At 65.3% G+C, this 56,099-nt stretch carries 52 protein-coding genes and 1 pseudogene (1 of these 53 running past the window's edge); 24 read left to right on the forward strand and 29 right to left on the reverse strand.

The genetic code is table 11. The features are described from left to right. Positions 1 to 415: 415 nt before the first annotated feature. Positions 416 to 982 (forward strand): DUF4142 domain-containing protein, encoded by a 567-nt coding sequence (locus PKKP23_RS23655; RefSeq protein WP_126878648.1) that lies wholly within the window; start codon positions 416 to 418, stop codon positions 980 to 982. A gap of 227 nt (positions 983 to 1,209) precedes the next feature. On the opposite strand, the gene PKKP23_RS23660 is transcribed toward PKKP23_RS23655, so the two are convergent. Continuing rightward, positions 1,210 to 3,327, reverse strand: a complete 2,118-nt coding sequence (locus PKKP23_RS23660; RefSeq protein ID WP_126878649.1) for a phosphocholine-specific phospholipase C — start codon at positions 3,325 to 3,327, stop codon at positions 1,210 to 1,212. Between the two features lie 94 nt (positions 3,328 to 3,421). Next, entirely contained in the window at positions 3,422 to 3,709 is a 288-nt protein-coding gene (locus tag PKKP23_RS23665) for a hypothetical protein (protein WP_126878650.1), read from the reverse strand. Positions 3,710 to 4,241: 532 nt separating this feature from the next. Between PKKP23_RS23665 and PKKP23_RS23670 the strand changes: the two are divergent. Further along, positions 4,242 to 4,982 (forward strand): annotated as a pseudogene (locus tag PKKP23_RS23670) (GNAT family N-acetyltransferase); the annotation flags it as partial. Positions 4,983 to 5,112: 130 nt separating this feature from the next. Further along, positions 5,113 to 5,700 (forward strand): LysE family translocator, encoded by a 588-nt coding sequence (locus PKKP23_RS23675; protein WP_126878651.1) that lies wholly within the window; start codon positions 5,113 to 5,115, stop codon positions 5,698 to 5,700. 147 nt (positions 5,701 to 5,847) lie between these two features. Here PKKP23_RS23675 and PKKP23_RS23680 read toward each other — a convergent pair whose 3' ends face one another. The 5 genes from PKKP23_RS23680 to phnF all read right to left on the reverse strand — a co-directional run bounded on the left by PKKP23_RS23680 (position 5,848) and on the right by phnF (position 9,900). After that, the gene (locus PKKP23_RS23680) at positions 5,848 to 6,732 is read right to left on the reverse strand and encodes an AraC family transcriptional regulator (protein WP_126878652.1); all 885 of its coding nucleotides are present in this window, start codon (positions 6,730 to 6,732) and stop codon (positions 5,848 to 5,850) included. 155 nt (positions 6,733 to 6,887) lie between these two features. Continuing rightward, positions 6,888 to 7,703 (reverse strand): alpha/beta fold hydrolase, encoded by an 816-nt coding sequence (locus PKKP23_RS23685; RefSeq protein WP_126878653.1) that lies wholly within the window; start codon positions 7,701 to 7,703, stop codon positions 6,888 to 6,890. Positions 7,704 to 7,793: 90 nt separating this feature from the next. Then, positions 7,794 to 8,354, reverse strand: a complete 561-nt coding sequence (gene phnN / locus PKKP23_RS23690) for a phosphonate metabolism protein/1,5-bisphosphokinase (PRPP-forming) PhnN (RefSeq protein ID WP_126878654.1) — start codon at positions 8,352 to 8,354, stop codon at positions 7,794 to 7,796. Next, positions 8,351 to 9,145, reverse strand: coding sequence for a DUF1045 domain-containing protein (locus tag PKKP23_RS23695; protein WP_126878656.1), 795 nt, complete (start codon positions 9,143 to 9,145; stop codon positions 8,351 to 8,353). Before PKKP23_RS23695 ends, phnN begins: the two co-directional genes overlap by 4 nt. Further along, positions 9,142 to 9,900, reverse strand: coding sequence for a phosphonate metabolism transcriptional regulator PhnF (phnF, locus tag PKKP23_RS23700; RefSeq protein ID WP_017775363.1), 759 nt, complete (start codon positions 9,898 to 9,900; stop codon positions 9,142 to 9,144). Before phnF ends, PKKP23_RS23695 begins: the two co-directional genes overlap by 4 nt. Positions 9,901 to 10,106: 206 nt before the next feature. Between phnF and phnG the strand changes: the two genes are divergently transcribed. From phnG to PKKP23_RS23755, 11 genes are all read left to right on the forward strand, one after another. Then, entirely contained in the window at positions 10,107 to 10,622 is a 516-nt protein-coding gene (phnG, locus tag PKKP23_RS23705) for a phosphonate C-P lyase system protein PhnG (protein ID WP_126878657.1), read from the forward strand. Next, the gene (gene phnH, locus PKKP23_RS23710) at positions 10,622 to 11,287 is read left to right on the forward strand and encodes a phosphonate C-P lyase system protein PhnH (RefSeq protein ID WP_176048960.1); all 666 of its coding nucleotides are present in this window, start codon (positions 10,622 to 10,624) and stop codon (positions 11,285 to 11,287) included. The genes phnG and phnH overlap by 1 nt, the downstream gene beginning before the upstream one ends. Further along, a complete protein-coding gene (locus tag PKKP23_RS23715; protein WP_126878658.1) occupies positions 11,287 to 12,525 on the forward strand; it encodes a carbon-phosphorus lyase complex subunit in 1,239 nt (412 codons plus the stop codon). The genes phnH and PKKP23_RS23715 overlap by 1 nt, the downstream gene beginning before the upstream one ends. Then, positions 12,512 to 13,420: an alpha-D-ribose 1-methylphosphonate 5-phosphate C-P-lyase PhnJ gene (locus PKKP23_RS23720; protein ID WP_126878659.1), complete on the forward strand. Its 909-nt coding sequence runs from the start codon at positions 12,512 to 12,514 to the stop codon at positions 13,418 to 13,420. Before PKKP23_RS23715 ends, PKKP23_RS23720 begins: the two co-directional genes overlap by 14 nt. After that, positions 13,417 to 14,187 carry a phosphonate C-P lyase system protein PhnK gene (gene phnK, locus PKKP23_RS23725; protein ID WP_126878660.1) on the forward strand — a complete coding sequence of 257 codons (771 nt, stop codon included), beginning with the start codon at positions 13,417 to 13,419 and terminating at the stop codon, positions 14,185 to 14,187. The genes PKKP23_RS23720 and phnK overlap by 4 nt, the downstream gene beginning before the upstream one ends. A gap of 49 nt (positions 14,188 to 14,236) precedes the next feature. Beyond that, positions 14,237 to 15,094: a phosphonate C-P lyase system protein PhnL gene (locus PKKP23_RS23730; RefSeq protein ID WP_176048958.1), complete on the forward strand. Its 858-nt coding sequence runs from the start codon at positions 14,237 to 14,239 to the stop codon at positions 15,092 to 15,094. A 65-nt stretch (positions 15,095 to 15,159) separates the two neighbouring features. After that, positions 15,160 to 16,293: an alpha-D-ribose 1-methylphosphonate 5-triphosphate diphosphatase gene (locus tag PKKP23_RS23735; RefSeq protein ID WP_017775356.1), complete on the forward strand. Its 1,134-nt coding sequence runs from the start codon at positions 15,160 to 15,162 to the stop codon at positions 16,291 to 16,293. 377 nt (positions 16,294 to 16,670) lie between these two features. Beyond that, positions 16,671 to 17,450 (forward strand): ABC transporter substrate-binding protein, encoded by a 780-nt coding sequence (locus PKKP23_RS23740; protein WP_017775355.1) that lies wholly within the window; start codon positions 16,671 to 16,673, stop codon positions 17,448 to 17,450. Positions 17,451 to 17,739: 289 nt separating this feature from the next. Beyond that, positions 17,740 to 18,855 carry a succinylglutamate desuccinylase/aspartoacylase family protein gene (locus PKKP23_RS23745; RefSeq protein WP_126878661.1) on the forward strand — a complete coding sequence of 372 codons (1,116 nt, stop codon included), beginning with the start codon at positions 17,740 to 17,742 and terminating at the stop codon, positions 18,853 to 18,855. 435 nt (positions 18,856 to 19,290) lie between these two features. Continuing rightward, positions 19,291 to 20,454: a porin gene (locus tag PKKP23_RS23750; RefSeq protein ID WP_126878662.1), complete on the forward strand. Its 1,164-nt coding sequence runs from the start codon at positions 19,291 to 19,293 to the stop codon at positions 20,452 to 20,454. Between the two features lie 219 nt (positions 20,455 to 20,673). Then, positions 20,674 to 21,078, forward strand: a complete 405-nt coding sequence (locus PKKP23_RS23755) for a DUF6232 family protein (protein WP_126878663.1) — start codon at positions 20,674 to 20,676, stop codon at positions 21,076 to 21,078. 71 nt (positions 21,079 to 21,149) lie between these two features. Here PKKP23_RS23755 and PKKP23_RS23760 read toward each other — a convergent pair whose 3' ends face one another. Continuing rightward, a complete protein-coding gene (locus PKKP23_RS23760; RefSeq protein WP_126878664.1) occupies positions 21,150 to 23,603 on the reverse strand; it encodes a glycogen/starch/alpha-glucan phosphorylase in 2,454 nt (817 codons plus the stop codon). A 404-nt stretch (positions 23,604 to 24,007) separates the two neighbouring features. Between PKKP23_RS23760 and PKKP23_RS23765 the strand changes: the two genes are divergently transcribed. The 3 genes from PKKP23_RS23765 to PKKP23_RS23775 all read left to right on the forward strand — a co-directional run bounded on the left by PKKP23_RS23765 (position 24,008) and on the right by PKKP23_RS23775 (position 27,089). Further along, entirely contained in the window at positions 24,008 to 24,235 is a 228-nt protein-coding gene (locus PKKP23_RS23765) for a hypothetical protein (protein ID WP_026121566.1), read from the forward strand. Between the two features lie 391 nt (positions 24,236 to 24,626). Then, positions 24,627 to 25,994: an MFS transporter gene (locus PKKP23_RS23770; protein WP_126878750.1), complete on the forward strand. Its 1,368-nt coding sequence runs from the start codon at positions 24,627 to 24,629 to the stop codon at positions 25,992 to 25,994. Positions 25,995 to 26,237: 243 nt separating this feature from the next. Continuing rightward, positions 26,238 to 27,089, forward strand: coding sequence for a 3-hydroxybutyryl-CoA dehydrogenase (locus tag PKKP23_RS23775; protein WP_126878666.1), 852 nt, complete (start codon positions 26,238 to 26,240; stop codon positions 27,087 to 27,089). Between the two features lie 116 nt (positions 27,090 to 27,205). Here PKKP23_RS23775 and ltaE read toward each other — a convergent pair whose 3' ends face one another. The 3 genes from ltaE to PKKP23_RS23790 form a co-directional block, all read right to left on the reverse strand. Beyond that, positions 27,206 to 28,210 carry a low-specificity L-threonine aldolase gene (ltaE, locus tag PKKP23_RS23780; RefSeq protein WP_126878667.1) on the reverse strand — a complete coding sequence of 335 codons (1,005 nt, stop codon included), beginning with the start codon at positions 28,208 to 28,210 and terminating at the stop codon, positions 27,206 to 27,208. 200 nt (positions 28,211 to 28,410) lie between these two features. Then, positions 28,411 to 29,187 (reverse strand): peptidoglycan DD-metalloendopeptidase family protein, encoded by a 777-nt coding sequence (locus PKKP23_RS23785; RefSeq protein ID WP_017775346.1) that lies wholly within the window; start codon positions 29,185 to 29,187, stop codon positions 28,411 to 28,413. 108 nt (positions 29,188 to 29,295) lie between these two features. After that, positions 29,296 to 29,607: a cupin domain-containing protein gene (locus PKKP23_RS23790; protein ID WP_126878668.1), complete on the reverse strand. Its 312-nt coding sequence runs from the start codon at positions 29,605 to 29,607 to the stop codon at positions 29,296 to 29,298. Between the two features lie 268 nt (positions 29,608 to 29,875). Here PKKP23_RS23790 and PKKP23_RS23795 point away from each other — a divergent pair, with 268 nt between their 5' ends. Continuing rightward, on the forward strand, positions 29,876 to 30,193 hold the full coding sequence (locus PKKP23_RS23795) for a hypothetical protein (protein WP_017775344.1): 318 nt from the start codon (positions 29,876 to 29,878) through the stop codon (positions 30,191 to 30,193). 155 nt (positions 30,194 to 30,348) lie between these two features. Here the strand turns inward: PKKP23_RS23795 and PKKP23_RS23800 are convergent, their stop codons facing one another. From PKKP23_RS23800 to PKKP23_RS23835, 8 genes are all read right to left on the reverse strand, one after another. Continuing rightward, positions 30,349 to 30,675 (reverse strand): DUF4148 domain-containing protein, encoded by a 327-nt coding sequence (locus PKKP23_RS23800; protein WP_126878669.1) that lies wholly within the window; start codon positions 30,673 to 30,675, stop codon positions 30,349 to 30,351. Positions 30,676 to 30,873: 198 nt separating this feature from the next. Continuing rightward, positions 30,874 to 32,283 (reverse strand): NADP-dependent phosphogluconate dehydrogenase, encoded by a 1,410-nt coding sequence (gene gndA / locus PKKP23_RS23805; RefSeq protein WP_126878670.1) that lies wholly within the window; start codon positions 32,281 to 32,283, stop codon positions 30,874 to 30,876. Between the two features lie 182 nt (positions 32,284 to 32,465). Then, positions 32,466 to 33,068: a pyridoxamine 5'-phosphate oxidase family protein gene (locus PKKP23_RS23810; protein ID WP_126878672.1), complete on the reverse strand. Its 603-nt coding sequence runs from the start codon at positions 33,066 to 33,068 to the stop codon at positions 32,466 to 32,468. A 118-nt stretch (positions 33,069 to 33,186) separates the two neighbouring features. Next, a complete protein-coding gene (locus PKKP23_RS23815) occupies positions 33,187 to 34,050 on the reverse strand; it encodes an NAD-dependent protein deacetylase (protein ID WP_126878673.1) in 864 nt (287 codons plus the stop codon). Next, complete coding sequence (locus PKKP23_RS23820; RefSeq protein WP_126878674.1) at positions 34,047 to 34,295, reverse strand: oxidoreductase-like domain-containing protein; 249 nt, start codon at positions 34,293 to 34,295, stop codon at positions 34,047 to 34,049. Before PKKP23_RS23820 ends, PKKP23_RS23815 begins: the two co-directional genes overlap by 4 nt. A gap of 91 nt (positions 34,296 to 34,386) precedes the next feature. Continuing rightward, positions 34,387 to 34,986: a class I SAM-dependent methyltransferase gene (locus PKKP23_RS23825; RefSeq protein WP_161978137.1), complete on the reverse strand. Its 600-nt coding sequence runs from the start codon at positions 34,984 to 34,986 to the stop codon at positions 34,387 to 34,389. Positions 34,987 to 35,028: 42 nt separating this feature from the next. Continuing rightward, positions 35,029 to 35,826 carry an SDR family oxidoreductase gene (locus tag PKKP23_RS23830; protein WP_126878677.1) on the reverse strand — a complete coding sequence of 266 codons (798 nt, stop codon included), beginning with the start codon at positions 35,824 to 35,826 and terminating at the stop codon, positions 35,029 to 35,031. Between the two features lie 60 nt (positions 35,827 to 35,886). Further along, positions 35,887 to 37,323 carry a DUF2252 domain-containing protein gene (locus tag PKKP23_RS23835; RefSeq protein WP_126878678.1) on the reverse strand — a complete coding sequence of 479 codons (1,437 nt, stop codon included), beginning with the start codon at positions 37,321 to 37,323 and terminating at the stop codon, positions 35,887 to 35,889. Positions 37,324 to 37,447: 124 nt separating this feature from the next. Between PKKP23_RS23835 and PKKP23_RS23840 the strand changes: the two genes are divergently transcribed. After that, positions 37,448 to 38,068 (forward strand): LysE family translocator, encoded by a 621-nt coding sequence (locus tag PKKP23_RS23840; protein WP_017775336.1) that lies wholly within the window; start codon positions 37,448 to 37,450, stop codon positions 38,066 to 38,068. Positions 38,069 to 38,256: 188 nt separating this feature from the next. Continuing rightward, positions 38,257 to 39,234: a 2-dehydropantoate 2-reductase gene (locus tag PKKP23_RS23845; RefSeq protein ID WP_126878679.1), complete on the forward strand. Its 978-nt coding sequence runs from the start codon at positions 38,257 to 38,259 to the stop codon at positions 39,232 to 39,234. Between the two features lie 112 nt (positions 39,235 to 39,346). Here the strand turns inward: PKKP23_RS23845 and PKKP23_RS23850 are convergent, their stop codons facing one another. From PKKP23_RS23850 to oxlT, 3 genes are all read right to left on the reverse strand, one after another. Further along, the gene (locus PKKP23_RS23850; RefSeq protein WP_126878681.1) at positions 39,347 to 40,804 is read right to left on the reverse strand and encodes an aldehyde dehydrogenase family protein; all 1,458 of its coding nucleotides are present in this window, start codon (positions 40,802 to 40,804) and stop codon (positions 39,347 to 39,349) included. 121 nt (positions 40,805 to 40,925) lie between these two features. After that, positions 40,926 to 42,026, reverse strand: a complete 1,101-nt coding sequence (locus PKKP23_RS23855) for a LysR family transcriptional regulator (RefSeq protein WP_126878682.1) — start codon at positions 42,024 to 42,026, stop codon at positions 40,926 to 40,928. Positions 42,027 to 42,096: 70 nt separating this feature from the next. Further along, positions 42,097 to 43,434, reverse strand: a complete 1,338-nt coding sequence (gene oxlT, locus PKKP23_RS23860) for an oxalate/formate MFS antiporter (RefSeq protein WP_017775332.1) — start codon at positions 43,432 to 43,434, stop codon at positions 42,097 to 42,099. Positions 43,435 to 43,816: 382 nt separating this feature from the next. Between oxlT and PKKP23_RS23865 the strand changes: the two genes are divergently transcribed. Both PKKP23_RS23865 and PKKP23_RS23870 read left to right on the forward strand, forming a co-directional pair. Then, complete coding sequence (locus PKKP23_RS23865; RefSeq protein WP_126878684.1) at positions 43,817 to 44,764, forward strand: LysR family transcriptional regulator; 948 nt, start codon at positions 43,817 to 43,819, stop codon at positions 44,762 to 44,764. A gap of 96 nt (positions 44,765 to 44,860) precedes the next feature. Then, entirely contained in the window at positions 44,861 to 45,172 is a 312-nt protein-coding gene (locus PKKP23_RS23870) for a hypothetical protein (protein WP_126878686.1), read from the forward strand. Between the two features lie 128 nt (positions 45,173 to 45,300). Here PKKP23_RS23870 and PKKP23_RS23875 read toward each other — a convergent pair whose 3' ends face one another. The 4 genes from PKKP23_RS23875 to PKKP23_RS23890 form a co-directional block, all read right to left on the reverse strand. Beyond that, complete coding sequence (locus PKKP23_RS23875) at positions 45,301 to 46,116, reverse strand: fumarylacetoacetate hydrolase family protein (RefSeq protein ID WP_017775329.1); 816 nt, start codon at positions 46,114 to 46,116, stop codon at positions 45,301 to 45,303. A 140-nt stretch (positions 46,117 to 46,256) separates the two neighbouring features. Then, entirely contained in the window at positions 46,257 to 48,458 is a 2,202-nt protein-coding gene (locus PKKP23_RS23880; protein WP_126878687.1) for an acetate--CoA ligase family protein, read from the reverse strand. Between the two features lie 178 nt (positions 48,459 to 48,636). Further along, positions 48,637 to 49,884, reverse strand: a complete 1,248-nt coding sequence (frc, locus tag PKKP23_RS23885; RefSeq protein WP_126878688.1) for a formyl-CoA transferase — start codon at positions 49,882 to 49,884, stop codon at positions 48,637 to 48,639. A gap of 37 nt (positions 49,885 to 49,921) precedes the next feature. Beyond that, positions 49,922 to 51,682, reverse strand: coding sequence for a thiamine pyrophosphate-binding protein (locus PKKP23_RS23890; RefSeq protein WP_126878690.1), 1,761 nt, complete (start codon positions 51,680 to 51,682; stop codon positions 49,922 to 49,924). A 357-nt stretch (positions 51,683 to 52,039) separates the two neighbouring features. Here PKKP23_RS23890 and sucC point away from each other — a divergent pair, with 357 nt between their 5' ends. Further along, the gene (sucC, locus tag PKKP23_RS23895) at positions 52,040 to 53,236 is read left to right on the forward strand and encodes an ADP-forming succinate--CoA ligase subunit beta (protein WP_126878692.1); all 1,197 of its coding nucleotides are present in this window, start codon (positions 52,040 to 52,042) and stop codon (positions 53,234 to 53,236) included. A gap of 1 nt (position 53,237) precedes the next feature. Beyond that, positions 53,238 to 54,116, forward strand: a complete 879-nt coding sequence (gene sucD, locus PKKP23_RS23900; protein ID WP_017775324.1) for a succinate--CoA ligase subunit alpha — start codon at positions 53,238 to 53,240, stop codon at positions 54,114 to 54,116. A gap of 62 nt (positions 54,117 to 54,178) precedes the next feature. Here the strand turns inward: sucD and PKKP23_RS23905 are convergent, their stop codons facing one another. The 3 genes from PKKP23_RS23905 to PKKP23_RS23915 form a co-directional block, all read right to left on the reverse strand. Continuing rightward, positions 54,179 to 54,910: a GntR family transcriptional regulator gene (locus PKKP23_RS23905; protein ID WP_026121562.1), complete on the reverse strand. Its 732-nt coding sequence runs from the start codon at positions 54,908 to 54,910 to the stop codon at positions 54,179 to 54,181. Next, on the reverse strand, positions 54,888 to 55,109 hold the full coding sequence (locus tag PKKP23_RS23910) for a hypothetical protein (protein ID WP_017775322.1): 222 nt from the start codon (positions 55,107 to 55,109) through the stop codon (positions 54,888 to 54,890). Before PKKP23_RS23910 ends, PKKP23_RS23905 begins: the two co-directional genes overlap by 23 nt. Positions 55,110 to 55,285: 176 nt before the next feature. Then, a protein-coding gene (locus tag PKKP23_RS23915; protein ID WP_240659117.1) for an efflux transporter outer membrane subunit crosses the window boundary here: on the reverse strand, positions 55,286 to 56,099 show its 3' portion. It continues 785 nt past the right edge of the window; only the last 814 of its 1,599 coding nucleotides appear in the window; the start codon falls outside the window, past its right edge — the gene reads right to left on this strand; its stop codon occupies positions 55,286 to 55,288.

Here is a 56,099-nt window from a genome sequence, read left to right on the forward strand (position 1 = left end):
TGAATGCCGGGCTATGCGACCGGCGGCTTCTTTTTGTCATCTTTGGGGTCCTCTTGCTGGTCCTATGACCAGCTCAGGTCCCGGCCGTTCCACTTGCCGACCTGTCCGAATTTCTGGCCCCACCTCTGGTTATGTGATTCAAGCGGCCGCCTACGGTACGACGTGTGCCTGAACGCGAAGGCGTGAACATCGATGCGTAGCCGCGCATGCATTCGTTCGACCGCATCGCTCGCAGCGTTACCGCAGCGTTACTCGTGGTTACACAAGCCACATGAGCGTTTCACCTCGGCCCTGCGGGCGCTTCTAGAATCCCTCCGGCAATTCGCGTGGCGCGAAGCGGTGCTGCATCGGCAAGTTTTGAACGGCCGTCAGCACTGCCCTCGCGCCCTGCCCTTCATCCTCACACGGAGAATTCATGACCCGCTTGCCTCTCGCCCTCGCCGCTCGTTCTGCCGTCTGTGTCACCACGCTTCTCGCCGCCTTCGCCGGCACAGCCCACGCACAGCAGCCGCAATCACCGGCCGACGCCCCGAAACTCCACGCATCAGACGAAGCGTTCGTTGCCGATGCCACCAAGGGCGTGTCCACGCAGATCGACGCCGCGCGCATCGCCACCGCGCGCTCCACCGACCGCGACGTCAAGGCCTTTGCCGAACGCGTGGCGAGCGACGACGCGAAGGTGTCCGCCGCGTTGCGCGCCGCCAGCCCGCGTGGCGTGGACGTGCCGAAGAACGACCCCGACGTGGCGGCACTCGACAGCGTGAAGAACCTGCGCGGCGCAGACTTCGACAAGGCCTACATCGAACAGGTCGCGCTGGGCGGCGGACAAAAAACGCTCTCGGCGTTCCAGGCGGAAATCGCTTCGGGGCGCAACGAGCCGTTGAAGGACGCCGCACGCAAGGCGCTGCCCACGATCCAGCAGCACTACGCGATGGCGCAGGAACTGGCGAAGCGCAAGCATCTGGGCGAAGGCGCGCAGTGAGGTGAATGGCACACGGCGTGTCTGACGCAGGCTTGAATGAACCTGCACCGCCGTGTGCATGAATCGAACAACTGCTGCAACAAAGTGCATGGCAACCGATGCCACCATGAACTGAAGCCGTTACGGCACATGCACCGGCAGTGCACCGTAACGGCTTCACAACCTGCACTCAAACGCCGGGCCAGGCCTGGCGGGCACTAACCGGCCATCACATCAAACCCGCGCCCTCAAACCGTGGCGATCCCCGGATCGCTGACGCTCGGGCGCCCCGTCTCCGCGTGACCGGCAAAGCGCTGCAGGAACGCGCTGTCGCCGTTGTCCACCACGGAGAGGTCATACCATCCGTGGCTGCCGCGCAGGTCCCAATAGTCTTCCACGTGATCGCCGGGCTTCACCGTGAACACACGCGGATAACCCGTGCCGTACGCGTTCGTCACCGTGATGTGGCGCGCGGTGCTGCCGCGATTCACGAGGCGCAGCGAGACGTTGCCGTTCGCCACGTCGTAGCCCGTTTGCACTTCGAGGCGTGCATGACGGCCCTTGCCCGCTGCGGTCGACACCGAATAGTTGCCCTTGAACTCGCGCAGGAAACCGTTCGGACCATGCACGGCGAAGTCGTAGACGTCGTCCGTGGAAGAAAGCGGCGTCCATGCGGTCGAAAGTTTCTTGCCGGCTTCAACGGTGTAGGTCCACGGTCCGTCGGTGCGGCTTTGCGAGGTCACGTAGAACGCCGCGCCCACCTCGCCACGGTTGAAGAACTCGAGGCGGAAGCGTCCGCTCTCGCCTTCCGCGTGACCGTGCACGAACAGCTCGTAAGGCAGCGCGCGCGCCGGACGCAGGCCGCGCTCCTGACGCGGCAGCGACTGCACGAGCGGCGGCAAAGGAATGTAGTCGGGATGGCGCAGACGGTCGGGCGGCGCATAGCCCGTGGTGTCGGGCAACTGCGGCCACGAGCCGTTCGGATTCGCGAAGTTGAACGCGGTGGTGAGGTCGCCGCACACCGCGCGACGCCACGGCGTGATGTTCGATTCGGGAATGTTGTACTGGCGGCCGAAGCGGCGTTCGATAAAGCGGATCAGCGACGTGTGATCGAACACCTGCGAGCAGAGCCAGCCGCCGCGGCTCCACGGCGAGACCACCGTCATCGGCACGCGCACGCCGAGGCCGTAGGGGCCGGCCTGGTTGTTCGAATCGCCGGCATAGATCTCGTTGGCCGTGCTCACCGTGGAGGCACCGTTCCCGTTCGACGACGGCGCATACGGCGGCACCATGTGATCGAAGAAGCCATCGTTCTCGTCGTAGGTGATGAAGAGCGCCGTGCGGCTCCAGACTTCCGGGTTCGACGTCAGCACCTTGAGCACCTGTTCCACGTACCACGCGCCGTAGTTCGCGGGCCAGTTGGGGTGCTCGGTGTAGGCCTCGGGCGCCACGATCCAGGTGACCTGAGGCAGCGTGCCGTTCGACACGTCCTGTTGCAGCACGTCGAACAGCGTGCCGCCCGCGCTCACGTTCGTGCCCGTGCGCGCCTTCTCGTAGAGCGGCGAGCCGGGCTGCGCGTTCTGGTACTGGTGGAAGTACAGGAGCGAGTTGTCGCCGTAGTTGCCGATGTAGGGGTTCTGCGTCCAACCCCACGAGCCTGCCGCCGTGAGCCCCGTGCCGATGTCCTGATAGATCTTCCACGACACGCCGGCCTGCTCCAGCACCTCGGGATAGGTGCTCCAGCCGTAGCCGGCTTCGGCATTCGAGATCACGGGGCCGCCGCCCGAGCCGTCGTTGCCCACCCAGCCCGTCCACATGTAGTAGCGGTTCGGGTCGGTCGGGCCCATCAGCGAGCAATGGTACGCGTCGCAGATCGTGAAGGCGTCGGCGAGCTGGTAGTGGAACGGAATGTCGTTGCGCGTGAGGTACGCCATCGTCGTGGTGCCCTTGTGGGGAACCCAGCCGTCGTAGCGGCCGTTGTTGAACGCGCCGTGCGTGTCGGTCCAGCCGTGCGGCAGATCCTGCACGAACTGCATGCCGAGATTGGGCGCATCCGGATGAAACGGCAGCAGATAGCCGCCCACGCCGTTCGGCTGGTACCAGACCGGCTTGCCGCTTTGCAGGGTGACGGGCCGCGGATCGCCGAAGCCGCGCACGCCGCGCATCGTGCCGAAGTAATGATCGAACGAGCGGTTCTCCTGCATCAGGATCACGATGTGGCCGACGTCTTCGATCGTTCCCGTCGCGTTGTGAGCGGGAATGGCGAGCGCATCGCGAATGGTTTGCGGCAGCGCACCGAGCATCGCGGCAGCACCGGCCGAGCCGGCGGCAAGACGTAGAAAGTCACGACGATTCTTCGAGGTCATCTTGTTTCGTCCAGAGGTAGGGGCAAGCTTCAACGGGAAAAACAGAGGTCCGCTCGCGTCGGTACGGCACGCGCCGAGCGGCTCTGCGCAACGGTTACTGCGCGTAGTGCATGACGGGTGACGCGAGACCGTCGGCCGAAGGCGCCGCGGCCTGAAGCTGGGCATTGGCTGCGGACTGCACGGCCTGGGCGGCCGGACTGCCCGCGTTGCCGTTCGCGGCCGTGCCGTTGCTCGCGCTTTCGTTGTTCGCGTCGCTTGGGCCGCAGGCGGCAAGCGAAACAGAAAGCAGCGTGGCCGCGAACCATGCAAGCGGGGAACGGCGCACGGCGATCGCGCGGCGCGAACTCACGCGCGGCAGGGGCCACGGGAGTGGTACATGCAACGCACGCGATGCATACGACTCGTTCGACACCTTCGGCATTCGCGTAAGCGGTCTTGAGCTTCCGTTCATCTTGTTGCCCTGGCTTCTGGTGGGTGTTCGTCGGTCCGGGTGGGTCCAGGTGGGCCCGGGCGGGTTCGGCCTGGTGTGCTTTCTTGCGGCGGGTCCGGTCGATTGGATGGGCGTGACGCTCGCCCAGAGCGTCACGTCGTGATTGCTGCTCCAGCCACTGCCGAATGGCGGGCAGCATACCGGCGCGACCGTGTCACCTTCGTGAATCCGGTAAGGGGTGAATCGGCGCGCGAACCGCGTGGCAAGGGTCTCAGCGGGGTTCGGCTTGCAAGGCGTTACCTTTTGTTACTCTTTCGCTGCCGCCAGGTCAGCGCTTCGAGGCATGGCCAGGGTACGCGCCGAACGGATGAAAGCCGCGTTCGTGGCACCATCGAATGCGCGGCCCGTGGGTCTTCAACGCGGCCCGCGACGACGCTAGAGTTTTCCGTTTTCTACTTGCCGCATCGAACCGAACGGGGCTGCCATGTCTGCACCTACCAACGCGCCTTTGAACGCGCTTATGAACGAATACGGACAACCCATCGGCGAGCCGGTGCCAGGCTGGTCGGCCCGCCCCGTGCCCGAAGCGGTCACGCTCGAAGGCACGTACTGCCGCCTTGAACCGCTCGACGCCGGCCGTCACGCCGCAGACCTCTACGCGGCCTATCACGCCGCAGCCGACGTGCGCGACTGGACTTACCTGGCGGTGGGTCCGTTCGAGCGCCCGGAAGACTATCGGCGTCACGCCGAAGCCGCGGCGCAGAGCACCGACCCACGCCACTACGCCGTGATCGACCGCAAGACGGGCAAGGCCGTGGGCTCGCTGGCACTCATGCGGATCGAACCCGCGCATGGCGTCATCGAGGTGGGCCACGTCACGTTCTCGCCGCTTCTCAAACAGACGCCGCTCTCGACAGAAGCGCAGTTCCTCCTCATGCGCTATGTCTTCGATACGCTCGGCTACCGTCGCTACGAATGGAAATGCGACAGCCTCAATGCGCCCTCGCGCAAGACGGCGGTGCGGCTCGGCTTCCAGTTCGAGGGCATCTTCCGGCAGGCCATCGTCTACAAGGGACGCAACCGCGACACGGCCTGGCACTCGATCATCGACAAGGAATGGCCGCTGCTGAAACAGGCCTTCGACGCGTGGCTCGCACCCGCGAATTTCGACGACGCGGGACGACAGCGCCAATCGCTAACCGACGTGCGCGCGCAGCATTCGCAGGGCGCGTGACCTGTCCGTCCACGCGCGACGCCTGCCTCTGAGTACTCAGGGCAATTTTCTTCAATACGCGCGGCCTGCCCGCCGGTACCTTGCGATCTCGTTCTTCCAGCACGCAAGGTATCGGCGCCTCATGAGCATCTATCTTTCCATGGCGGCCTTCGCGCTCGCCACGTCCGTCACGCCCGGTCCCGTCAACATCGTGGCGCTCACGAGCGGCGCACGCTACGGCTTGTCCGCGAGCCTCAGGCACGTCACGGGCGCCACGGTGGGCTTCACCGCGCTGCTCGTACTCACGGGTCTCGGGCTGCATGAACTGCTGGTGCGATGGCCAGGCGCCACGCATGCGATCCAGTGGGCAGGCGTCGCGTTCCTGCTCTACATGGCCTTCAAGCTCGCCACGGACGACGGCCGGCTCGACACGGCGGACGCCACCCAGGCGCCCTCGCTGCTCTCCGGCGCCACGATGCAGTGGCTCAATCCGAAGGCATGGCTTGCGTGCCTCTCGGGCATGGGCGCCTACGCGGCCTATGGTGGAAACAGCCGGGTGTGGGAATTCGCGGCGATCTACTTTCTGATCTGCTACGGGTCGATCGCGAGCTGGGCGTATGTCGGGTCGTTTTTGAGCCGCTATCTGCGCGACGTGCGGCGTGTGAGGCTGTTTAATCGTTTGATGGCGGTTTTGCTGGCCGCGAGTGCGGTTTATCTGTTGGCGGCCTAGTTCTTCGGCCCCTGATGCAGCGTCCGCTCGCTCAAGCCATCGCGTGACGGAAGCGCTGTTCACGCGACTTGCCATCGCGCTTCACTATTCGCGATCCGCTATCCGCTATTCGCTATTCGCTCACGATAGCGTCGAATAGCTCGACGCTCAGGCTTCCTGGCCCACGCGCATCGCCGCCCGATATTGCCCCGGCGTAGCCGCAACATACTGCCGGAACGCGCGTTGCAGATGCGCCTGGTCCGCGAAGCCGGCGTCGATGGCGACGTCCGCAATGGCGCGGCCGCGCTTGAGCTGCGCGCGGCTGTAATCCACGCGCCGGTTGACGAGCCACGCGTGCGGCGTCATGCCGTAATGCTGCTTGAACGCGCGGACCAGATAAGACGGCGACAGGTTGGCCGCCGCGCAGATTTCGTCGAGCCGCAGGGCACGCGTGCAGTGCTCGCGGATGTAGTCGGCCGCGCGCGCCAGCTTGAGGTTTCCCTCGTCGGCACGCGAAGGGGCCGGGTTGAGCGCGCGATGCAGGTTCGTGAAGAAGTCGATCACCGCGCCGTGCTTGTGCAACAGATCGCCGTGCGGATCGGTAAGCGTCGCATACAGGCCGTTGAGTCCGGCATACAGATGCGGCGCGGTGGTCCACGTGGTGGCAAAGCCGCGATAACCGAGGTTGTGGCTGAAGCCGAGTTCGCGCTGCAGATTCGTGAGCCACTGCACGTCCACATAGATCATGCAATAGGACCATGCCTCGTCGGCCACAGGGTTGCACGCGTGAAGCTCTTCCGGGTTCACGACCACCACCGCGCCCGCGCCAATCGGTTGGAGCGACGTGCCCTTCGAGCCGTTCAGGTACGTGCTGTGCCCGCCTGTGACGGCGCCAATGGAAAACGTGTCGTGCGTGTGGCGCGTGTAGCAGACCTTGCGGCCATCCCGCACCGAGCGCGCCTCGACGAAAGGCAACGCGGCATCACGCCAGAACCTGGGCGTGGTGGCATCGTCCTGTGGCACGGCGTGAATGCTGTTCGTATGCGTCGTCATGAATGGCGGATCGAGTGCGGATAGACAAAACGCTGCTACACGGATGCAGGCAAGCCTGGAAGTCAGGTGGAAATCAGCTGGAAGCAGCCGGGAGCGGGCCGACCCATTTTATCCGCGACCCGCGGCACGCGCGAATGGCTCGCATGCGCTCAGGGTTAGTCGCCCAGTTGAGCGAGCCGTTCAAGAAACCTCTGCAGTACGCGATTAAACGCGCGAGGTCGCTGCAATGGCGCGAAATGGCTGACGTCGGGCAGCACGATCCATTGCGCCTCCGGAATGCTGCGTGCGAGATATTCGGCGTGCTCGCGCTTGATGAACTCGTCGTGCTCGCTGTGGACGATCGCCACCGGTACGCGGATTTTGGCGAGGTCCGCGGCCGTGTAGTTCGGCTCGGTGCGCATCATCTGGGTCACGGCGGCAACGAACGCGTCGAAGTCGTCAGGCGTGGCGGACAGCGCGGCATAGTCGAGCGCGTGCCGCCGAAAGCAGCGGTCGATCACGTCGGTCGGCACGAAGGGCTTCGTGCCGCTCGGGTCCATATTGCAGCCGAAGAAGAACACGCCTGCAATGCGCTCAGGCGCCTTCATCGCGAGGATCAGGGCGATGCAGGCACCGTCGCTCCAGCCCACCACGGGCGCGCGTTGGATATGCAACGCGCTCATGACGGCGAGCACGTCCGACGCCATGCGTTCGTAGGTGAACGGACGCGCGTCGCGCGTGCTGCGTCCGTGGCCGCGGCTGTCGATCAGCAGCACTGAACGCCCGGCCGCGAGGAGATCCGGCACCTGGTATCCCCAGTTACCGCCATGGCCGAGGCCACCGTGCAGCAGCACGACCGGCGCGCCGCTGCCGTGCAGCGCGTAGCGGATGCGGGCGCCGTCGTGATCCACGTAGTCCTCGTCCGCGGCGGCGGGCAACGATGGCACACCGTGCGCTTCGAAGCGGAGCAGGTCGTCGTCGAAGGTTTCCATGTCGAGGTTCCTCCTTGCGTGATGGGCTGTACCTCTACGACGACGAACGAGCCCCTTCCGCTTCGACCGCGACGGGAAGATTTTTTGCGTTCAGCCGGCGATGCGGCGCACGACCTCGACAAACGCGCGCCCTGCTTCATGCAGCGAGCCGGAGTTGTCGATGCGGGTTAGCGCGACGCCCGCCGGCGTACAGAAGGGCGCCTCGCGCGCGAGGCGTGCCGCGACCTCGGCGGCGGTCTCGCGCCCTCGCGAGGCGAGCCGCGTAGCCAGCACGTCGGGCGCGGCTTCTACATGAACCACGTGCAGTTGCGCGTACCGCTCCAGCGCGCGGTCCAGATATGCACGGGAACCGTTCACGACCACCGTGCAGCCGCGCGCGAGCCACGCGTCGAGTTCGATACCGATCCCGTAGCGCAAACCGTGACTGGCCCATTCGAGCGCAAAGAGCCCGAGCGATGAACGTGCCTCGAATTCCGCGGACGTGAGCGGCACATGGTTCTCGCCGTTGCCGCTGGGCCGCGTGATGTAGCGGTGCGCAAACAGCACGCGCGGCTCGTGCAGATGTTCGCGCGCGAAGCCGAGCAGCGCGTCTTTGCCCGCCCCGGAGGGGCCCATCACGTAGATCAGGTTGCCGTAGTTGCCCTTCGTCATCGGCTTCGCGCTCCGTTGCCCGTGGCGTCGATGTGCGCCGTGATGCCGGCGCCCGCGAACGGCAGGCGCTGCCACAACACGAACGGTGCGCCGGGCGCGGGTTCGACGAAAAGCGCGGCGCCGTGCACGGGCAACGCGCCGAGCTGCGGCACGCGCTGCGCCCACCAGGCGCACAGCGTGTCGCGTTCGTGGGCGTCGTCGAGCGAACTGGACAGTGTCATGTGAAAGCGAAACTCCTCGAACACGTACGGATAGCCCCATGCATCGAGCAGCTCGCGCTGACGCGGCGTAAGCGGCGCTTCGTGACGGCGGGCAAGATCGGCCGCGGCGAGCGGTGCACGCAGCGACGCAAGCGTTCGCAGGGCATCGGCAGCGAGCGAGCGCATCTGCGCGTCACCTTCTGACGTGGCCGGACGAAGCGCGACGAAATTGCCGAGCGTGGCGGCCTCGGCCTGCAAGTCGAAGCCGGTCTGATGCTGTGCCCATCTGCACGCGGCCTCGAATGCCTGATGAGACGCAACACCTGGCGCGAGACGGAAAGGCGGCACCAGCGTGCCGTGCCAGCCGTAGCGGCGCGGTGCCTTGGTGAGCGCTCGCAGCGGGTGCTGCAAAGCCGGCGGCTGGGGCGCGGCGAGCGATATATCGGCTTCAGCATCGCGGCCTAGCCACGCGCACCCTTCGGTCCACCAAGGCGACTCGCGCGGCGGCGCGTAATACAGCGCGAAGCGCGCTTCAGAAGACCATTGCGCGTGCGCGTTGCCTGCAAACCCTGCTGCGGCTGCCGCGCTCATAGCTCGTTTTCCACGAGCAGTTGCACGCGATCCGCCGCGAAGTGCGTAACACCGTACTTGATCGGCGTGCCATCCGGATCCACGTCCACGTTCTCGACCCACAGCACCGGCTGCTGCCGGTTGATGTTGAGCCGCCGCGCCACCTCGGCATCGGGCAGCACGCTGCCGATGCGGCTCCACTTGCGCAGGTAGTCCGTGAGGCCGTATTCGGCAAAGGCCTTCGTGCTGCCGCCCGCGCGATCCATGACGGCGGGCAGGTCGGGAAAACGCGCGGCCGGATACCAGCTGCGTGCGTAGGTGAGCGGCACACCGTCCGACTCGTGCAGCGTTTCCATGCGATAGACCAGCGCGCCCGCACGCAGCCCCAGCGCCTTCGCCACCGCAGGGTCGGCTTTCACGCGCGACGACGACAGCACCTTGCCCGCCGCCGCGTGATGCTGCTGGCGCAGGTTCTCGGTGAAGCGCGTGCGGCGGCCGATCGTGTAGTCGATGGCGCCAGGCTGCACGAATGTGCCACGCCCCTGCTCCACGCTGACGAGCCCTTGTGCCGCGAGTCCGAGCATGGCGCGCCGCACGGTATGGCGGTTGACGTCGAAGCGCCGCGCGAGTTCGCCTTCGCTGGGCAGGCGCCCGTCTTCACCGAAGCCGCGCGCCGCGATTTCAGCGGCCAGAATCTGCTCGATCTGCCGCCATACCGCCACGCCCGCGCCGCGTTCGAGCTGCGTGCCCCGCGTTGCTTCGTCGGTGGATGTCATGGTGCTGTCATTCCCCCAGGTTCAAATAATCGACCTCGCATTGTAGTGCGCAGCGCGTGATGGAAGTATGAAAAGCCACGCCTCGCAGAACAGGCGCAATTCTACATCTAAACGTCTAGACGTTTAGATGAATAGATGGTCAAATGGCGGCACTGCATCCCCCCCGCCCGTTTCGACACACGGCATTGCGCCAGAGAGGATCGTCGATGAACGCAACGTCTGCTGAACCTACCCAACCCGCGCCTTCAGCGCGGCGCCAATGGATGGCCGTGCTTGCCCGCACGTCTCGCTCGGAACTCGAAGCGGCCCTTGTCCGTGCGCTCGAAGGGCAGCCGCGTCCCGCCTACGACTGGCTGCGCCGGCCCGAGACCGGGCTCGCGATGGTGCGCGGTCGCGTCGGCGGCAGTGGCGACGCATTCAACCTGGGCGAAGCCACGGTCACACGCGCCACGCTACGACTGCGCAGCACGAATAGCGACACACCGAGCGACACGCCAGCCGACACCGCGATCGGCGTGGCATGCCATCTGGGCCGCGACAAGCGGCGTGCGGAACTCGCGGCGCTTGCCGACGCGCTGCTTCAATTGCCCGATCGGCACGCGCAACTTCACGCGCAGTTGATCGAGCCGCTTGCGGCACGCATTGCCGCAGCGCGCGCGGCGCGTGAACAGGCGGTGGCCTCCACGCGTGTCGAATTCTTCACCATGGTGCGGGGCGACTGATGAACGAACCGACTGCAACGAATATGGCCCACCCCACAGCGAACGCGGCGCAGATTGCGCTTTCCGCCTTGACGCCCGGCTTCGCCGATCCCGTTCACGACACGCAAGCGGTCTTCCGCACGCTGCTCGACGCTCTCTCGCGCCCCGGCAGAATCGGCACGATCGAAACGCCGCTGCCCTCCGCGGATACCTCGGGCAGCCTGCGTTCGCGCGCCGATCTTGCCGCGTTCGCCGCACTGCTTGCCCTCTGCGATTACTCCACGCCGGTCTGGCTCGCGCAGCCCGACGCGGTGCTGGGTTCGGCGCTGCGCTTTCACACTGGCGCGCCGCTCACTGAAGAGGCGCACGACGCCGCATTCGCCTACGTGCACGACGCGGACACGTTGCCGTCGCTCGAACGCTTTTCGCTGGGGGAACCGGAATCGCCCGAACACGCGGCGACGCTGCTGATCCGCGTCACCGCGCTCACGGGCGGCACGCCGGTCATGCTGCGCGGCCCCGGCATCGAGCATACGCACACCATCGCACCCATTGGCCTGCCCGCGCGCTTCTGGCACGAACGCGCTGCGCTGGGCCCGCTCTTTCCGTGCGGAATCGACTGCTACCTCGTCTGCGGCGCAACGCTCATCGGCTTGCCGCGCACCACGCTCGCGGAGGTGAACTGATGTACGTCGCCGTCAAAGGAGGCGAGCGCGCCATCGAGGCTTCATGGCGTCTGCTCGACGAGGCACGTCGCGGCGACACGCGCGTCGCCGAACTCAGCGTGCGGCAGATTCGCGAGCAGTTGCGTCTTGCCGTGGCGCGTGTGATGACCGAAGGCTCGGTCTACGACGAAGAACTGGCTGCGCTCGCCATCAAACAGGCCGCGGGCGACCTCGTGGAAGCGATCTTTCTGCTGCGCGCGTGGCGCACCACGGTGCCGCGTTTCGGCTACACGTTGCCCATCGAAACCGAAGCGATGCAGATAGAGCGCCGCATTTCGGCTACGTTCAAGGACGTGCCCGGCGGTCAGTTGCTGGGCGCGACCTACGATTACACGCAGCGTTTGCTCGATTTCGCGTTGCTGGCTGAAGGTTCGGATGAAGAAGGCCATACGGTTCACGCAACGGACGCGCCGCAAGATGCACGCACCTCTCTGGAAAGCATGAACACCCGCCACGCGGCCGCCGCCAGTTCCATGCCTCGCGTCGTCGCGCTGCTGGATCGCGAAGGCCTGATCGAACAGGAAGTGCCCTCGCCTGCAGGCCGCGAGCCCGGCGACCTCACGCGCGAGCCGCTCGCGTTCCCCGCAGATCGCGCCACGCGTCTGCAAAACCTCGCGCGCGGCGACGAAGGCTTCCTGCTCGCGATGGGCTACGCCACGCAGCGCGGCTACGCGAATTCGCATCCATTCGCGGGCGAGATCCGCTTTGGGTCGGTAGACGTCGAGATGGTGCTCGACGAACTGGGCGAGGCGGTGGTAATCGGCGAAATCGACGTGACCGAGTGCCAGATGGTGAATCAGTTCGCGGGCAGCAAAGACGTGCCGCCCACCTTCACGCAAGGTTATGGCCTCGCGTTCGGACACGCGGAGCGCAAGGCGATGGCCATGGCACTCGTGGACCGCGCGCTGCGCGCCGACGAACTCGGCGAGCCGGTCGAATCGCCTACCCAGGACGTGGAATTCCTGCTCTCGCACAGCGACAACGTGGAAGCGTCGGGCTTCGTTCAGCATCTGAAGTTGCCGCACTACGTCGACTTCCAGTCGGAACTCGAACTCGTGCGACGGCTGCGTGCCGAGCAGCGGGCTCAACACGATGCCTCACACATTGCGCCACGAGAAAAGGAACACGCCGTGGCACACGTCGCGCGCAGCGAAAGCGAACACGACGAAGACAAGGAGCAAGCGCATGAACGCGCCTGAAACACTGTCGGGCCCAGCGTCGCACGACGCAGAAGGCTACAACTTCGCCTACCTCGACGAGCAGACCAAGCGCATGATTCGCCGCGCCGTGCTCAAGGCCGTTGCGGTGCCGGGCTACCAGGTGCCGTTCGCATCGCGCGAAATGCCGCTGCCTTTCGGCTGGGGCACAGGCGGCATCCAGGTGACGGCGTCGATCATCGGTCGCCACGACACACTGAAGGTGATCGATCAGGGCTCCGACGAAACGACGAATGCGGTCAATATTCGCCGCTTCTTCGCACGCACGGCGGCGGTGGCCACCACGCGCAAGACCGCAGACGCCACCATCATCCAGACACGCCATCGCATTCCCGAAACACCGCTCACCGAGAAGCAGATTCTCGTCTACCAGGTACCCATGCCCGAGCCGCTGTTCCGGCTCGAGCCTCGCGTGGCCGAAACGCGAAAGATGCATGCGCTTGCGGACTACGGCCTCATCAGCGTGAAGCTCTACGAGGACATCGTGCGCCACGGCAGCATTGCGACCACCTACGACTACCCCGTGATCGTGAACGGCCGCTACCTGACTTCGCCCTCGCCCATCCCCAAGTTCGACAACCCGAAGATGCATCGCAACCCTGCGTTGCAGCTCTTCGGTGCGGGGCGCGAACGCCGCATCTACGCGATTCCGCCGTACACGAACGTGCGCAGTCTCGACTTCGACGATCACCCGTTCGAGATTCAGCGCTGGGAGCATGCGTGCGCGCTGTGCGGATCGCGCGAGAGCTTTCTCGATGAAATGATCGTGGACGACGAAGGCACGCGCATGTTCGTCTGCTCGGACAGCGACTATTGCCACACGCGCCGCGAGTCCGCTGAAAATTGCGCGAACACCGCGACAGGAGACGCCGCATGAAACCGCTCCTCAGCGCACGTCATCTCACGAAGCAGTATGGCGGCCGCAACGGCTGCCGCGACGTGAGCTTCGATCTGTATCCCGGCGAGGTGCTCTGCATCGTGGGCGAATCGGGCTCGGGAAAAACGACGCTGCTCAATGCACTCGCGTTGCGCACGCCCTCCGACGCGGGCACGCTGCACTACACCACCGCGCACGGCGACACGCTGGACCTGTTCGCGCTTTCCGAGCCGCGCCGCCGTCTGCTCATGCGCACCGAATGGGGTTTCGTGCAGCAGAATCCGCGCGACGGACTGCGGATCGGCGTCTCGGCCGGCGCCAACATCGGCGAGCCGTTGATGGCGGTGGGCGCGCGCCACTACGGGCAGATCCGCGACAACGCCACGCAATGGATGACGCGCGTCGAACTCGACCCTTCGCGCATCGACGAGTTGCCCACCGCGTTTTCAGGCGGCATGCAGCAACGGTTGCAGATTGCACGCAACCTCGTGACAGGCCCCCGCCTCGTGTTCATGGACGAACCTACCGCGGGCCTCGACGTCTCCGTGCAGGCACGCCTGCTCGATCTGCTGCGCACGCTCACGGGCACGCTGCATCTTTCGGTGCTGATTGTCACGCACGACATCGGCGTGGCGCGACTGCTCGCGCATCGGTTGATGGTCATGCAAGGCGGCGAGGTGGTGGAGTCCGGCCTGACCGACCAGGTGCTCGACGATCCGCAGCATCCGTACACGCAGACGCTCGTTTCGTCCGTGCTGCCCGTATGACGCACGCCCTGCACTGTCTACTGGAAATACCGGAAACCGGAATGTGTCCATGACTTCTACTCTCACGGAACCGCAAACGCAGACCACGGCGCACGACATGGCCCGCGCGTTCGCCGACCGCCCCGCGCTCATGCTGCGCGCCGTCGGCGTGCACAAGACCTTCACGCTGCACGGCCAGGGCGGCATCGAAATCGAAGCGCTCGCGGGCGTGTCGCTCGACGTCGCGCGCGGCGAGTGCGTCGTGCTGGTCGGCCCTTCGGGCGCCGGCAAAAGCACGCTATTGCGCTGCCTGTATGGCAATTACCTCGCGAGTGCGGGGACGATTGCCGTGCGCTGCGGGGCGGCAGTCGATGGTGCCGAATGCGCGGCTGAAGACTCGACGCGCACGAACCCCGCCGCACACTGCATCGCCATCACGAACGCCGAGCCGCGCGACGTGCTGCATCTGCGCCGTCACATGATGGGCTACGTGAGCCAGTTCTTGCGTGTGATCCCGCGCGTGCCCACGCTCGCGCTCGTCGCGGCGCCGCTCGTGGCGCGCGGTGTGCCCGAAGACGAAGCCGAGCATCGCGCCGCGGCGCTACTCGAGCGGCTCAACATTCCGAAGCGACTGTGGCCGCTCGCGCCCGCCACGTTTTCGGGCGGCGAGCAACAGCGCGTGAACATTGCGCGCGGTCTGATCGCAGACCATCCGCTGTTGCTGCTCGACGAACCCACGGCCTCGCTCGATGCCGAAAATCGCGACGTCGTAGCGGATTTGATCGTGGAAGCGCGCGAGCGCGGTGCGGCAATTGTCGGTATCTTCCATGACGAAGACACGCGCCTGAAAGTAGCCACGCGACGCCTCGAATTGCAGCCGCCTTTGTCTTGCGGCGCGAACGCACTCACACCGGCCGCGCTGCATTGAGCGACGCGACTATGCCGAACGAAAGCGGTCCTGCATACGCGGCCCGCAGAACAAGGAGCCAACCGATGTTGATCAAGAACGCTCGCATCGTGACGCGAGACGAGGTATTCGAAGGCGTGGTGCGCATCGAGGACGGCACGATCCGCGAGGTCCAGCGCGGCACCACCTCGGCGCCCGAAGCCGAAGACTGGGCCGGCGACTACCTGCTGCCCGGCCTGATCGAGCTTCATACGGACAATCTCGAAAAACATCTCGCGCCGCGCCCCGGCGTGCAATGGAACACCGACGCGGCCTTCGTGATTCACGACGCCCAGGTGGCGGCCGCCGGCATCACGACCGTGTTCGACGCGCTCGCCATCGGCACGCGCCTTTCAGTGGGCGTACGCGGACGCGACGTGCAGATGCGCTGCGCGGCCTCACTGGAACGCTTCGCGACGCGGCAACTGCTGCGTGCCGAGCACTTCCTGCACCTGCGCTGCGAGATCGCCACCGAAGACGTAGTCGAGCTGTTCGACGAACTGTGCACGCATCCGCTGATGCGGCTCGCGTCCGTGATGGATCACACGCCTGGCCAGCGCCAGTGGCACGACCCCGCGCAATGGCGCCGCTATCAGGAACGGCACGGCAAATGGACCGACGAGCAGGCGGCCACCATGCTCGCCGAACTGGCCGACGAACAGCAGCGTTTCGCCGACACGCATCGCCATCAGATCGTTACGCGCTGCAAGGCGCGCAACATTCCGGTGGCAAGCCACGACGACACGCTCGTGGAACACGTCGAACAGGCCGCCGCCGAGGGCGTCGCGATCTCCGAATTTCCGACCACGCGCGCCGCGGCGCAGGCCGCGCGCGAACGCGGCATCGCCACCGTGATGGGCGCGCCGAACGTGGTGCGCGGCGGCTCGCATTCGGGCAACGTGTCGGCGCTCGAACTCGCGCAGGCGGGCCTGCTCGATATCCTCTCCTCGGACTACGTGCCCTCCAGCCTGCTCACCGCCGCCTTCGAACTGGTCCACAAGGCCGACTGGAGCCTGCCGCGCGCACTGGCCACGGTCTCGTCGGAGCCCGCGCGCCACGCCGGTCTGACGGATCGCGGCGCGATCGAGCCGGGCCTGCGGGCGGACATGGTGCGCGTGACCATGCTCGATGCGCTGCCCGTTCCGCGCGCCACCTATCGCGCCGGCCAACGCATCGTTTGAGCACCGCGGGGCATGAGCAGAGGCGCGCGCGACATACGTCCGGCATAAAGTCGCAGCCGCGCCTCTAGAGCGACCTTTCGGGACGCCTTCATCGCGTGCCGCCCTGCCGCATCGCAACAGGCTTGTAAAGCCCGCCACGCACGGCTGTCGCGCCCGCGCAAAAGAAGCCGTGCTGCGCCGTGTCGCGATCTGCCTTGGCCGCGCCATCCGGTATTACACTAGCTCCGCTTTAATTTTGACTTGGTAAGCTTGGCGCGCTCTGCTGGCCGCCGGCCGGCGGCCATAACAGGGGCCGGGCGCGACAGGCGCCACCCTCCGCCCTGCGGGCGGCACAACCGCGCGCATGGCTATTCGAACCACTCCGAGGAGTAAAAACAGTGAAAAAACTGCTTGCGGCCGTGACGGTTGCCCTGCTTGCCCTTTCGGCGGGCGCCCATGCCAAAGACTGGACGACGATTCGTTTCGGCGTCGACGCCAGCTACCCGCCGTTTGAATCGAAGGCCTCCGACGGCAAGCTGGTCGGCTTCGATATCGACCTCGGCAATGAAATCTGCGCGCGCCTGAAGGCCAAGTGCGTCTGGGTGGAAAACGACTTCGACGGCATGATCCCCGCACTGAAGGCGAAGAAGTTCGACGGCGTGCTGTCGTCGATGTCCATGACGCCGCAACGCGCCGAACAGATCGCGTTCTCGTCGAAGCTCTTCAACACGCCGACGCGCCTCGTCGCCAAGAAGGGCTCGGGCATCAAGCCGACGCCTGAATCGCTCGCGGGCAAGACCGTGGGCGTCGAACAGGGCACGATCCAGGAAACGTACGCGAAGACCTACTGGGAGCCGAAGGGCGCCAAGGTCGTGCCGTACCAGAACCAGGATCAGGTCTACGCGGACCTGCTGTCGGGCCGCCTCGACGCAGCGCTGCAAGACGCCGTGCAGGCCGACATCGGCTTCCTGAAGACGCCGCGCGGCGCCGGTTACGAGTTCGTGGGCAAGGACCTCGTCGATCCGAAGATTCTCGGCAACGGTGCCGGCATCGGCCTGCGCAAGGAAGATACCGACCTGAAGGCGAAGATCGACAAGGCGATCGCCGACATCCTCAAGGACGGCACCTACAAGAAGCTCGAGAAGAAGTACTTCGACTTCGACGTGTACGGCGGCTGATTCCGCGGTTCTCCGCGCTGTTTCCCCTACAGCCGGCTGCGGCACACGCCGCAACGGCTGCACGGACCGGCCGCATGAACCAGCAGTACGCAAACGGGCTGCGCGATACGCGCGGCCCGTTTTGTTTTGGCGCGCCGTATCGCCGCAAGCGCGCCTGAACCAGGCCCCAGGCGCGACTCATCGCGGCACGCTCCGCACAGCGTGCCCATATCGGCTAAGATCGGCGGATTCCCTCAACGCCACCTCAACTGTCTTTCGTGCGGCACGCGCTGCACGGACCCCATCGATCATGCAGACCAGGAACCATCCGCTGATTTCGCCGACGCTCGGCACCGCCCGCCAGATCACGAGCTTCCACTACGGCCCTGCCGGCGGCCAGAAGATCTACATCCAGTCGTCCCTGCACGCCGACGAACTGCCCGGCATGCTGGTTTCGTGGGCACTGCGCCGCAAGCTCGCCGCGCTCGAGGCCGCGGGCAAGATGCGCGGCGAAGTGGTCGTGGTGCCCGTACCGAACCCGATCGGCCTGAACCAGCACGTGCTGGGCCACCTTGCGGGCCGCTTCGAATCGAACACGGCGCAAAACTTCAATCGCAACTTCTACGATCTGGCCGCGCTCGTGCTGCCCCATATCGAAGAGCGCCTCACCGGCGACGTGGAGGCGAACCGCAACGCCATTCGCGCGACGATGCGCGAAGTACTCGATGCGCAGCACCCGAAAACGGAACTGGATTCGCAACGTCTCGCGCTGCAACGCCTCTCGTACGACGCCGACGTCGTGCTCGACCTGCATTGCGACTGGGAAGCGGCACTGCATCTGTACACGAACCCCGACCTCTGGGACGACGTGGAGCCGCTCGCACGCTATCTCGACGCGAAGACGTCGCTGCTTGCGCTCAATTCCATCGGCAATCCGTTCGACGAGATTCACAGCTTCTGCTGGTCCGATCTGCGCGAACGCTTCGGCGACCGCTTCCCGATTCCGAACGGCTCGATCTCCGTCACGGTGGAACTGCGCGGCCAGGCCGACGTCTCGTACGAACTCGCGGACAAAGACGCGCAAGGAATCATCGAGTACCTCACGCTGCGCGGCGTGATCGACGGCACGGCCGCGCCGCTGCCGCCGCTCGCGTTCGCGGCCACGCCGCTCGCCGGCACGGAGCCCATCGTCGCGCCGGCGAGCGGCGTGCTAGTGTTTCGCGCCCTGTACGGCGAGTGGGTGGAAGCGGGCACGGCTATCGCGGATATCGTCGACCCGCTCACGGACGAAATCACCACACTCAAATGCACCGTGAGCGGTGTGCTCTACGCGCGGCATCGTGCACGTCTTGCGACGGCGGGCATGGAAGTGGCGCGCGTGGCCGGCGCAACGCCCATCCGCACGGGGTCGCTGCTCTCGCAGTGAACGTCGCGGGCGCCGTTCATAGGCGGTGCCCGTTATTGGGGTGACTCTTCGGCTCAACGCCACGCCTCAACCCCTTATCGCCCCTCCTTCTCGCAACGCATGACCCGATGGCCGGCTTCGGTATCCCGCCGGCCATCGCGCTTCATCCGTCCTGTCTTCCCTCCTCGCCTCTTTCTCTTCGCTGACTCGCGGTGGTTGCACGCGCAAACGCTTGCGCGCCGCTGCGCAGTCTCGTTCTGCACGATTCGGTCGCGCTCTCGTCCCGCGCCTCGCTGCCTATGCGACGCCATCGCTATGTAGCGTCCGCACCACAACTCCCTCCGAAATTCTTGCTGTCACATTCCTTTCGTTGCCGCCCCTTACATTGCAGCCCGTCGCATGACCTGCCGAAGATCAGGTGCGGCTATTGCATTCTTTTCTCCTGGAGAACACGCCTTGAACAAGAAAGTCTTGACCGCCGCTATTCTCGCCACGCTTGGCGGCACCGCCCACGCTCAAAGCAGCGTGACGCTGTACGGCCTGATCGACGCCGGTATCAGCTACGTGAACAACAGCAAGACCTCCACGGGCAGCGACAAGCTGTTCAAGTACGACGACGGCGTCGCGCAAGGCAGCCGCTGGGGCCTGCGCGGCACGGAAGATCTGGGCGGTGGCCTGAAGGCGATCTTCGTGCTCGAAAACGGCTTCAACAGCGGCAACGGCACGCTGGGCCAGGGCGGCGCGATGTTCGGGCGCCAGGCGTTCGTGGGTCTGTCGAAAACCGACGTCGGCTCGCTGACCTTCGGTCGCCAGTATTCGTTCACGACCGACTACCTGGGCGGCAGCTACTCCACGGGCGGTCTGACGGCAGCGGGCAACTACGCCTACCACGTCAACGACATCGACCAGCTCACGTCGAGCCGCATCAACAACGCGGTCAAGTTCAGCAGCGCGAACTTCGCAGGCTTCACGTTCGGCGCGTTGTACGGCTTCTCGAACCAGGCCGGCGCATTCGCGGGCGCGCCGCAGACGGGCACGACGGCCAATCCGGTCGCCGGTTCGTCGCGCGCATACAGCTTCGGCGCGAACTACGCCGCCGGTCCGCTCGGCATCGGCGCGGCCTATACGGACATCCGCTTCCCGAGCCAGGCGTCGCCTGCGTTCACGACGGCGATCTTCGGCATCAACACGGGCACCATCAAAGACCTGCGTTCGTTCGGTATCGGCGCGCGCTACGCCTTCGGCCCGGCCACGCTGTGGGCTCTGTGGACCAACACGCTGCTCTCGCCCATCACGGGTTCGTCGACGATGTACAACGCCTACGAATTCGGCGGCAAGTACGCGTTCACGCCGGCACTGTCTGCAGCGGCGGGCTACACGTACTCGCGCTCGTCGGGTCTCTTCTCGGCGCACTGGAACCAGGTCAACGCCGTGGTGGATTACGCCCTCAGCAAGCGCACGGACGTGTACCTGCTCGGCGTCTACGAGCAGGCTTCGGGCCACCTCGCGAACGGCACGCAGGTGCCGGCGCAGATTGGTTCGAGCACGAGCTACTTCAACACGTCCGGCACGTCGGACAACCAGGTTGCCGTGCGCGTGGGGATTCGCCACAAGTTCTAAGCGGCACATCTTGCCGGCGGCGCACGCGCTACGCGGTGCGTCGCTCATGCATCAGCAGAGCGCCCTTCGGGGCGCTTCTTTTTGCGCGCGGCTCGCGTTCTTTTCGGGCGGCGGTGCGCTTCTTACGGTCTCCATCGCGCTTCTGGTACCCTTCGCCCTTCCGGCTCATGCAGCACTCGCATGCAGCGCTTTCAGGCATTGGGTAACGAAGCAATGGCAATGGATACTCCTTTCAACGAACGCGGCGTCTCCGTCACACGCAACGCAATCTCCGCGGCCGGGCAGGTCTTCACGTTGCGTGACGTGCGCGACGTGCGTGTCATCACGGTGGGCAAGAACCGTGTCGTACCGACGGTCATCAGCCTGTGCGGCGTGGCCGTTGCCATCGCGGGCGGCTGGTTCGGCACGGCGGCCGCGCTCGTGTGCGGCGCCATGCTCGTGGTGGTGGGCGGGCTTGCATGGACGACCCAGGACGTGACGCATCGGCTCATTGTCGCGACCGCGGCGGGCGATCGCGAAGCGGTGTCGAGTACGGATGCCGATTTCGTCGCACGCGTGGAGCGCGCGGTGAAAGACGCGCTGGCTGCGGCGAAAACGCAGCAGCAACAGCAACAACAGCAGTAACGAGAGCCGCAGCGGCGACGCCCCGGCCGTGGCGCCTCGCCCCCGCGGCGCCACAATCGCCTCAGCAGATCTCAGCCCCTCTCCAGCGGCTTCACGCGCCAGATGTCGCGCGCGTACTCGGCAATCGTGCGGTCCGACGAGAAGAAGCCCATGCCGGCCACGTTTTCGATCGCGCTTTGGTCCCAGGCGCGCGAATCGCGAAAACGGCGGTCCACCTCTTCCTGGGTCTTCGCGAACGACGCGAAATCGGCCAGCACCATGTAGTGGTCGCCCCAATCCACGAGCGTGTGGAAGATGTCCGAAAAGCGCAGCGGATCGCCAGGCGAGAAAAACCCGGTGCGGATCTGGTCGAGCGCCGTGTGCAGTTCCGCGTTTTCTTCGTAGATCTGCCGCGGCCGATAGCCGCCGGCGCGCAGGCCGTACACTTCGTCGGAGGAGTGACCGAAGATGAAGATGTTGTCCTTGCCCACCGCGTCGCGAATTTCGATGTTCGCGCCGTCGAGCGTGCCGATGGTGAGCGCGCCGTTCAACGCGAGTTTCATGTTGCCCGTGCCCGAGGCCTCGGTGCCCGCCATCGAAATCTGCTCCGAAAGATCGGCCGCCGGAATGATCAGCTCGGCCACGCTCACGCCGTAGTTCGGCACGAACACCACCTTCAGCCGGTCGCCCACCGCCGGGTCGTTGTTGATCTTTGCCGCGACGTCGTTGATGAGCTTGATGATGGTCTTCGCCATGCGATACGCGGACGCCGCCTTGCCGGCAAACATCACCACGCGCGGCACCCAGTCGCGCTGCGGGTTCTCGCGAATGCGGTTGTAGCGCACGATCACGTGCAGCACGTTCAGCAACTGGCGTTTGTATTCGTGAATGCGCTTCACCTGCAGGTCGAAGAGCGCGTCGGGGTCGAAGGACACGCCCGTCTGGTGCATGAGCCGATGCCCAAGGCGTATCTTGTTTTGCCGCTTCGCTTCGCGGAACGCCTCAATGAACGCAGGGTCGTTGCGCAGCTCGCGCAGCTTCGCGAGTTCGAACAGATCGGTGCGCCAGTGCGTGCCGATCTGCATGTCGATCAACGACGAAAGCGAGGGGCTTGCCTGCGCAAGCCAGCGCCGCGGCGTGATGCCGTTGGTGACGTTGGTGAAGCGCTCGGGGTACATGCGCGCGAAGTCCGCGAAGATGTCGCGCGTCATCAGTTGCGAATGCAGCTTCGATACGCCGTTCACCTTCTGGCTCGCCACGATGGCGAGATGCGCCATGCGCACGCGCCGCTGCCCGTATTCGTCCACGAGCGAAATGCGCCGGATCAGATCGACGTCGTGGTCCGAATGCTCGCTCACCTGCTTGAGGAATTCGGCGTTGATGTCGAAGATGATTTCGAGGTGACGCGGCAGCAGACGCGCGAGCAGTTCCACGTCCCACGTTTCGAGCGCCTCGGGCATGAGCGTGTGATTGGTGTACGAGAACATCTCCTGCACGTGGGCAAGCGCCTTGTCCCACGGTACGTGATGCACGTCGACCAGCAACCGCAGCAGCTCGGGAATGGCGAGCACGGGGTGCGTGTCGTTCAGGTGCACCGCGACCTTCTCGGAAAACCGGCCAAAAGTGCTGTGCGTGCGCAGATAGCGGCGAATCAGATCCTGCATCGTCGCGGAGACGAAGAAGTACTCCTGGCGCAGACGCAACTCGCGCCCGGCCGGCGTGGAATCGTCGGGATACAGCAGCCGCGAGACGTTCTCCGACGCGTTGCGCGCTTCCACCGCGCGCTGATAGTCGCCCTGGTTGAACGCGAAGAGATCGAACTCCTCCGTGGCGCGCGCGGACCACAGGCGCAGCGTGTTCGTCGCGCTTGTCGCGAAGCCCGGAATCACGGTGTCGTAGGCCATCGCATTCACGTGCTGCGTGTCGATCCACTCAATGCGGCCTTCGCGCTGCACCGTGCGCCCGCCGAAGTGCACCACATACTGAACCTCGGGCCGCGGAAATTCCCACGGGTTGCCCGCGCGCAGCCAGTAGTCGGGCGCCTCCACCTGTTCGCCGTCCACGATCTCCTGGCGAAACATGCCGTACTCGTAGCGAATGCCGTAGCCAAAGCCCGGAATGCCGAGCGTCGCCATCGAATCGAGAAAGCACGCGGCGAGCCGGCCAAGGCCGCCATTGCCGAGCGCGGCGTCGGGTTCGAGATCGGTGAGCGCTTCCATGTCCACGCCGAGACTGGCGAGCGCTTCTTTCATGGGGTCGTAGATGCCGAGCGCGAGCAGCGCATTCGTGAACGTGCGGCCGATCAGGAATTCCATCGACAGGTAATAGACCCGTTTCGCATCCTGTTCGTACTGCATGCGCGTGGTCTTCATCCAGCGGGCGACGAGCCGGTCGCGCACGGCGAGCGCTGCCGCGTGGAGCCAATCTTGCGGACGCGCTGCCACGGCGTCCTTGCCGACACCGTACATGAGACGGTTTGAAATGGAGCGCCGCAGCGCCTCGACGGTACTGTTGAGCTGGTCGAACTCCAGATCCACGGTCGTCATCGAAACCTCCCGGAAAAACGATGCGGCTTCCTGCACGCGAATGCCGTGCCAGCAAGGCGGGCGGGGGAAACCGGTCCGACGGGTAAATATGCAGAGTAGGACATTTTGCGCAGTGGAGTGCAGCGAGGGCGATGCATGCCACGGTAAGCCGCAGCGCAACGCACAGGGGACGTAACGCGAAGTGCAGGCGCCGTGCGCCAACATGAAACGCATTGCCATGCAATGCAATGCCGGTGCTGACGAGTGTCATCGCACGATGCACTGAATGGCCCTGACTGCACTGGCCCATGCACGATGCATGCTGTACCGCGCGCGCGTGCAGTACAGTGCAACAGAGTGCACAGCGCGTTGGCGCGCCGCTTGCGAACGCCCGATGGACGAAGCCGGAAAAAATGGAGGCCACCATGAATGCAGCCTTGACCCTGGGGATGCTTCACGCACAGGAACTGTTGCTGGTGTCGGTGATCCGCGCACTGCCGCCCGAAACGCGACGCCGCATCGCGGACGAGTTCCAGGCGCAGGCCGAACTCGCCGAGACGCCGCACCCCAGTTCCTCCCGCGACCGCGAGACCGACGACGCATTCAAGGCCCACGTCCGCAAACTGTCGATCCTGCTGGCATCGCTTTCCTGAGGCAACGCTGCGGGTACCGCGCGAACCCACGTCACGACGCCGCGAGAGCCGCTCCGCGAGACGTCAACCCGCGGCACCCGCCAGGCGTTCCCCGCCTTTCCCGAAGACTGAAACGAGCGAATGGCCGGTAATACGTCCGCTGCCGTGCCAGTTCGAAGACGCTAGCCGGAACAGACCGTTAGTTGTGTTATTGCGCCGTAAGCCTTGCCCCTTGTCTGGCGGGCCCTCCGGGCTCCGCAGCCTGCCTTTGAAGCGTTCACTGCACGATCACGGCGCCTCTGTAACAATCGCGTGACGGGCTGCCGGCGGGCCGCCGGCCCCAGCCACCGACGAGCCCATCTTGTCCGATACCTCCGCTACCCCAGCCCGCACCGACGATATCGACGAACCGATGTCCGGCAAAAAGCGCCGCGCAATGGCCGCCATCATGCTGGCGGTCGCGCTCGCCACGCTGGACACGGCCATCGCCAACACCGCGCTGCCGGCCATCGCGGCCGACCTGCACGCCGCGCCCGCGGCATCCGTGTGGATCATCAACGCCTACCAGCTCGCCATGGTCGCGACGCTGCTGCCGCTCGCGGCGCTGGGCGACATCGTCGGACACCGGCGCGTGTACATCTCGGGGCTCGCCACCTTCACGGTCGCGTCGCTCGCCTGCTCGCTCGTTTCCACGCTGCCGATGCTCGCCGCCGCCCGCATTCTCCAGGGCCTTGGCGCAAGCGCGATCATGAGCGTCAACATCGCGCTGATCCGCTCGCTCTACCCCGCGCATCGGTTGGGCCGCGGCGTGGGCATGAATGCGCTCGTGGTGGGCGTGTCGTTTGCCGTGGGACCGACCGTGGCGTCGCTGATTCTCTCGTTCGGCGCGTGGCCCTGGCTCTTCGCCGTCAACGTGCCGCTCGGCGTCGTGGCGCTGGCGTTCGCGCTTCCCGCGCTGCCCGCCACGCCGCGCGGCAGCCATGCTTTCGATCCGCTCGCCGCGTTGCTCAACGTGATCACCTTTGCCGCGCTGATCTTCGCGCTGGGCGAAGCAGCGCAGCGTGCGCCCGCGCCGCGCGTGCTGATTGCGGGCGCCATCGCGATCGTCTTCGGCTGGCTGTTGATGCGCCGTGAAGCAGGGCACCCCGCGCCGATGCTGCCAGTCGATCTGTTCCGGCGGCCCGTGTTCGCGCTCTCGGCGCTCACGGCGGTCTGCTCGTTCGCAGCGCAGGGGCTCGCGTTCGTTTCGCTGCCGTTCTATTTCGAGGACGTGCTTCATCGCAGTCAGGTGGAAACAGGCTTTCTCATGACGCCGTGGCCCGTGGTGGTCGCGCTTGCCGCGCCGTTCGCGGGGCGTCTTTCCGACCGCTACCCGCCCGGCCTGCTGGGCGCCATCGGGCTTGCGGTGCTGAGTGCCGGCATGGCCTCGCTCGCGCTGCTGCCCGCCTATCCGACGGTGCACGAGATCGGCATTCGCATGGCGATCTGCGGCGCGGGCTTCGGCTTTTTTCAGTCGCCCAATCTGAAGGCCATCATGTCGAGCGCGCCGCCCGGACGCAGCGGCGGCGCAAGCGGCATCATCGCGACTTCGCGGCTGCTCGGGCAGACCACCGGGGCAGCGCTCGTCGCGCTCAGTTTCAGCATTGCCGGCCGTCATGGGCCCACGCTTTCGCTCGCGGCCGGCGCCGTATTCGCAGGCGCCGCCGCGATTGCGAGCGGCTTGCGGCTCTTCGCGCCGTCGCATCGCCTCGGCACGCCGGTCGGGCCGACGGGTCGCTAGAAGGCAGCCGTCAGGCGATAGCGGGTCGCCACGCGCGAGGCGAATCGGCGAACGTCCGCGCGCCCACCTTCTTCGTTTCGTTTGCGCGAGCCCCGTGGCTGCGCGCGCCTTCCGCTTGATACGATGAGCACTGGCAGCGGCGAGCGCATCGCCGCTCTCTTCTCCTCAGACATTCCCGGCACGGCGCGCATTTTTTTCGCGCCGGCTCAACAGAATCTCCAACGAAACTCAAAGGAAGCGAGCATGACTATCGAAACAGTGGGTGTGGTGGGCGCAGGCACCATGGGTAACGGCATCGCGCAGACAGCCGCCGTCGCCGGGCTCAAGGTGATCATGATCGACGTCACCGACGCCGCGCTCGCCAAGGGCGTCGCCACGCTGACGTCGAGCCTCGAGCGGCTCGTCGCAAAAGACAAGCTGGACGCCGCAACGCGCGACGCGGCGCTGGCCCGCATCGAAACGTCCACGGACTACCAGCGCCTCGCCGCCGCGGATCTCGTCGTGGAAGCCGCCACCGAAAACGTGGAGCTGAAGAACCGCATCCTGAAGCAGATCGAGGCGGTGGTGCAGCCTCACACGATCATCGCGTCGAACACGTCGTCCATTTCGATCACCTCGCTCGGCGCCACGCTCGCGGACCCCACGCGCTTCATCGGCATGCATTTCTTCAATCCGGTGCCGCTTCTGCCGCTCGTCGAAATCATTCGCGGTCTGCAGACGAGCGCCGCAACGGCCGACTCCGTGCGCGAACTGACGGAGCGCCTCGGCAAGTCGCCGATCGGTGTGAAGAATTCGCCGGGCTTCGTGGTGAACCGCATTCTCGTGCCGATGATCAACGAGGCGTTCTTCGTACTGGCGGAAGGCGTGGCGAGCGCGGAGGAAATCGACGCGGGCATGCGGCTGGGCGCCAATCATCCCATCGGGCCGCTCGCGCTCGCGGACCTGATCGGCCTCGACGTGTGCCTTTCCGTGATGGACGTATTCCTGAAGGACTTCGGCGATACCAAGTATCGTGCGTGCCCGCTGCTGCGCGAATTGGTCGCCGCGGGGCACCTGGGACGCAAGACGAAGCAGGGCGTCTATAAATACGACTGAGGGACGCGCTGACGTCTTCTTGCCCGTCAGCCTCATTAGCGGCAAGCGTTAGTCCGCAAAAAACCAACGGGGCGCGCGTCGAGAAACCACACCGCGCGCCCCGCTCGCTCGCACAGTTAGCGTGCGAAATATCCCTTCACAGCCGCGACGAACGTCTCGATGTCCGCACGCGACACGTCGAGGTGCGTCACGAACCGCGACGCGTACAACATCTGCGTGAGGATGCCGCGCTCTTTGAGCCACGCTTCGAGCGGCGCGCAGTGTTCCTTCGGAAACTGCGCGAACACCATGTTCGTGGCCTGCGATTGCACCGTGACCGGGTCGATGCTCGCGAGCCCGGCCGCGAGATGCTCGGCGTTCGCGTGATCTTCGGCAAGCCGTTCGACATTGTGCTCGAGCGCATAGAGGCACGCGGCCGCGAGCACGCCGGCCTGACGCATGCCGCCACCCAGCACCTTGCGCCAGCGGTGTGCGCGCTCGATCAACTCGCGGCTCCCGACGAGCACCGACCCCACCGGCGCGCCGAGTCCCTTCGAAAAGCAGATCGAGACGGTGTCGAACGGCGCGGTCAGCGTGCCGACCGGCTGCCCCGACGCGACCGCCGCGTTATAGACGCGCGCGCCGTCCAGATGCGTGGCGAGCCCATATTGACGCGCGAGCTGCACGGCCTCGGTCACGTAAGCGGGCGGCAGCACTTTGCCGCCAATCGTGTTTTCGAGCGCGAGCAGGCGTGTGCGCGCGAAGTGATCGTCGATGGGCTTGATGGCGGCGGCGATTTTCTCGAGCGGCAGCGAGCCGTCCGCGGCATTCTCGAGCGGCTGCGGCTGGATGCTGCCCAGCACCGCGGCACCGCCGCCTTCGTATTTGTAGGTGTGCGCAGCCTGACCGACGATGTACTCGTCGCCGCGCGCGCAATGCGCCATCAACGCGGCGAGATTGCTCTGCGTGCCGCTCGGAAAGAAGAGCCCGGCCTCCTTGCCCGCGCGTTCGGCCATGGTGTCCTGCAGGCGCTGCACGGTGGGGTCGTCGCCCCACACGTCGTCGCCCACCTCGGCGCGCATCATCGCGGCCTTCATGCCCTCGCTGGGCCGCGTTACGGTATCGCTACGCAAATCGATCATGCGTCATGTCCTCGTGACGGGTGCAAATGGTGAGACGGGCACACGCAGTGCCCATCGCACAGACGAAGAAGTGTATTTCCAAACGAAAAGCGTTGCCACGCCGCAGGCGATGGACGCTGAGCTGGCGACGGCCGCGGCGCACGGTTCGCGCCGTATCGGGCAACGTCGGGCAATGCCTCGCGACGAAGTCGCGACGAAGATCAGCCGCCTTGCCGCGGCAGATAGCCGAGCGGATCGACAGGCTTGCCGTCGCGGCGCACTTCGAATTCGAGCGTGCCCGCGCCTTTCGCGTCGGCACCCATCTCGGCGATGGCCTGGCCTTGCGCGACTGCGTCGTCTTCCTTGACGAGCAGCTTGCTGTTGTGGCCATAAGCCGTAATCAGCGAGTCGTTGTGCTTCACGATGACAAGCGGCCCATACGCCTCGAGCCCCGTGCCTGCGTAGACCACGCGCCCCGCAGCGGCCGCTTTCACCGTCTCGCCCTCGGTGCCGCCGATCACGATGCCATTCGTCTTGCCGGCCACGAACGGTTTCAGCACCGGGCCCTGAACCGGCCAGGCGAGCCGCACCGCCGGCGCCGCGTTGGCGCCTGCCATCCCGTTCGCGCCATTAGCAGCCGTGCCGGCACCCGGCGACATGGCCTGCGCCGCAGGCTGCGGCGCCACCCTCAGCACCTGGCCGGGCAGCGGTGGCACGTCCGCGGCAATGTGGTTCCAGTCTGCGATGTCCTGCTTGCGCTGGCCGAACGCCGCGGCAATGCCCGCTACGGTATCGCCAGGGTTGACGCGGTAATAGCCCGCGGGCACCGGCTGCTGTGTGCGCTGCACACTCGCGCTCGGGTAGGTGGGTTGCTGTTCCCAGGGCATCCAGCCGGTTGTACAGCCGGAAACGAGCACGACCGTTGCACCGGTGCTCGCCGCCGCCTTTGCCAGCGTCTTTGCCAGATCCATGCCCACGTTGCGCTGCTGTCGAATCATCGTTGTTGTCCTCCGCTCGCTGATGCCAACCCACATTCGATTGCCGCAAGCCGCGGTTCGTTCGCGCGAATTCACCGACCGGCGCCGTGGCCGGGGCCGGCGCCCGCGCTACACGCTGCCTTCCGACTCGATTACAAGAATTCTGGCTTCCCCAATGGGATGCGCGACGTGTTCGGTACCCACCGACGCAAAGAAGATGTCGCCGGCTTCCAGCACCGTGCTCTGCTCCGCGCCGTTGTCGCGATAGCGCATCTCGACGCGGCCATCCAGCACCGCGAACACCTCTTCGCCGTCGTTCACGTGCCAGCGGTACGGCTGGTCGGTCCAGTGCAGCCGCGTGGTGATGCCGTTCATGTTGGCGATGTCGAGCGCGCCCCATGCGCGCGGCGCCGTGAACGTCTTGCTGCGTATGATTTTCATGATGTGGGCGCTGAACGGCCCGGCTGCGTGCGGTACCTGACCGGAGCGGCGCCAGGAACACGATGGGCAGACGGAACAGGCAAAGCTGATGAATGGAGAGCCCGATTATAGGGCGCATGCGCAACCGGCGTGCCCGGCGCGAGGTCGACAACTGCGGCCGCAGGCGCATTGCATCACGAGACTGCTGGCCTATACTGGGTCCTGCTGCCCAGTTTTCCTCCACTCACCGTTTGCCACGTCGCAAGCCATATCGGTAAGGACCGCCAGCATGAACAAAGCCACTTTTCTGTCCGTGCAGTTGAACCTCGAGGATATTGCAGCGTCGCCCGGTCTCGTCGAATTGCTCAATACACACCTCGTCTTCGCAGCGGACGTGGCCGAAGCCGCCGACGAACTCGTCCAGCTCGCGAGCGTGGCCCGTCTGTCGGGCGGCGTGGAAGCGAAAGTCGAAGTGTCTGCGCTTGCCATCGAGCGTTTGCGCGATGCACTCGATACGCTGAGCGGCTACGACGAAACCTGGCTCTTTGCCCTCGAACCGAGCGAGGGCCTGTTCGACGATCTCACGCGGCGGCATACGCTGCATTGAAGGTTCTCGCATCGGCACAATGCCGGCGCGCCACCCCATAAAAAAACGCGGACCGGGTAACCGGTCCGCGTTTTTTCATTCCCTCTGACACGTTATCCGCGTCGCCTGCTTCCAGCCTGCGCTGCTACAGGCACCCGCCAGACAGCGCAACTGCTTTAGTGGCCGAAGTACACGCCGAGGTTCGGCGCGGTCTTCGTCGCCGCGCCACCTGCTGCGGACGACCCCACCGTTTGCGCACCGTAACCGCTCGTGTCGGCTTGAGCCAGTTGGGCCTGCGCCGCGACACGCTGTTGGGCGGCCTGGATGTCGGCCGGGTAATCGACGCGGTCAGCCGCCGGGTTGTAGCCGGCCTTTTCGAGCTGGATCAGTTCGGCACGCACTTGCGCACGCGTCACAGGCTGGTTCGACTGTGCAAACGACGCCACCGGAGCGGCGAGCAGCGTGGCAACGGCAACTGCGGAAACAAAAGACTTTGCATTCATGATGACCTCCGAAACTTGTCTGTTTTGGCTGCCCGACACCCTGTCGTGCAGCGCTTGAAGACAAGTCTAGGCAAGACATCCTCTAGGGGAAACCCTTACTTTGACCAAAGTCTATTGTTTCAATCGCAATAATGAAGCCGAAAATGGCCGATTGAAACAATCGATTACAGCAATAGTCCGCGCCACCCGCGCGCTCCGTCACGCCCAATGCGCGTGGAAACTGCCCGGCTTGTCCACGCGCTCGAACGTGTGCGCACCGAAGAAGTCACGCTGTGCCTGTACGAGGTTCGCGGGCAGACGCTCGGAGCGGTAGCCGTCGAAGTAGGCCACCGCGGACGCGAACGTGGGCACCGGCACCCCGGCCGTCACCGCGGCCACGACCACCTCGCGCAGCGCGCTCTGGTAGCGCGCCGCGATATCGCGGAAGTACGGATCGAGCAGCAGGTTGGCGAGCGCCTTGTCGTGGGCATAGGCGTCCGTGATCTTCTGCAGGAAGCGCGCGCGGATGATGCAGCCCGCGCGGAAAATCTTCGCGATCGTGCCGTAGTCGAGATCCCACTTGTACTCGTCCGACGCGGCACGCAGTTGCGCGAAACCCTGCGCGTACGAGATCACCTTGCTCAGGTACAGCGCGCGGCGCACTGCTTCAACGAACGCGGCGCGGTCGCCCGAAAAGGGCTTCGCCTGCGGACCTTCGATCACTTTGCTCGCGGCCACGCGCTGCGTCTTCAGCGACGACAGTACGCGCGCAAACACCGATTCGGTGATGAGCGGCAGCGGCACGCCGAGGTCGAGCGCGTTCTGGCTCGTCCACTTGCCGGTACCCTTTTGCGCGGCGCGGTCGAGAATCACGTCGACGAGGTCCTTGCCCGTTTCGTCGTCCTTCTTGCGGAAAATCTTCGAGGTAATTTCGATCAGGTAACTGTCGAGTTCGCCCTGATTCCACTCGGTGTAGACGTCGGCGAGTTCCGCGTTCGACAGCCCCGCCACCTGGCTCAGCACCGCGTAGCTTTCGGCGATCAGCTGCATGTCGCCGTACTCGATACCGTTGTGCACCATCTTCACGTAGTGGCCCGCGCCGTCCGGGCCCATGTAGGCAACGCACGGCTCGCCGTCGGGCGCCTTCGCGGCGATTTCGGTGAGGATGGGCGCCACGAGGTCGTAGGCTTCGCGCTGGCCGCCCGGCATGATGGACGGCCCCTTGAGCGCGCCCTCTTCGCCGCCCGACACGCCCGTGCCGATGAAATGAAAGCCCGCCTTCGCGAGTTCCTGGTTGCGGCGGATGGTGTCCTGAAACGGCGTGTTGCCGCCGTCGATCAGAATGTCGCCCTTGTCGAGCAGCGGCTTGAGCGCCGCGATGGTGGCGTCGGTCGGCTCGCCGGCCTTCACCATCATGAGGATGCGGCGCGGCTTTTCGAGCGAGGCCACGAATTCCTCGAGCGTGTAGGTGGGCACCAGCTTGCGGTCGGGGAATTCCGCGATCAGTTCGTCGGTTTTTTCGCGGCTGCGGTTATAGACCGAAACCGCGTAGCCCCGGCTCTCGATGTTGAGCGCCAGATTGCGTCCCATCACGGCCAGCCCTACTACGCCGATTGCCTGTTTGCCCATGTCGGTTCTCCACTTCAGAAAACGGGGATGCCGCGTGCGCGTTGCGCTCACTGCGCGGCGTCGAGGGTCAAAGGATAAGGGAAATGGCCGTTCGCTGCCCTCGCGTGCTCATCGACGGCAATTCGCGGGCCCGCTCAGGAGAGGTCTCAATACGGGCCTCAATACGGGCCTCAGCACGGGCCTCAGTACAGGCCCGTCTTCAGGCGCTCGGGCAGTTCGCGGTCGTAGGCCACGGCATCGAAATCGTCGCGGATGCTTTTGATCATTTCGCCCGCGCTCGGCAGCAGCGAACGCTCGACGTGCTGCGCCGGGTCCCAGAGTTTCGAGCGCACCAGCGCCTTCGAGCAATGAAAGTAGACCGCATCGACGTCGATCATCACCACCGTGCGCGGCCGCTTGCCTTCCACGGCGAAGCTCTCGAGCAGCGCCTCGTCCGTGCTGATGCGCGCGCGCCCGTTCACACGCAGCGTCTCGCCCACGCCCGGCACGATGAAGAGCAGCCCCACGTGCGGCTGCGCGAGGATGTTGCGCAGACTGTCCACGCGGTTGTTGCCGATGCGGTCCGGCATGGCGAGCGTGCGTTCGTCGACGATGCGCACGAAGCCCGGCGCGTCGCCGCGCGGCGAGCAATCGAGCCCTTCGGGGCCCGCCGTCGCAAGCACGACGAAAGGCGAGCGCTCGATGAACTGCCGGTAGCTTTCGTTGACGTAGCCGATTTCCTTTCGCACGGACCGCTCATGCGGCTGACCGTAAAGCGCTTCCAGTTCTTCGAGTGTGGTGAGCATCGACACGTCCTTGTCGTGATGGCAATGGAGTTGAGTTGGGAATCTGACGCGTTGCGAAGCCGTTGCGAAGCCGTTGCAAACCTGCTGCAAACCTCGCGATGAGCTCGCTTTGAGCCCTCTATCCAGCGGCGGCCGCGAGTTGTCCCGCGAGCGCGGCCAGCGTCTCGCCGCACGGCGCCTCCACCTTCAACGCGAGCATCGGGTCCGCACGTGTCTTGCCGAGATTGATGGCCGCAACCGGCTTGCCCGCACGCTCGGCCCACACGCAGAAGCGAAAGCCTGAATACACCATGAGCGACGAGCCCACCACGAGTACCGCGTCGGCCGCATCGAGCGCGGCGCTCGCGGCTTCTACACGCGTGCGCGGCACGTTCTCGCCGAAAAACACGACAGCGGGCTTCAGCATGCCGCCGCAGACCTCGCACACGGGCACGCGAAACGCGGCGAGATCGGCCCATTCGATATGCGCGTCGCCGTCCGCAGCGGGTTCCGCGTTGGCGCCGGCAAAGGCCGGGTTGTCGCGCTCCAGGGTCTGCTGAAGCGACGCGCGCGAATACGCCGTGCTGCAGTCCATGCACGTCACGCCGCCAATGCTGCCGTGCAGCTCGATCACGTTCGCGCTGCCCGCGCGCTGATGCAACCCGTCCACGTTCTGCGTGACGAGCGCGGCCACGTGTTGCGCCGCTTCGATGCGTGCGAGCGCGCGATGCGCCTCGTTCGGATGCGCGTGCGCGACCACGGGCCAGCCCACCATGCTGCGTGCCCAGTAGCGCTGCCGCGCCTCGTGCGAACCGACGAACGCCTGCAACGTGATGGGCGGCGAACGCTTCCATGCGCCGTTTTCGTCGCGATAGCCGGGAATGCCGGAGTCTGTGCTGATGCCCGCGCCGGTCAGCACGAAAAGCCGCGGATGCCGGCGCACGAAGTCGTGGAGCGCCGCAAGTGCGGCGGGGTCGATGGCGGGAGACAGAAGGTCGGTCATGAGCGGGGCTTTACGCGCGGGGTCTTCTGCTGTGCCTCGTGCGCATGCTCCGCGTGAGCCGCTTGCCGCGCCTCCCACGCTGCGAGCGCGGCGCGGTAGCGCTCGCACGCCTCGTCGTAGAGATCGAAAACGCAGGGCGCGCAGCCGCCGCGACAACAATCGTCATCGGTGGGGCGCAGAGGTGGTTGCGGACGAGGATCGTCGGGGTGCAGGCAATCGTGCACGGCAGACAAACGAAACGGCATGAACGCGATCGCGCCAGTATACGGGAGCGCCGCTGATCGCGCAGACGGCGCAGCTGCCGTCACGCGCCCGCGCCGTCTGCCTGCCGTGCCGTCACGCCGTGCCGCCCTTGCGCACGATGAGCCGATGAATGCGCTTGCCCGACGATGCGCTTACCTCCTCGCGGTCGAACAGCACGGTGTCGTCAACGCTCAGTGCGTCGAGCACTGCGGCCTTGTCGAAGGCAGCGTAGAGCCGTCCGTTGCCGTCGCGCTGCGAGGCGTCCGCGGTCACGCGCCAGCTCAGGTAAACCGTACCGCCCGCATGCGTGATGTCGAGCAGCCGCTGCACGGCAGGCGTTACCGCCGCGGGCTCGAGATGCATGATCACGGTCTCGCACAACACGTTCTCGTAAGCACCCGATGCGACGTTCGCGAGTTCGGGCAACACCGCGTGCTCGAAGCGCAGCTCCGGGTGCAGCGCACGCGCCGCTTCGAGCAGCCCCTCCGATGCATCGAAACCGCACGCATCGTAGCCATGCGCAGCGAGCCACGCCGTGTCGCGGCCCGCGCCGCAACCCACGTCCGCCGTAGGCCCCGGCCTGAAGTAGCGCTCCAGCAACGCGTACATGTCGTCGGGCGCGGGCTGCGTGTGCCATTCCTGCGCGTACGCGGCCGCACGGGTGTCGTAGGCGTGTACGGTCTGTGTGTCCATCGTCATTGCTCTCCGTTGTTGTTATCGGTTCGCGCCGCGTGGTCAGCCGCGCCCCACGAACGGCATCTTCGTCGCCATGATGGTCATGAACTGCACGTTCGCGGCCAGCGGCAGTTCGGCCATGTGCAGCACCGCGTCGGCGACGTGCGAGACGTCCATCAGCGGTTCCACGGCGATTTCGCCGTTGGCCTGCGGCACGCCGCGCGCCATGCGCTCGGCCATTTCCGTGGCCGCGTTGCCGATATCGATCTGCCCGCAGGCAATGTCGTACTTGCGTCCGTCGAGCGATACGGACTTCGTGAGCCCCGTAATCGCATGCTTGGTCGCGGTGTACGCAATGCTGTTGGGTCGCGGCGCGTGCGCGGAAATGGAACCGTTGTTGATGATGCGGCCGCCGCGCGGCGACTGCGACTTCATCAACGCAAAGGCCGCGCGCGTACACAGGAACACGCCGGTGAGGTTCGTATCCACCACGGCGCGCCAGACGTCGACGTCGAGTTCGTCGATCTCCACGGGCGGCCCGTTGCGTCCCGCGTTGTTGAAGAGCACGTCGAGCCGCCCATAGCGCGAACGAATGGTGTCGAAGAGATGCGCGACGCTTGCGGCATCCGCGACGTCGCAAGGCACGGCCAGCGCTTCCTGACCGAGTTGCTGTGCTTCGGCCACAAGCGCATCGAGCAGCGCGGCGCGACGCCCTGCCAGTACCACGCGATAGCCGTGCGCGAGGAGACGCTTCGCCACGGCGCGCCCTATCCCGCTGCCCGCACCCGTGACGAGTGCAACCTTGCCTGCGCGCGGATCTGCCGCGCTGCCTTCATGACCCTGGACCTCTGTTCCCATGCTCACCTTGCCTTGTCTCCTTGATGTGAGGCATACGATTGGCGCGTGCCGCGCATGACGTCATGCGGCGCGCGTGCGGGACACGCCTGCGGCGACGTCGTTTTCGCTTTGCGTTTCGAGCTTGCCGCTTCGGCACGCCGCAAGGAACACATCGTAGTCGTGCTCCGCCTTGTCTGCATAGACGCGCGCATACGCCGCGAGCGACTGCGGGAACTGATCGCTGCGGCCCATGTAGGCGGCAATCTCGATGGCCTCGCCGCTCGCCTTCGCATGCGCCCGCGCGAGCGCCCAGCCGCAGAGCCGCGCGTAGCTTTCAAGCAGCATGCTGTCGAACAGATCGACATTCGCGGCAAGCTTCCTGTCGCGCCATTCGCGCACATGGAAGGAACGCTGCGAGACACTGGCGGTCCAGCCTGCAAAGACGTCTCTCGTAGCCTGCAGCAGACGCTGCGCCATCGCTACGCGCTCGCCGTCATGACGTGCAGGCAAGGCGCGTGGCGAGCCGGCATCGACGTATCGCGCGATGGCGGACGGGTGCGATTCCCTCGCCTGAAGAAAGAGCGGCTTGTCGTGATGATCGGTGCACAAGAGCACGAAGTCCCGGCTCGCGCCGTTCTCGACCTCGACCTGGAAAGCGAGATCCTGAAGCGTGAATTGATCGAGCAAGGCGCGCCGGTCGTGCGCCAGCGTCTCGCGATACTGCTCCCACATCGGTTCGATCACGCTGCGCCAGTCTGCGCCCTCTTCGAAGCCGCCCTCGTCGGATGCGAACAACGGCGCGGCGTGCTCTGCGCGATATAGCGTGGGTGGCGCGTTGCGCCATGCGAAGCCGTGCGCAGTGCGATCGACGAGCGTGCCAGGCGCCCTGCCATCCGCCCCCGCCGCGCCCTTTTCCAGAGCGCGCCGGATGGCGCGACGCGCCTCCGGTGCCAGCGCGCTTTCGATCATGTGGTCGAACGTGATCGTCTCGTGCCACATCTCGACGGCGCCGTATTGCGCGTACTGACGCATGCGGTCGCGGTACTGCGCCACGGCGGCCAGCACCAGCTCTTCGGCCGCGCGGCTGGATAGCCGCCGCTGACGGGCCGCCAGCACGAGGCTCACAGCGAGGCGCTTCACGTCCCATTCCCACGGGCCTATCGCGGCTTCGTCGAACGCGTCGACTTCGAACGCCAGCTCGCGCCCGGCAGTGACGAAGCCGCAGAAGTTGAGCAGATGCGCATTCCCGCAGAGGGGCACAAGCATGCCGGTGTGAGGCAAGCGGCTCAGGTCATGCGCATGCAACGCCGCGCTGCCGAGAAAGAACGCGAGCGGCGACACCGCCATGCGGCCGTGATGCAGCGCCACGAGCCGCGGTGCGTAGTGCTCGGCCTGCTCGCGCAACGGCGCGAGCGGGTCGCGACTCAGATCGCCGATCTGGCGGTGCGCCGAACGCTTCATGTGTTCGCGCACGGCGCGGCCCTTCGCATGCCGGTACTCGATGGTGCTGCCTTTCATGCGGCTCTCCGTTGTGTTCGATGTCGTGCAGCGGATTAGACAGTGCAGCCGAAACCCGCGCAAGGGGACTCGCGCGCGTGCCGCACGCTACAATCCGCGCATCCCCCCACACTGGTGATGCGCCATGTCCCTCTCCGCCTGGCTCTTCTTCCTGCCCGCCTGCTTTGCCCTCAACATGGCGCCGGGCCCGAACAACCTGCTCTCCATCAACGCCGCCGCGCGACACGGTTTCCTCAAAGCGGTCATTGCCGGCGCGGGCCGCCTCGTCGCTTTCGCGACGATGATCGTGCTGACGGCGACGGGCCTCGCGGTCGTGCTGCAAGCCTCCGAACTCTTTTTCCTCGCGATCAAGCTGGCGGGCGCCGCCTATCTGGTCTGGCTCGCCATCCAGCTCTGGCGCAGCGATGCCGGGCCGCTTGCAGCAATGGCCGACGACGGCGGCTCGCTTGCGCACATGGTCCGGCGCGAGTGTTTCGTCGCGGCGGGCAATCCCAAAGCGATCCTCGTTTTCACGGCGTTTCTGCCGCAGTTCGTCGACATCGCGAAGCCCATGCTGCCGCAGTTCACGGTGCTCGGCGCGAGCTTTCTCGTGCTCGAATGCATTGCGATTGCGCTCTACTCCGCGGCCGGCGTGTATCTGGCGCGCTGGCTCGCGCGCGCCTCGGTGCGCCGCTGGTTCAACCGTTGCTGCGGTGCGTTCCTTGGCGCCATCGGCGTCAGTTTCCTGTTCGCGCGCCGCGCCTGAAGGCGTTCATAAGCCATTCCTAATGGTTGAATCGAAAAACTTTAACTGTCGTGAATCGACATTGCCTCCTATGCTGTGATCATCGCCCTCGCCGGCGCGCCCGGTTCCCGTTCGCCTGAACGGGACGCGGCGCAGCGCCCACGCGTGCAAAGGGCAACCGGCCTTTCATCGTCAGTGGGGATGTCATCATGAAGATCTGTATCTTCGGGGCGGGGGCAATCGGCGCGCTCATGGGGGTGGAACTCGCACGCGCGGGCGCGGACGTGAGTTTCGTTGCGCGCGGGCCGCACCTCGCCGCCATGCAGGCCAACGGTGCGCGGCTTCTGATAGACGGCGAGGAACACGTGGCCAGGGTGCGTTGCACCTCGGACCCGCGGGAACTCGGCGTGCAGGACTACGTCATCATCACGCTCAAGGCCCATTCGGTGGCCGGCGTCATCGATTCGATGCAGCCGCTCCTGGGTAGCCACACCGCCATCGTTACGGGCACCAACGGCATTCCGTACTGGTACTTCTATCAGCACGGCGGCAAGTTCGCGGGCACGCGGCTGGAAAGCGTCGATCCGGACGGCGCGCAATGGACGCGCCTCACGCCTGAACGCGCCATCGGCTGCGTGCTGTATCCCGCTGCTGAAATCGCGGAGCCTGGCGTCATCAAACACGTGTACGGCAAGAAGTTTCCCATCGGCGAGCCGAGCGGCGAGCGCACGCCGCGCATCCAGCAACTGCACGAGATCATGCAGGCCGCCGGATTCGATGCGCCGATACGCGACAACATTCGCGACGAAATCTGGCTGAAGCTTTGGGGCAACCTCTGCTTCAATCCGATCAGCGTGCTCACGCATGCCACGCTCGACATCATCACGAGCGACCCGGCCACGCGCGCACTGTCGCGCACGATGATGCTGGAAGCGAAGCGCATTGCCGAGCAGTTCGGCGTGCACTTTCGCGTGGACGTGGAGCGTCGCATCGATGGCGCAGGCGCGGTGGGCGCGCACAAGACCTCGACACTCGTCGATCTGGAACACGGCCGGCCGCTGGAGATCGATCCGCTCTTGACCGTCGTGCAGGAGATGGGGCGACTGATTGGCGAGCCGACACCCACCATCGACATCGTGCTCGGCCTTGTAAAGCAGCGCGAACGGATGGCGTTGCAGGGCGCGTGATATCGGCATATCGCGCGCGTGCACGCGTACGTCATTGCGCACAGCCCTGACGCGGTAAAAACAAAAGGCGGGCCGTGTCAGCGGCCCGCCTTTTTTTACGCCCGCTGCCGCATTACTGCGCGAGCGAGAGCCATACCGCCTTCGGCTCCGTGAAGTTTTCGATCGCCACGTCGCCGTGCTCGCGCCCGAAACCCGAATCGCCCGTACCGCCCCAAGGCAGGCGCACGTCGGTATAGCCATAGGTATTGATCCACACCGTGCCCGCGCGCAACTCGCGCGCCATGCGATGCACGCGCCCGATGTCGGCGCTCCACACGCCGGCCGCAAGACTGTAGGCGGTGCCGTTTGCGATACGCACAGCGTCCTCTTCGTCTTCGAAGCGGATCACGCTCGCCACCGGTCCGAAGATTTCCTCCTGCGAAATGCGCATCTCGTGCTCGACGTTCGCGAACACCGTGGGCTCCACATAGAAGCCACGCTCGCCGATGCGCTTGCCGCCCGTGACGAGCGCCGCGCCCTCGTCGCGGCCAATGCTCACGTAGTCGAGCACGGTCTTCATCTGCGCTGCGGAAACGAGCGGCCCCATGGACGTGTCGCGCCCCGACGGGTCGCCCACGCGAATGGCCTTCGCGCGTGCCGCGAGCCGCTCCACCACGTCGTCGTAGACATCGCGATGCGCGAGGATGCGCGAACCGGCGGAACACACCTGCCCCGTGTTGAAGAAGATGCCCGACGCCGCCGCACGCACGGCCTGATCGAGATTCGCATCGGCGAAGATCACGTTTGCGGACTTGCCGCCCAGCTCGAGCGTCACGCGTTTGAAGTTGCCCGCGGCGCCTTGCAGAATGCCGCGCCCCACCGAGGGCGAGCCCGTGAAGGTGACCTTGTCCACGCCAGGATGCGCAACGAGCGCGTCGCCCACCACCTTGCCCTTGCCGGTCACGATGTTGAGCACGCCAGGCGGCACGCCGGCTTCGAGCGCGAGTTCGCCGATACGCAGCGCTGAAAGCGGCGTGATCTCCGCCGGCTTCACCACGAGCGTGCAGCCGCACGCGAGCGCGGGCGCAATCTTCCACATGCCGATCATGAGCGGGAAGTTCCACGGCACGATCGCGCCCACCACGCCTACCGGCTCGCGCACCGTGTAGGTGAGCGCGTCGGGACGCACGGGCACCACCTGTCCGTTGATCTTGTCGCACCAGCCCGCGTAGTAGGCGAGCGTGTCGATGGCGGCCGGGACGTCCTGGCGCATCACGGCGGCAATGGGCTTGCCCGCATCGAGACTTTCGAGCGCCGCGATCTCGTCCTGATGCTCGCGCAACAACTCGGCGAAGCGGCCCAGAATGCGCCCGCGTTCGCCGGCACGCATACCGTTCCAGACTTTCAGCGCGACACGCGCGGCCCGCACGGCGACGTCGACATCCGCCACCGTGCCTTGCGCAACGAGCGCGATGGGCTCTTCCGTGGCCGGGTTCAGGTCGACGGAATAGTCGCCGCCGCTGGGCGCAATGCGCTTGCCGTCTATCAGCAGATCATGGCGGATGAGGTCTGCGTGGGTGGTTGATTCCATGGTGAGACTCCTTGCATCGATCGAAGGGTTGCAATTCGCTCGCTCCGCGTGGTGGTTCACATGGGCGCTGCACGCTGGATCGCTCGCGGGCCCTCGCGTCGCCGGATGCAAGGCCGATGCCTCAGGCGATGCGCGCCGTGAAGGACGGCGGTCGCTGCGCACCGTGCGACGATGCGACCGTGCGAACCGGAGGGCGGGCGAGAGCGGCGGCGGCGTCGGGGGCGTCCGGCGATGCGGCTTGCACGCTTTTGTCTACGGCTGCGGTGTCGCCTGGGGCTGCGGCTGCTGCTGCGCTTGCCGCTTCATTCGCCGCATCGCGCGCATAGTCGACAAGCCGCTGCCACACCGCTTCAGCATTCGGACGCAGCGAGCGGTTCTTGCGCCGCACCAGCATGGTCGTGAGCGTCACTTCGGGTTGCAGCACGCGCACCGCCAATGCGGCGGAGGGCGCGGGCCAATGCGCCCCCACGGGCAACAGTCCCACGCCGAGCCCGAGTTCCACCATCCGCAGCACCGCGGCGAGATGGCCAAGCTCCTGAACCGATGCCGCATCGGGCGCGCGCGTCGCCAGTGCCCGCGCGATGACACCGTGGCCGCACGCGTCGTCGTTGAGCGTAATGAGCGGCGTCGCATCGAGGTCGCACCACGTAAGCGCGTCGCGTTGCGCGAGCACGTGGCCCACAGGCAGCACGGCGCAAAGCGGCGTCGTGAAAAGCGACTGGGCTTCGATGGTGCCGGCCGCCGCGACCGTTGCGTTCCCGGCCACGAGCGAATCCGCGATCAGCGCGAAATCCACCTCGCCCTGCTCCACGGCCGGAATCGCAGCGGCTTGCGGCAAATCGCGAATGCGCACGGCAAGCGCCGGAAATGCGGCAGCGCACTGCGCGAGTCCCAGAGGCAACCAGCCGGACGACAACACGGCATTGCTGGCCAGCGCCACCACACCGGTATGGCCGACGCACGACGCGCGGCCCTCGTTGAGCGCGAGTTCGATCTCGTCGAGCAACCGCCCAATGCGTTGCTCGAGCCCCGCGCCCGCCGACGTCAGCGCGACCTGGCGCGTGGTGCGATCGAAGAGCCGCAGATCAATGGCATCTTCGAGCTCGCGAATACAGCGGCTCACTGCGGACTGCGTGAGCCCGAACTCGCGCGCGGCGCGCGTGAAACTGCGCTCACGCGCCACCGCCACGAAAACCTTCAACTGATGCAGCGAAACGTTCATGTGCGACCGTTCCTTCGATGAAGCCTTGCACGCTTACGCGCTCTTGCCTCTCGCCTTCCTGCTCACGTGATTACTCGCCGGTCTGCTCAGGCCAGTGCGAGAGCCGCGACGCGCCGCCGTTGCCATTGCGCACCGCACCGGACAAGGCTTCGCCCGATTCGATCCAGCGTGCCCGCATCGGCTGCAGAATGAACTTGGCCGATACACCCGCGGCAATCGTAATGACCGCGGAGGCCACGAACACGGCGCTCCACCCGCCCGTTGCGGAAAGCACCGACGCGATCGGCACGAGCAGCGACGCCGTGCCCTTCGCCGTGTAGAGCGTGCCCGCATTTGCAGCTGCGTACTTGCTGCCGAACGTGTCCGCGCAAATGGCCGGGAAGATCGAGAAGATCTCGCCCCAGAACAGGAAGATGAGCGCGGCGAACACCATGAACGCATAGGGGTTCGTGCCGAACTGCATCATGCCGAGCAGCGAGAGCCCTTCGCCGATGAAGATCAGGAACATGGTGTTTTCACGGCCGATCTTGTCGGAGATGAACCCGCATAGCGGACGCGTGAAGCCGTTGCAGATGTTGTCGATGGAAAGCGTGAGCGTGAGCAGCGGCAGCGTTGCGCCGAACACCGTCATCGGTATGCGGGCCAAGCCCCAGTCCTTCGCGATGGGACCGATCTGCGCGGTGGCCATCAGGCCGCCCGCCGCCACCGCGACGAAGCACACGTAGATGACCCAGAACACCGGCGTCTTGATCATCTGCCCTGGCGTGAAGTCGATGCGCGATACCGCGAAGCGCTTCTTCTGCGCAGTCACCGCACGGATCTGAGGCTTCCTGAGCACCAGCGCGAGCACGAAGATCGCGATGCCCTGCAGCAGGCCGAAGAACAGGAAGGTGTGTTCGTAGCCCGAGCGCGTGATCATGTTGGCAATCGGAATCACCGTCACGGCAGCGCCTGCGCCGAACCCAGCAGCCGTGAGGCCTGCGGCAAGGCCGCGGCGGTCCGGGAACCACTTGAGCGCGTTGCCCACGCAGGTGCCGTACACGCCGCCTGCGCCTACGCCCGCAATCACGGCGGCAACGTACAGCATGGGCAACGTCGTGGCATACGAGTTGAGTACCCACGCGAGCCCGGCGCATACTGCGCCGCCTGCCACGACGGGACGCGGACCGAAGCGGTCCACGAGCCAGCCTTCCACCGGCACGAGCCACGTCTCGGTCAGGATGAAGATGGAGAACGCGAGCTGAATCGACGCCTGGCCCCAATGGTGTCTCGCGTTCATCGGCGCGACGAAGAGGGTCCAGGCATATTGGAGGTTAGCCACCAGCGCCATGCACATCATGCCGATGACAAGCTGACACCAGCGGTTCTGCCAGAACGGGCCGGCCGCCGGTTGATTGACGTCTTCCATGAGACTTGTCTCCGCTATGTATTCAGGGCAACAGGCCAATACGCCGGCCTGCATCCATTCCGCCTTATGGTTATGTTCCGGCTATTGGACTGCCGGATTTTCCATTACGGGAATTAAGCAAAATGCGGAATAAAACCTGTGCCGCCTTTCGCTCCCGCCTGCCCGGCTCCAGGCATGCTCCGGAACCGCGCCCTCCTTGTTTTTCGCCGTTCTTTACCACTTCTTCCCGCTTTTTACTGCTTTGCGCCGCGTCTACCCGCGCGTTAACCCGCATTTCCCGGCCGGCGACTCATGCTTTCAAAGTCATGCTAGGGTCATTGCTGAATTACTCATAATTAAAGTTTGTTATTATCAGCATTCACCTTCGTTTATGGATAAGGCCATGACGATGAGAAACGCCACGCTGCGCCAGCTCAAGGTCTTCGAGACGGTGGCGCGCCATCTCAGCTTCTCGCGCGCCGCAGAGGAATTGCACCTCACACAGCCCGCCGTCTCCACGCAGGTGAGGCAGCTCGAGGAACACGCGGGCCTGCCGCTTTTCGAGCAGCTCGGCAAGAAGATCTACCTCACGCCCGCCGGTACCGAAATGCTTCACTACAGCCGCGCCATCATCCAGCAGTTCCACGAAGTGGACGAAGCGATGGGGCAATTGAAGGGCGTCTCGGGCGGCACGCTCAACGTTGCCGTGATCAGCGCGGGCGACTACTTCTTTCCGCGCCTGCTTGCCGAATTCATGCGCCGCTATTCGGGCGTCGTGCTGAACCTCGCGGTGCACAATCGCGAGGAACTGTTGCATCAGTTGGCCACGAACCGAACCGACCTCGCCGTCATGGTGCGACCGCCACACGAGATGGACTCCATCAACGAGCCTTTCGCGCCGCATCCGTACGTGATCGTGGCGGCGCCCAATCATCCGCTCGCGCACAAGCGCAACATCAAGCTGAACACGCTCGCGAACGAGGCGTTCATCGTGAGAGAACGCGGATCGGACACGTGGAATTCCATGGAAGAAGGCTTCGCCGGCAAGCTCTCGAATCTCAAGATCGCCATGGAGATCAAGAGCACGGAAACGATCAAGCAGGCCGTGATTGCCGGCATGGGCATCGCCTTCCTTTCCGCCCACACCATTGCGCTCGAATTGCAGGTGGGCAATCTCGTCGTGCTCGACGTGGAGACCTTCCCCGTCATGTTGAACTGGTACGTCGTGCATCGCCGCAACAAGCGGCTGCCGCCCGTTGCGCTCGCCTTCAAGCGCTTTCTCATGGAAGAAGGCGCGCAGCTGATCGAACGGATCACGCGCGTGACCGAATCGACGGTGCATAAAGGCTAAGTTATGGACTTCCAATAAAACTTTAACTATTGCAAATCCATTGCGGCCTCTATGCTGGAGTCGAGTTCTCTCACTCGACTGCACAGGAGTCCGACCATGAATCACGCTTCGGTTCTGTCCCATTCCGTCACGCGCAACCCGTCCCGCAGCGCGACCGAAAGCGCGGCGGACGCCCACCTCGACGCCTACAACGCGGCGTTCAGCGACCTGGGGCTGCGCTTTCGCTGGGACCATGACACGCTCGCCGCGCTCAGCGAGTTCAGCAGCGAGCTTGCGCGCATCACGGCCTACATCGAACGGTTTCATGCGCATCTGCATCGCGCCTATGACGCCGACTTTCTCGCGCAGCTGATTCTCAGCAAGAAGAGCGAGTACTTCCGCGAGATCTCGCCCCAGGCGGGAAACTGATTCATGGGCCGGGGGTTCCCGGCCCACCGACTCACAGCCCACCGACTCACAGCCTCGCTTCGGGTTTCGGCACGACAGCATGCCTCGCCGCAGCCCTTTGCGCACATACAGCCTGTGCGCAACCGCGTTCATTCCTGCCCCGCCATCGTCGCTACCGTCGTCGGCTGCTGCGCCTGCGTCGCGGCCAGTGTGTTGGCGAGCTCGCCGATGCCTTCTATCGCGATCGTGACCGTCGCGCCATCGCGTATCGAGCCCACGCCGAGCGACGTGCCGCATGCAATCACGTCACCGGGCTCCAGCGTCATGTCGTGCGAAATCATGCTGACCTGCTCCGCGGGCGTGAGCACCATGTCCGCCAAGGGATAGTTCTGCCGCTCGGCGCCATCTAACGTGGTCACTACGCGCGCTGCGCGCCAGTCGAAGCCCGAGACGATCGCCGGGCCAATTGCGCAGAACGTATCGAATCCCTTCGCGCGGCACCACTGCGGAAAATCCGGGTTCTCGTTGAGCAGTTCGGCGGCGGTCACGTCGTTGACGATGGTGTAGCCGAAGATGGCCGCCTCGGCCGCCTCGAGGCTCGCATCGCGGCAACGCTTGCCTATCACGATGCCCAACTCGCCTTCATACGCGATCTTGCCGGCGTAGCTGGACGGTCGCCGGATCGCCTCGCCTGGCCCGATCACGGAACCCGCGGGCTTGATGAGGAAAAGCGGATGCGCGGGCACGGCCTTGCCGAGCTTCGCGGCAAGCGCATGAAAGTTGTTCCATAGCGCCACCACCTTGCCCGGCGCGCAGGGCGCAAGCGGCGTCAACGCGCGCAGGGAGAGCACGGCGCCAGTCGGCACGGGCTGGTCGATGCCCTCGTATTCGTGCAGATAGCCGTTCTCGACGCGTCCAAACGCGATACCGCCGTCGCTGGACATGAAGCGCATCCATGTTTCCATGCTTGCCTCCGTGGCGGTCCGGCCCTGCACACGTGTCGTCATGCCGGCCGTCCGCACCATGCTGAACGTTGCCGATGCCCGTCTATGTGCGACCGGCCACACAGCGTGCGGCCCGTCGCATTCGCTCACTCACGCCGGCATCAGATGAGGCCTGCCGCACGCGCCCACCGGTACTTCGCGCCGAGCACCGCCACCGGAATTTCGGTGGAGTACGCGTACGCCGGCACGCCGTGCTCGTAGAGATAGGCCGCCGCCTCTTCCACTTCCACGTCGCCCGCGAGCGATGCCACGATGGGCTTTTCGATGCCCTTCGCCTTCATCTCTTCCTTCACTTCGACCACGAGTTTCGCGAACACCATGGGCGGCGTGATGATGGTGTGCCAGTAGCCAAGGATGATCGCGTGAATACGCGGGTCTTCGAGGCCCAGCCGGATGGTGTTTTGATACGTGGTGGGCGGCTCGCCGCCCGTGATGTCCACGGGGTTGCCTGCTGCGCCGAAGGGCGGAATGAACTTGCGAAACGCGGCGTCCAGATCGGGCGGCATGGTCATGAGCGAGAGGCTGTTGTCCACGCAGGCATCCGAGAGCAGCACGCCCGAGCCGCCCGCGCCCGTGATGATCACGACGTTTTCGCCCTTCGGCGTGGGCAGTTTCGGAATGCCGCGCGCGAACTCGAGCAGATCGCGCAGCGAGCGTGCGCGGATCACGCCGCATTGCCTGAACACGTCTTCGTAGATGCGGTCGTTGCCGGCGAGCGCGCCGGTGTGCGAACTGGCCGCGCGTGCGCCAAGGCTCGTGCGCCCCGCCTTCAGCACCACGACCGGCTTCTTCTTCGACACGCGGCGCGCCGCCTCCGCGAACGCGCGGCCATCCTTCAGGTCTTCGCAGTGCTGCGCGATGATTTCCGTGTTGTCGTCCTGCTCGAAGAACGTGAGCAGATCGTCTTCGTCGATGTCGGACTTATTGCCGAGCCCGACGATCGCAGAGACACCCATCTTCGCCGCACGCGAAAACCCGATGATCGCCATGCCGATGCCGCCCGACTGCGACGAGAGCGCCGCCTTGCCCTTCACGTCGTACGGTGTACAGAACGTCGCGCAGAGGTTCTTCGGCGTGTAGTAGAAGCCGTAGATGTTGGGGCCCATCAGGCGGATGCCGTACTCGCGCGCAATCGCCACGATCTCCTGCTGGCCTTCCACGTTGCCCGTTTCCGCGAAGCCCGACGGAATCAGCACTGCGCCCGGAATACCCTTCTGCCCCACTTCCTTGAGCGCCGCCGCAACGAACTTCGCGGGAATCGCGAACACCGCCACGTCGATATCGCCCGGCACGTCGAGCACGCTGCGATACGCCTTGCGGCCCATGATCTCGTCGGCCTTCGGGTGGATTGGATAGATCTCGCCCTGGTAGCCGCCGTTGATCAGGTTCTTCATCACCGAGTTGCCGATCTTGCCGTCTTCCGACGAGGCACCGATCACCGCGACGCGATCCGGCCGCATGATACGGTTCATCTGCCGCACGATGTCTTCCTGGCTGGGACAATAGCGCTCCACGGGCGGTGAAAAGTCGAGCACGATGCGCACGTCCGCGGCAATCGCACCTGTCTTGCTCGCGAACACGGGATTCAGATCCATCTCCGCGATTTCAGGGAAGTCCGTGACGAGCCGCGACACGTTTTCGATCAGCGTAGCGAGCGCGTCGCGGTTCACCGGCTCGCCGCCGCGCACGCCCTTCAGCATTTCCGCAGCAGCGATGCCGTCGAGCATGGAGCGCGCGTCGTCGCGTGTGGCCGGCGCAAGGCGGAACGTGATGTCCTTGAGCACTTCGACCAGCACACCGCCAAGACCGAACGCCACGAGCTTGCCGAACGAGGGGTCGGTCACGGCGCCCACGATCACTTCCTGGCCGCCCCCCACCATCTGCTGCACCTGCACACCCACGAGATTCGCGTTGGCGTTGTAGCGCTTCGCGTTTTCCATGATGGTCGCGAAGCCCTGCGTTACCTGCTCCGCGTTCGCGAGTCCCACCAGCACGCCGCCCGCTTCCGTCTTGTGCAAGATGTCGGGCGACACGATCTTCAGTACCACTGGGAATCCGATTTCACTCGCGAGCTGCGCCGCATCCGCGGCGGTGGCCGCCACGCCTTCCTTCGGCACCGCGATGCCGTAGACGTCGCAAATGAGCTTGCCTTCCGGCGCCGTGAGCGCGTTGCGCCCTTCGGCTTTCACGTGATCGAGAATGTGCCGCACGATGTCCTTGTGCGTCTTCCCCGCGCGGCCGGTTGCGTCCTGAACGGCGGCCGTGCCGCGTTCCTTGAGCGTGAGTGCGTCTTCGTATGCCATGTCCTGCCGTCTCCGAAACAGGTTGAAGAAGAGCCGCCCTGCGCGCCGCATGTGCGGCGCACGGGTGTCGCGTTGCATGTCCTCTGCCGGGCAGACAACGAAGAGCGGCGGCGAGCGCGAGAGGCCGGCTATTCCAGGGTGGCGGCGTCGCGCTTGAAAGCGGTCGTCAGAACAGCCTTCAGATCGCGCCCGCGGCACGCAGCGCGCTGATCTGCTCCGACGAGTAACCGAGTTCCGCCATGACCTCGTCGGTGTGCTCGCCAAGGAGCGGTGAACGCTTCACGTCGGTCGGACTGTCGGAAAGCTTGATCGGGTTGCCGACCGTCAGGTACTTGCCGCGCACCGGATGGTCCACTTCGACGATCGTTCCTGTCGCGCGCAGCGATTGGTCCTCGGCGATCTCCTTCATCGAGAGGATCGGTCCGCACGGAATGTCGTACTTGTTGAGCAGCTCCATCGCTTCGAACTTGGTGCGCTGCATGGTCCAGTGTTCGATCTCGGCGAAGATTTCCTTGAGCCTCGGCAGGCGCGCATTCGGCGTTGCATAGTCAGGATCGCTAATCCATTCTTCGCGGCCAATCAGATTGCAGATGCGATCCCACACGGGCGCCTGGGTGATGAAGTAGATGTAGGCGTTCGGATCGGTCTCCCAGCCCTTGCACTTCAGGATCCAGCCCGGCTGCCCGCCGCCCGATGCATTGCCGGCGCGCGGCACGGCTTCGCCAAAGGTGCCGTTCGGATACTGCGGATACTCCTTGAGCACGTTGGTACGTTCGAGCCGCTGCTGGTCGCGCAGCTTCACGCGGCACAGGTTCAGCACGCCGTCCTGCATGGCGGCCAGCACCTTTTGGCCGCGGCCTGTCTGCACACGCTGATAGAGCGCCGTTACGATGCCGAGCGCGAGATGCAGCCCCGTGCCGCTGTCGCCAATCTGCGCGCCGGTCACCACGGGCGGGCCATCGTCGAAGCCCGTGGTGGAGGCCGCACCGCCCGCGCATTGCGCGACGTTCTCGTAGACCTTGCAGTCCTCGTACGGCCCGGGCCCGAAGCCCTTCACCGAAGCCACGATCATGCGCGGATTGAGTTCCTGGATGCGCTCCCACGTGAAACCCATGCGGTCCAGCGCACCCGGCGCGAAGTTCTCCACCAGCACGTCGCAATGCTGGATCAGCGTTTCCAGCACGCGCTTGCCTTCGGGGTTCTTCGTGTCGAGCGTGATTGAACGCTTGTTGCCGTTCAGCATCGTGAAGTAGAGGCTGTCCGCGTCGGGAACGTCGCGCAGTTGCTCGCGCGTGATGTCGCCTGCGCCTGCGCGTTCCACCTTGATCACGTCCGCACCGAACCACGCGAGCAACTGCGTGCAGGTGGGGCCAGATTGCACATGCGTGAAGTCGAGAATGCGCACACCATCGAGTGCCTTGCCCATTTGATGTCTCCTTCTCCTGATTCGCGTGATCGGCGCGTCACTTGTACATGGTCTGGTTCTTCGTGCCCGGCGCATATTCACGCGGGTCGACCCAGATGTTCACCACGGCCGAGCGACCCGTGCGATGAATCGCTTCACGCGCACGCTGCAGCGCGCCCGCGATCTGCGTGGGGTCGCGCACTTCCTCGCCGTAGCCGCCCAGCATTTCCGCAAACTTGCTGAAGGGCACGTCGGACAGCAGATTGCCGACGTTGCCGCGCTCTTCGCCGTACTTCGCCAGTTGTCCGTAGCGAATCTGGTTCATCGCGGAGTTGTTGCCGATCACGGCGAGATACGGCACGCCGAAGCGATTGGCCGTTTCCATGTCGAAGGCGGTCATGCCGAACGAGCCGTCGCCGTAGTAGCAGAGCACTTCCTTGTTGGGATGCGCGAGCTTCGCGGCAATCGCGAAGCCAGTGCCCACGCCGAGCGATCCGAGTGCGCCCGGGTCCATCCATTGACCCGGCCGGCGCGGACGCACGGCTTGCGCGGAGATCGTCACCACGTCGCCGCCGTCGCCGATGTAGATGGTGTCCTCGCCGAGGAACGCATTGAGTTCATAGGCGACGCGGTACGGATGAATCGGCGTGTTGTTCGACTTGAAGAGTGGCATCAGCTTTTCCGTGGCCGTCATTTCGGCATCCTGAAGCTGTGCCATCCACTTGCGCCGCGCTTCGCGCCGGTCGTTCTTGATGCGGCCGCTCGCGGCCTGCAAGACGGCATTGAGAATCGCGCCGGGGTCGCCCACGAGCCCGAGGTCGATATCGCGGTTCTTGCCCACCGTGCGGTAGTCCATGTCGATCTGCACCAGCGTGAGCTCCTTGCTGATGCGCCGGCCATAGCCCATGCGAAAGTCGAACGGCGTGCCCACCACGATCAGCACGTCCGCGTTGGCGAAGGCCTGCGAGCGCGTGCGGTCGAAGTGATGCGGGTCGCCCGGCGGCAGCAGGCCGCGGCTTGCGCCGTTGAAGTAGCCGGGAATGTCGAGGCCGCGCAACAGCGCGATGGCTTCTTCGTGGCCGCGTGCCGTCCATACCTGCTGGCCGTAGAGAATGGCCGGCCGTTCGGAGTTGACGAGGATGTCGGCCAGTTTCTCGATGTCGCGCGGGTCGCCAATGGATTTCGTCGACGCGCGATAGTGGCCGGGTTGCGGAATCACGGCGCGCGTGAGATCGACTTCGCGGTCCAGGACGTCGCGCGGAATTTCGAGATAGGCGGGCCCGGGCGCGCCGTTGAAGCACTCGCGTGCAGCCATGGAGATCATGTCGGCCACGCGCTCGGTACTGGGCACCGTGGCCGCGAACTTCGTGATGGGCGACATCATGTCCACGTGCGGCAGGTCTTGCAGCGAACCCATCTTGTGCTGCCCCAGCGCGCCCTGCCCGCCGATGTGCAGCACGGGGCTTTCCGAGCGGAACGCCGTGGCGATGCCGGTCACCGCGTTCGTGCAGCCGGGGCCGGCCGTCGTCACCACGCAACCGAGCTTGCCTGTCTGGCGCGCATAGCCGTCTGCCGCGTGCGCGGCTACCTGCTCGTGACGCACGTCGATGATGCGGATGCCTTCGTCGACGCAGCCGTCATAGATGTCGATGATGTGGCCGCCGCACAGCGTGAAGATGGTGTCCACCCCTTCGTTCTTCAGGGCTCGCGCAACCAGATGGCCGCCCGAGACGATGTTCGCGTCACGGCTTTTCTGCTTGAGGGTGTCTTCTGCGGTCGTGGTGCCGCTGGGGCTGACGGGTGAAACCACTGCGGACATGGTCGTCTCCTGGTCGATCGGTTTGTTCAACGGCGACTGCTGCTCACATCGAAGACACCCGGCACGCGGATAGCCTGCGACCGCTTTTCAATACACCGTATGTGATATATCACATTCAATCAAGACGAATTTTCCCGTGTCATTCACCGGTGGTTCGAGCCAAATCTCTTTTTAGTTCAAGTGATTAACTCAAATTTTCCAGCCTTCGCGCCCTGCATTCCCGGGAAAACCCTGAACTTCGTCACGTCTTGATGACGTGTGATATATCACATACCATATTTTTAAGGTCGTCAAGCACGATCTTTCCCGCACCGGCTGCGGTGCCCTTTGGAACGGACGAACGCGAGCGAGGAGACAGTGAACATTCACGAATATCAGGCGAAGGCGCTGCTGCGGCAGTACGGCGTGGCGGTGCCCGAAGGGCGCGTGGCCTTTACGGCCCACGAAGCCGGCGAGGCGGCACGGGCGCTCAGCGGCCCGGCATGGGTCGTGAAAGCGCAGATTCATGCGGGCGGGCGCGGCGCAGGCCGTTTCGCCGACGACCCCAACGGCAAGGGCGGCGTGCGCGTGGTGCGCTCAGCGGAGGAAGTGACGAGCCACGCGGAGCAAATGCTGTCTTCCGTGCTGGTAACGAAGCAGACGGGGCCGGCCGGGCGCGAGGTGAAACGCGTCTACGTCGAGCAAGGTTGCGCGATTGCACGCGAGCTTTACCTGGGAATGCTGATCGACCGCAGCACCTCGCGCGTCACCGTGATGGCATCGACCGAAGGCGGCATGGAGATCGAGGACGTGGCGGCCCGCACGCCGGAGAAGATCGTGAAGCTCGCCATCGATCCGGCTACGGGCATGCAGGCCTACTACGCACGCCGGCTGGCGTTTGCGCTGGGGCTCTCAGGCAAGCAGATCAATGCAGCCACGCAGTTCATGCTGGCTGCGTGGCGCGCGTTCGTGGAACTGGATGCCTCCATCGTCGAGATCAATCCGCTCGTCGTCACGGAAGACGGCGATCTGCTCGCGCTGGACGCGAAGATCAATTTCGACGACAACGCCCTCTTCCGCCATCCGCAGATCGAAGCCATGCGCGACGAAGCCGAGGAAGACCCGGCCGAACTCGAAGCCGCGCAGCATGCGCTCAACTACGTGACGCTCGACGGCAACATCGGTTGCATGGTGAACGGCGCCGGCCTTGCGATGGCGACGCTCGACATCATCAAGCTCTACGGCGGCGAGCCCGCCAACTTCCTCGATGTGGGCGGCGGTGCCACGAAGGAACGCGTGGCCGCGGCATTCCGGCTGATTCTGCGCGACCCGAAGGTGAAGGGCATTCTCGTCAACATCTTCGGCGGCATCATGCGCTGCGACGTGATTGCCGAAGGCGTGGTTGCCGCAGCGCGCGAAGTACAACTGGACGTGCCGCTCGTGGTGCGGCTTGAAGGCACCAACGTCGAACTGGGCAAACAGATCCTGCGCGAATCGGGCCTGCCCATTCTTTCCGCCGATCATCTCGCCGATGCCGCCGCCATGGTGGTCAAGGCCGTTGAAGGAGTGCACTGACATGGCCGTCCTCATCGATAGCGGTACGAAGGTGATTTGCCAGGGATTCACGGGCTCGCAGGGCACGTTCCATTCGGAACAGGCCCTCGCCTACGGCACGCAGATGGTGGGCGGCGTCACCCCCGGCAAGGGTGGCACGACGCATCTGGGGCTGCCCGTGTTCGACACCGTGGCCGACGCAGTGGAACGAACGGGCGCGAATGCTTCGGTGATCTACGTACCCCCGCCCGTGGCGGCCGACGCGATCCTGGAAGCCGTGGACGCCGGCGTGCCGCTCGTTGTGTGCATCACCGAAGGCATTCCCGTGCTCGACATGGTGCGCGTGAAGCGTGCGCTGGCCGGTTCGCGCACGCGGCTCGTGGGTCCGAACTGCCCTGGCGTCATCACGCCGGGCCAATGCAAGATCGGCATCATGCCGGGCCACATTCATCGGCCGGGCAAAATCGGCGTGGTCTCGCGTTCGGGCACGCTCACCTATGAAGCGGTGGCGCAAACCACCGCGGCGGGACTCGGGCAAAGCACGTGCATCGGCATTGGCGGCGACCCTGTGAACGGCACACACTTCATCGACTGTCTCGAAATGTTCCTCGCCGACGACGACACCGAAGGCATCATCATGATCGGCGAGATCGGTGGCAGTGCAGAGGAAGACGCCGCGCGCTTCCTGAAAGACGCGCGCACGAAGAAGCCCGTGGTGGGCTTCATCGCGGGCGTCAGCGCGCCGCCCGGCCGGCGCATGGGCCATGCGGGCGCAATCATTTCGGGTGGCACGGGCACGGCCGGCGCGAAGATCGAGGCCATGCGCTCGGCGGGCGTGCACGTCGCGCAGTCGCCAGCGGCGCTCGGCGCAACGATGGTCGAAGCGCTGCGGGCGATGTGATTCGGCGTGAGTGGAAGATGAACTAAAGCGGCGGGCGGCTCATGCGCCGCCCGCCGCCGTGTTCAATCGAGGAAGTCGCAGTTCGCTTCGACGTAAGCGGCCAGATCGAGCGAATGCTGGCGCACGAGCTTTTCCGCGAGTTCGGTGTCGCGCTTCTCCAGCGCCTCGATGATGCGCAGATGATCGACGATGGACCGCGACGCGCGATCGCTCTGCGAAATGGTCATGCGGCGAATCGCACGCACGTGGATGAAGATGTTCTTGATGGTGTCCAGAATGATCTGCGACTTCGAGAGTTCCACGATGGCCTGGTGAAAGGCGATGTTCGCGTCCGAGTACTCTTCGATGTGCTCGGCGGGCGTGGTGTCGCGAAAGTCGTCGAACATGTGGCGCAGCTTCGCGATTTCCCCGTCGCTCGCATGCAACGTGGCAAGACGCGCCGCCATGCTTTCGAGCGCCGCCCACATCTGGATCATCTCGACAATCTCGCGCTTGCTCTTGCGCACGATATAGATGCCGCGGCGCGGCACCATGCGCAGAAAACCTTCCTGCTCGAGCAGCGTCATCGCCTCGCGCACCGGCGTGCGGCTCACGCCCAGCTTCTCGCTCAGCTCGCGCTCGTCCAGCCTTATTTCGTCGTGCGACTGGTAGATGTCCGCATCGGCAATGGCCTGACGCAGCATCACGTAGGCCTGATCGCGCAGGCTGGCGCTCGCGTTGATGGGTTGCAACGCGAGCGTGAGAGGGGTGGCCACTGGCGTTACCCTCGCCTCAGTTTGAAGTTCCGACGACATTCATCGCCTCTTTACGGACAGCAGGACGATACGAAGCGGCGGGAACGGCAGCCGGCACGTCGCCCAGATCGGCAAACCGGCCGTGCAGAGCGGCCTGGCGCGCCACGGATGTCGGCACCCACCGGGTCAGCAGCACAGTTGCGGCAGCGCCCAGACCCACCACGGCGAGGGCAAAAAGCCCGAGAGATACAAATTCCATTTGAAGCTCCATAAGATTGAGAGAACGGATGACTCAATCATATGGTGCGTCGCCGCAAAAATCAATATTCCGTATGTAGTATATCAGATAGCCTGTCGGTAGATTACAACAGTCGGCCGACGAATGCCAGGACGCGCTCCGCCCTTTCCCACGGCACGCGCCGCGGCCATTCCGCCTTACCAGATACCTCCCAGCGCCTTCACGAGATCCACGCTCGCGTCCATTTCGCGCCGCCGCAAGTCGACGGCTGCGCGCTCGTTCGTGAGCGCCGTGTTCTGCGCCACCACCACGTCCAGATAATTCACGGTGCCGACGCGGTATTGCTCGAGTTCGAGCTGCAGCGTCTTGTCGGCCGACTGCACCGCCGCATCCTGCTGCGTCGTCTCCTGCTGCAGGATGCGCAGCGCCGCCAGGTTGTCCTCCACCTGCTGGAACGCCGCGAGCACCGTCTGCCGGTAGTCCGCCACGCTGGCGTCGTACTGCGCCTTCGCGCGGTCGGTCTCGGCTCTGCGACGGCCGCCGTCGAACAGGGTGCCCGCCAGTGCCGGTCCGAGCGACCACACGCGCGAAGGCGCCATCAGCCAGTTCGACAGCGCCGAGCTTTCCAGCCCACCCGCCGCGGAGAGCACGAGGTTCGGGAAAAACGCCGACTCCGCGATGCCGATCTCGTCGTTGGCCGCGGCCACGCGCCGCTCGGCGGCGGCGATGTCCGGCCGGCGTTCCAGCAGCTGCGACGGCACGCCAGGCGGAATCGCAGGCGGCGTGAAATCGGCTGCGGCGGGCGACAGCGTGAATGTGGAGGCCGGCTGGCCGATCAGCGTCGCAATGGCGTGCTCGTATTGCGCGCGCGCCACGCCGAGATCGAGGTCCTGCGCCTGGGTGGCTTGCAGCTGCGTGCGCGCCTGCTCCACGTCCGCCTGCGACGAGATGCCGATGCGATACCGGCTCGTGGTCAGATCGAGCGCCTGGCGGTAGTCCGCGAGCGTCTGG

Origin of the sequence: Paraburkholderia kururiensis JCM 10599 = LMG 19447, assembly GCF_003986935.1 — a bacterium.
Taxonomy (GTDB): domain Bacteria; phylum Pseudomonadota; class Gammaproteobacteria; order Burkholderiales; family Burkholderiaceae; genus Paraburkholderia; species Paraburkholderia kururiensis.

What these genes read in the sequence shown, in the direction of transcription:
- PKKP23_RS23755 (WP_126878663.1), top strand. Translation starts at nt 20,674, where the DNA reads ATGGATACTCCTTTCAACGAACGCGGCGTCTCCGTCACACGCAACGCA.
- PKKP23_RS23810 (WP_126878672.1), bottom strand. Translation starts at nt 33,068, where the DNA reads ATGCTCACCACACTCGAAGAACTGGAAGCGCTTTACGGTCAGCCGCAT.
- PKKP23_RS23815 (WP_126878673.1), bottom strand. Translation starts at nt 34,050, where the DNA reads ATGACCGACCTTCTGTCTCCCGCCATCGACCCCGCCGCACTTGCGGCG.
- phnG (WP_126878657.1), top strand. Translation starts at nt 10,107, where the DNA reads ATGAACGCAACGTCTGCTGAACCTACCCAACCCGCGCCTTCAGCGCGG.
- PKKP23_RS23825 (WP_161978137.1), bottom strand. Translation starts at nt 34,986, where the DNA reads ATGGACACACAGACCGTACACGCCTACGACACCCGTGCGGCCGCGTAC.
- PKKP23_RS23765 (WP_026121566.1), top strand. Translation starts at nt 24,008, where the DNA reads ATGAATGCAGCCTTGACCCTGGGGATGCTTCACGCACAGGAACTGTTG.
- PKKP23_RS23695 (WP_126878656.1), bottom strand. Translation starts at nt 9,145, where the DNA reads ATGAGCGCGGCAGCCGCAGCAGGGTTTGCAGGCAACGCGCACGCGCAA.
- PKKP23_RS23855 (WP_126878682.1), bottom strand. Translation starts at nt 42,026, where the DNA reads ATGAACGTTTCGCTGCATCAGTTGAAGGTTTTCGTGGCGGTGGCGCGT.
- phnN (WP_126878654.1), bottom strand. Translation starts at nt 8,354, where the DNA reads ATGACGAAGGGCAACTACGGCAACCTGATCTACGTGATGGGCCCCTCC.
- PKKP23_RS23830 (WP_126878677.1), bottom strand. Translation starts at nt 35,826, where the DNA reads ATGGGAACAGAGGTCCAGGGTCATGAAGGCAGCGCGGCAGATCCGCGC.
- PKKP23_RS23865 (WP_126878684.1), top strand. Translation starts at nt 43,817, where the DNA reads ATGACGATGAGAAACGCCACGCTGCGCCAGCTCAAGGTCTTCGAGACG.
- PKKP23_RS23760 (WP_126878664.1), bottom strand. Translation starts at nt 23,603, where the DNA reads ATGACGACCGTGGATCTGGAGTTCGACCAGCTCAACAGTACCGTCGAG.
- PKKP23_RS23785 (WP_017775346.1), bottom strand. Translation starts at nt 29,187, where the DNA reads ATGATTCGACAGCAGCGCAACGTGGGCATGGATCTGGCAAAGACGCTG.
- PKKP23_RS23735 (WP_017775356.1), top strand. Translation starts at nt 15,160, where the DNA reads ATGTTGATCAAGAACGCTCGCATCGTGACGCGAGACGAGGTATTCGAA.
- PKKP23_RS23715 (WP_126878658.1), top strand. Translation starts at nt 11,287, where the DNA reads ATGTACGTCGCCGTCAAAGGAGGCGAGCGCGCCATCGAGGCTTCATGG.
- phnF (WP_017775363.1), bottom strand. Translation starts at nt 9,900, where the DNA reads ATGACATCCACCGACGAAGCAACGCGGGGCACGCAGCTCGAACGCGGC.
- PKKP23_RS23675 (WP_126878651.1), top strand. Translation starts at nt 5,113, where the DNA reads ATGAGCATCTATCTTTCCATGGCGGCCTTCGCGCTCGCCACGTCCGTC.
- PKKP23_RS23655 (WP_126878648.1), top strand. Translation starts at nt 416, where the DNA reads ATGACCCGCTTGCCTCTCGCCCTCGCCGCTCGTTCTGCCGTCTGTGTC.
- oxlT (WP_017775332.1), bottom strand. Translation starts at nt 43,434, where the DNA reads ATGGAAGACGTCAATCAACCGGCGGCCGGCCCGTTCTGGCAGAACCGC.
- PKKP23_RS23680 (WP_126878652.1), bottom strand. Translation starts at nt 6,732, where the DNA reads ATGACGACGCATACGAACAGCATTCACGCCGTGCCACAGGACGATGCC.
- frc (WP_126878688.1), bottom strand. Translation starts at nt 49,884, where the DNA reads ATGGGCAAGGCACTCGATGGTGTGCGCATTCTCGACTTCACGCATGTG.
- PKKP23_RS23890 (WP_126878690.1), bottom strand. Translation starts at nt 51,682, where the DNA reads ATGTCCGCAGTGGTTTCACCCGTCAGCCCCAGCGGCACCACGACCGCA.
- PKKP23_RS23800 (WP_126878669.1), bottom strand. Translation starts at nt 30,675, where the DNA reads ATGAATGCAAAGTCTTTTGTTTCCGCAGTTGCCGTTGCCACGCTGCTC.
- ltaE (WP_126878667.1), bottom strand. Translation starts at nt 28,210, where the DNA reads ATGATCGATTTGCGTAGCGATACCGTAACGCGGCCCAGCGAGGGCATG.
- PKKP23_RS23910 (WP_017775322.1), bottom strand. Translation starts at nt 55,109, where the DNA reads ATGGAATTTGTATCTCTCGGGCTTTTTGCCCTCGCCGTGGTGGGTCTG.
- PKKP23_RS23790 (WP_126878668.1), bottom strand. Translation starts at nt 29,607, where the DNA reads ATGAAAATCATACGCAGCAAGACGTTCACGGCGCCGCGCGCATGGGGC.
- PKKP23_RS23850 (WP_126878681.1), bottom strand. Translation starts at nt 40,804, where the DNA reads ATGGAATCAACCACCCACGCAGACCTCATCCGCCATGATCTGCTGATA.
- PKKP23_RS23905 (WP_026121562.1), bottom strand. Translation starts at nt 54,910, where the DNA reads ATGTCGTCGGAACTTCAAACTGAGGCGAGGGTAACGCCAGTGGCCACC.
- PKKP23_RS23835 (WP_126878678.1), bottom strand. Translation starts at nt 37,323, where the DNA reads ATGAAAGGCAGCACCATCGAGTACCGGCATGCGAAGGGCCGCGCCGTG.
- PKKP23_RS23770 (WP_126878750.1), top strand. Translation starts at nt 24,627, where the DNA reads ATGTCCGGCAAAAAGCGCCGCGCAATGGCCGCCATCATGCTGGCGGTC.
- PKKP23_RS23845 (WP_126878679.1), top strand. Translation starts at nt 38,257, where the DNA reads ATGAAGATCTGTATCTTCGGGGCGGGGGCAATCGGCGCGCTCATGGGG.
- gndA (WP_126878670.1), bottom strand. Translation starts at nt 32,283, where the DNA reads ATGGGCAAACAGGCAATCGGCGTAGTAGGGCTGGCCGTGATGGGACGC.
- PKKP23_RS23745 (WP_126878661.1), top strand. Translation starts at nt 17,740, where the DNA reads ATGCAGACCAGGAACCATCCGCTGATTTCGCCGACGCTCGGCACCGCC.
- PKKP23_RS23820 (WP_126878674.1), bottom strand. Translation starts at nt 34,295, where the DNA reads ATGCCGTTTCGTTTGTCTGCCGTGCACGATTGCCTGCACCCCGACGAT.
- PKKP23_RS23730 (WP_176048958.1), top strand. Translation starts at nt 14,237, where the DNA reads ATGACTTCTACTCTCACGGAACCGCAAACGCAGACCACGGCGCACGAC.
- PKKP23_RS23775 (WP_126878666.1), top strand. Translation starts at nt 26,238, where the DNA reads ATGACTATCGAAACAGTGGGTGTGGTGGGCGCAGGCACCATGGGTAAC.
- phnK (WP_126878660.1), top strand. Translation starts at nt 13,417, where the DNA reads ATGAAACCGCTCCTCAGCGCACGTCATCTCACGAAGCAGTATGGCGGC.
- PKKP23_RS23840 (WP_017775336.1), top strand. Translation starts at nt 37,448, where the DNA reads ATGTCCCTCTCCGCCTGGCTCTTCTTCCTGCCCGCCTGCTTTGCCCTC.
- PKKP23_RS23720 (WP_126878659.1), top strand. Translation starts at nt 12,512, where the DNA reads ATGAACGCGCCTGAAACACTGTCGGGCCCAGCGTCGCACGACGCAGAA.
- PKKP23_RS23870 (WP_126878686.1), top strand. Translation starts at nt 44,861, where the DNA reads ATGAATCACGCTTCGGTTCTGTCCCATTCCGTCACGCGCAACCCGTCC.
- PKKP23_RS23660 (WP_126878649.1), bottom strand. Translation starts at nt 3,327, where the DNA reads ATGACCTCGAAGAATCGTCGTGACTTTCTACGTCTTGCCGCCGGCTCG.
- phnH (WP_176048960.1), top strand. Translation starts at nt 10,622, where the DNA reads ATGAACGAACCGACTGCAACGAATATGGCCCACCCCACAGCGAACGCG.
- sucD (WP_017775324.1), top strand. Translation starts at nt 53,238, where the DNA reads ATGGCCGTCCTCATCGATAGCGGTACGAAGGTGATTTGCCAGGGATTC.
- PKKP23_RS23880 (WP_126878687.1), bottom strand. Translation starts at nt 48,458, where the DNA reads ATGGCATACGAAGACGCACTCACGCTCAAGGAACGCGGCACGGCCGCC.
- PKKP23_RS23875 (WP_017775329.1), bottom strand. Translation starts at nt 46,116, where the DNA reads ATGGAAACATGGATGCGCTTCATGTCCAGCGACGGCGGTATCGCGTTT.
- PKKP23_RS23795 (WP_017775344.1), top strand. Translation starts at nt 29,876, where the DNA reads ATGAACAAAGCCACTTTTCTGTCCGTGCAGTTGAACCTCGAGGATATT.
- PKKP23_RS23685 (WP_126878653.1), bottom strand. Translation starts at nt 7,703, where the DNA reads ATGGAAACCTTCGACGACGACCTGCTCCGCTTCGAAGCGCACGGTGTG.